We start from the raw sequence: 57671 nt of genomic DNA on the forward strand, positions 1-57671 counted from the left end.
TGTGACCGTCAAGTATGTGACCGTCAAGTAGAATGATACAATTTTTGCTGATTAATTTGAGACACTTTGTTCACCAAAAATTGTTTTTCGATGTTTCATTCTCCAACTATCATCATTTAAATGAACTATTTCCACTCGATGTAAGATCCGGTCCAATATAGCTGTCGTGATGGCTTGGTCGCCCAATAGCTCCCCCCATTCTTTAGGTCCTTTATTAGATGTAAGTATAATCGAGGATTGATTATAAAGGTTGTTAATGAGGTGGAAGAACATGTTAGCTTCCTGTTTATCCATTGCCATAAACATCAAATCATCAATGATAACCAAATCTGCCTCTCTAATTCGCTTCATTCTTGTTTTGGATTTCCTGGTTATTTCTTCTGTCTTTAATGCCTGAATTAGATCTCCCATAGTGGTAAAGATCACTTTATATCCCTGGTTTAAAGCTTCAATTCCAAGACCTATCGATAGATGGGTCTTACCGACACCTGGCGGTCCTAGAAAAATGATATTATATAGCTGTTCAATCCAAGTTAAGTCTTTTAACTGGTTCAACTTCTTACTGCTCAAAGACTTTTGCTCTTTCACGTTATACTCATCCACTGTTCTATGGAAGGGAAACGTTGCCCACTTTAATCGCCTTTCCAGCTGCTTTTCATCTCTTCGTTTTTGTTCATAGGTTGCTACATCTAGTAGAAACTGAGTAAAGGACAAATCCCTTATCTCAGCTTCTCTTATTAACTCTGGCAATCGATCTGCTGTTTCAGATAACCTAAGGGATCTAAATATATCTTGGACTTCCTGAAGCTGATTCAACTTAGATCACCTTCTTCCAATAAGGCAGTATAGGCATCGACATTTCTCTTTTGTGCTTCTGTTTCTATAATCCAACCGGATATGCTATTTAATGGTGAAACAGTCTCAGCTTTGTCGTTTGTTGTATCATGAACCTGGCGTTGTCGCTTGAGGTATAAAATGATATCGCTGAAATCCGTTGCACTATATAAGTTTCTCTTGATACATTCCGAGAGGGCTGCTKTTAGAAGTTGCTCGTTATTTTGTTTTGTTTCTTTTAGTATCATTTGTAACTGATCACGAATATACCGTGGGTACTTCTCACGAAGTTTATCCAAGTAATCGTAGGCCGTTTCTGTTTCTTGGAATCGGTTCGCCACAGTATCAATGAATGCATCAATTCCTTTTGTGCGATCTCTTGTATGCTTTCTGTCTTTAATTAATTGTCCTTTACCATCTGGAATCTGATGCTTGGCCAGAAGTTCTCCTGTCTCAGAGTGATAGATTAATAGTTCTCTGTCTTTTGTTTCTTTTATTGAGACAGTTTCATTCATATGAAAAGTTCCAAGTGGAAGGGAGTACCTATTGGATAAATACCGTATGGTATTGTCCTTATGGACGCTTCTTGTTATACTATTTTCATGATTGTTTAGGAAATTAATGTTTCCTGAGACTGGTCTTAAGTGTTGCTTTTCCAAGGAGAACACTTCGACCGGTCTTTTTTTTGTTGTGTTATGGATTTTTCTATTACCTGTACGGTTTAACCATTCCCATCCTTGCTCATTCCAGGAATCAATATTATTGAACACTCTATACTTGGCGAAATTGTACTTAATAAATCCTACAACGTTTTCTATTTTCCCTTTGCTTTCTGGATCGGCTTTCCTACAAACCCGAAGGTTTAATTTGCGAGTTTGTTTATAGTGCTGGAACTCTTTCGTTAAAATGAGATCACCGCCATTCTCGCTCACCACAATTAAGCTATCCTGATCATACACGAGTTCTCCTGGAATTCCACTAAACCATTGAAAGGCATTTTCATGAGCTTGAATGACATCTTGAGTTGTAAAGGGGCGATCTAACCACTCTTTATATTTGTATCTCGAGTTAGATAGCACAAAGGCAATAAAGTTCAGCTTTACTACTTTATTACCAGACGTTTTTTGCTTGGTGTGCCCAAAGTCAACTTGGACCTGTTCCCCCATTGGTGAATCCAGAATTGCTTCATAATCCCTTGGTGAAGATTCCTTAGCTATTTTATATTCAACTCTTAGCTCTCTTACGTAAGCACGGACTGTGCTTTCACCCACTTCAAGCTCTTTATACCTTTCCATCAACCAATCTTCTACTTGTGCTGCTGAAAGATCAGGATGTTCCCTTAACCAATTCAAGATTAACTCTTTATAAGGATCCAACTTTTTCTTTCTTGTTTGTAAGGATTCAACCCATTCTGCCGTCTCCGAAGGAGATCTCTTAAGGTGACGATATACAGTCGCCCTGGACACCCCCAGCTTATCTGCTACTTTGGTTTTACTGAACCCTTTCTTGAGTAACTGCTGTATTTCCATATACATTTCCCACTTATCCACCTTTTCTCAGCCCTCCAATGATTTACAAATCAAACCATCATCATACAATGGAAGGGCCATATATTTTACTGGTATATTAGGGTAAATAAGTGTTTCATCTTATCTAGCAAAAACTGTCTACTTTAGTTTAGCAGTCACAAAAGTTACTTCCTTATGAAAAGAGTGATGTTGGAACAATTCTTCTAGTTGTAAAAACATCACTCTTTTCATAAGGAAAGGCTGCTGAAAGATCAGGATGTGAAAGATCAGGATGTTCCCTTAACCAATTCAAGATTAACTCTTTATAAGGATCCAACTTTTTCTTTCTTGTTTGTAAGGATTCAACCCATTCTGCCGTCTCCGAAGGAGATCTCTTAAGGTGACGATATACAGTCGCCCTGGACACCCCCAGCTTATCTGCTACTTTGGTTTTACTGAACCCTTTCTTGAGTAACTGCTGTATTTCCATATACATTTCCCACTTATCCACCTTTTCTCAGCCCTCCAATGATTTACAAATCAAACCATCATCATACAATGGAAGGGCCATATATTTTACTGGTATATTAGGGTAAATAAGTGTTTCATCTTATCTAGCAAAAACTGTCTACTTTAGTTTAGCAGTCACAAAAGTTACTTCCTTATGAAAAGAGTGATGTTGGAACAATTCTTCTAGTTGTAAAAACGCAAGTTTCCTCAAAGAAGTTGTACCATATCCTCGGTTACTACCCCAATCCAGCAGTTCCATTTTAGCCTCAACAAATTCTTCACGAGCTTGCTTTCGTGTCTTTGTCTTATCTGTTTGACAGAGAAAATGATGAGCGTCTGAATGAATCATCTCTTTTGCGAAAACACGATTTATCGATGTGGTAATAGAAGAGTCCTCATCAGTTACAAATCGCCATTCAGAAGCTCTTACAAGCTGTTTGATGAGCCATAGGTGAGCAATAGTAGTATAAGTTGCTCCAACGTGGAACCCGTCCATATATTGAGCTCTACGATTAAACTTGGACATATCACTACGATACTTCACTTCGTCCTGCGTATCATTGTTTGTTGGTGGCTGCGGATAATGAGAATACTTCGGAAACCGAGCATTCTTTTTTGCGAATTCATTGAGGTGGTCCTCTTTTTGAAGTACCGTATCCAATGCTATGTCTCCAAGTGTAGAGGTCCAGTCGTAAGCTACATCTGAACGGAATACATACCTAGAGTGAACATCAGATGATACCACTACATTCGTTGGGAATTGACTGTCCTCAACATCACTGTAACGACTTCCACCCATTCCTTTTTGACGCACATTGTTGAGGAAGTAGGTCATCTTATCCGTGTTTACCCATATTTCTTTGAATGTCACCTTTTGAAGTGGTTTGGTCTCGTGACGTTCCAGGAATTCCAAGCATCTCCGATAAAGAAATTCCAACTTGTCATAGTAAGTTCCTCTACCTATTCCTAAAATTTCACAAGTTCTTGTTATGGGTGCTCGGCTTAACAGTAACTTCATAAACAGAGGCAATATATCGCTTCTTTGCTGGTGATAGGTGATGGCTTGTCTCCCTTTCGGTAAGACGTTAGTAAACTTCTTGCACGTTTTACATTGATACCGTTGCGATTTCGCCTTGCTTTTACCTCGTTTATGAAATTCTTTGGCGGCAGTAAAAGGTGTTGTCTCTCCAACGGAACAGCCGTCCTTATGAAACTCATAATCAGGCTGTTGTTCTTGAACAGTGTTGACACGAACCAAACGCTCGATTTCCTCAGCAATTGACCAATTTGATAGTGTATTTGTATAACACCCTAACACAGCTCCACCTTTAGGGTCAGGGTTGCATTTAATCGATTTTTCTGTACCAGAACCTGTTAAGCGATATCGACTCGGCTTTCTTTTAGTCTCGAATTTCAGTTGAGGTAATCCGTGCCAAAGGCAATATGGATTCGCACAATGGTTGTATTGAATTCGGTGCTCCGTTCCATTTAGCGTAAATCCAACTGGCTGAAACAATAACTGACTATATCTTGTCCCAAATTGCTTGGGAGTCAGGTGCTGATAATCCTTGTTCCGATTAGTAATCTCATCCATCGTAAGCGGAGAAAGGACGTTCACAACATTATCTTCTTTGGTAGCTAGTCGTTTAAGATTTGCCATCTACTTTGCCACAACCTTATCTTCGATTCCAAGTTGTTGAATGAGCCTGCGATTATTCCGTTTGTTATCTATCCAGTCTATGAAATCTTCATCGTCTAAGAGGTTTAGAAGAAATTGATTCACGATTTCACTTTCCGTGTGCTCCGAATATTCTGCATAGCTTTTTACGATTGTTCTAGCTCTTTCCGATACCAACCAATCAACGTTTTCTGCATTTAGGTTTTTTGGTTTAATAAATTTCATTTATCACCGCTCCTATTGAATTTACACTAGGATTAGTATAACCAATTCGCATACGTTTTAACACACCAATTCGCAGGAGTATGTTGGCTATCAGACTCTTGTGAAATAGGGTGCGATTTTTGTTGTGAATTAGTATGTTAAATTATTATAAATCCTTTAACAACAACAAAAATAAGAGTTCCAATTCATATGCGAATTGGAACTCTATTTTAATTGCTTTTTTAATGTTTGTACTCCAAAACCGAACCCGTTACGATAAACGCCTGTTTTTAAAATATGGATCAAGAAGAGATCTTGATACGGTAGGATAAGGAACGACGGTGAATTTCAGTTTCAATGAGGCGAATAAATTCTGGATTGAGTTTGAGATCTCTCGCTTTGTAATACGATTCAATCAATAGATCATCAGAAAGTTTGCGCACAGTGTTCACCTCCAAAAAGTTATCATTTTTTCAATGTTTATCTCATATAAATAGTAAGTTTTAACTTTGTATCATTACTCTACCAAATTTAAACAAACAGAACAAGCGTTCTTGTTATCCACAGCTACAGGTGGATAACTTGTGGTTAAGTTGTTCATAAAGGGTTTATATTCCATAAGTTCTAGGGGGATAATGTGTATAAAGTTATCCACAGACTGAATATCGCTTCATTTTGTCGAAAATTATTTAAGAAATTTATGGAATAACCTTTTGTGTTCACTTAATGTCACCATATATTAAAGAGTTTTCTAAATTAATCTTCTCTAAAGTAATGCCTTCAATCTTAAATGATGGTAGAATAATTCGTTGGCAATTATAAAAATGGTTAATTTTGAATCTAAAGGGAAAATTGGTTATGATTAAATCGGTAGAAACAGAAAGTTAGAGGTGTTAAAACGTGTTAAAATCTTTTTTGCCCAATGAGCAAGTTAAAGACGTTTTTCAAATAAAACCGGAAACGCTTAAGGAGCAGGGAATCAAAGCAATTATCACTGATCTTGATAACACTTTGGTTGAATGGGACAGAGCCCAGGCGACTCCGAAGCTGATTAAATGGTTCAAGTTAATGCAGGACAACGGGATTAAGGTAACGGTTGTTTCCAATAATAATGAAGACCGCGTGAAGCGATTTGCTGAGCCTTTGAACATACCTTTTATATTTCAGGCGAGAAAGCCTATGGGACGTGCCTTTAAAAGGGCAGTCAGGGAAATGGGAGTCAAGAAAGAAGAAGCTGTGGTTGTAGGCGACCAGCTGCTGACAGATGTGCTGGGCGGAAACCGCGGCGGCTTTTATACCATTCTTGTAGTGCCGGTTGCCCAGACTGACGGGTTCATTACAAAATTCAACCGGAAAGTGGAAAGAAGAATCATGAACTTTTTTAAACGTAAGGGCATGATTCAATGGGAGGAAGAAAAGTGACCAAAATTGTATGTACCGGATGCGGAGTCAGCATTCAAACTGAGGATAAGGAGAAGCTTGGCTATGCTCCTCCGTCCTCATTGGAGAAGGATGAAATTGTCTGTCAGAGATGTTTTCGGCTGAAACACTATAACGAAGTACAGGATGTTTCCTTGACAGATGATGACTTTTTAAAGATCTTGAATGAAATCGGCAGAGGCGAGGGGCTTATTGTAAAAGTAGTCGATATTTTCGACTTCAATGGCAGCTGGCTTCCAGGCCTTCACCGATTTGTAGGAAATAACCCGGTTCTCCTTATTGGAAACAAGGTAGATTTGCTTCCTAAATCTGTAAAGCCGGCTAAGTTGATTCATTGGATGAAGTTCCAGGCCAAACAGCTCGGATTGAAACCGGTGGATGTTAAGCTTATGAGCGCTGCAAAAGGGCAGTATATCGAAGAAGCGGTTGAAGCCATTGAACAGTATCGTGAAGGCAGAAGTGTCTACGTTGTGGGTTGTACAAACGTTGGTAAGTCCACGTTCATTAATCGTGTCATTCACCATGTATCAGGTGAAGAGGATATTATCACAACTTCCCATTTCCCTGGTACGACTCTTGATATGATTGAAATTCCCCTGGATGATGGTGAAGCCCTAATCGATACACCGGGCATCATCAACCATCACCAAATGGCCCATTATGTAGATAAGCGGGATTTAAAGTACATCACACCGAAAAAAGAGATCAAGCCTAAAGTGTTTCAGTTGAATGAAGGACAAACACTTTTCTTTGGCGGGCTGGCTCGGTTTGATTACCTTGCAGGAGGCAGGCGTTCATTTGTCTGCTATCTTTCCAACGAGCTGAACATCCACCGCACCAAGGTAGATAATGCTGATGAGCTTTATGCAAACCATGTGGGAGAGATGCTGCAGCCGCCAAGGAAAGATGATATGGACGGATTCCCTGAACTTGTGAGGCATGAATTCAAGATAAAAGAAGGAAAGACCGATGTTGTCTTTTCGGGACTAGGCTGGGTGACGATCAATGATGAGGGTGCCACCATTGCTGCTCATGTTCCGAAAGGCGTAAGTGTTTTCTTGAGGAAATCATTGATTTAGGTGGAGGGTGCCCGATGAAAACGTTATATGGTGTAATTGGAAATCCTATTGCCCATTCGATGTCCCCCATCATGCACAATGACGCTTTCCAGGAAAGGGACATTGATGCACATTATCAGCCGTTTCTGGTAGATAGCGAAGAACTTGGAGAAACTGTAAGGGCCTTGAAGGTTTTAGGGGTCAAAGGCTTTAATGTGACCATTCCCCATAAGCAGGCAATCATTCCGCTCCTGGATGAAGTGGATCCTCTCGCTAAGGCGATTGGAGCTGTCAATACAGTGGTGAGAAGAGATGGCCGCTTTGTCGGATATAATACGGATGGCATGGGGTTTTTAAGGTCACTGAAGGAGAACTGTCCTTTTCCTCTGGAAAATAAGAGAGTCCTGCTTATAGGTGCCGGGGGAGCGGCGAGGGCGATCTTTTATTCACTTGCTGCTTCAGGCTTTGAATATATTGATATTTGCAACCGCACACCGGAAAGAGGAGAAGTGATCATAGAAGAATGTCCATTTGTATGTACAGCCTCTTCTTTATCCTTGACACAGGCTGAACAAACCTTGGAGAACTATGATATTATCATCCAAACCACCTCTGTCGGCATGTTTCCTGAAGTAAATGACGTGCCGCTGAGGGTGGACAAGATCAAAAAGGGTGCATTTGTATCAGATATAATTTACAACCCTCCATTGACCAAGATTATCCGGAGATTCCGGGAACTTGGAGGTCATGGAGAAAATGGAATCGGCATGTTCGTTCATCAGGGAGCGCTTGCCTTCGAACTTTGGACAGGAGTCAAACCAGATTCCGAGCGAATGAAAAATATTGTCCAACAACATCTGGGAGGTTAATATGTTAACTGGCAAACAAAAGAGATATTTACGTTCAGAGGCTCACCATCTTAATCCGATATTTCAAGTCGGCAAAGGCGGAGTCAACGAAAATATGATTAAGCAAATCAGTGAAGCGCTGGAAGCGAGAGAGCTGATTAAAGTAAGCATTCTGCAAAACTGTGATGAAGATAAGGACACCGTGGCAGATGAACTGGCTTCTGGAACGAATGCGAATATCGTTCAAATCATCGGCTTGACAATTGTGCTGTACAAGGAATCAAAGGAAAACAAAAAAATCGAACTTCCTAGATAAAGGAGGTCCAAAATGGGTAAGCGTGTTGGTTTATTAGGGGGTACATTCAACCCCCCGCATATGGGGCATTTAATCATAGCGAACGAAGTTCTGGATCAGTTTGGTCTGGATGAAGTCAGATTCATGCCGGCGGGGATCCCCCCTCATAAACAAATAACAGGAGACACTTCTTCAGAACAGCGCAAAGAAATGGTCATCTGCGCTATAGAGAATCATCCGCGGTTTGTACTTGAACCAATCGAGCTGGAGAAGGAAGGTCCATCTTATACCTACGAGACGATAAAACTTCTTATTGAGAGGGAACCCGATTCAGAGTTTCATTTCATAATAGGCGGAGACATGATTGACTATCTGCCTAAATGGCATATGATCCAAGAATTGTCCCGGCTTATCCAATTCGTTGGCGTTCAGCGACCTGGATATGAGACGGATTCTCCTTATAATGTAATTATGGCTGATGTCCCCCAAATAGAAATCTCTTCGACAATGATCAGAGACAGAATCGCTGCAGGAAAGACTGTGAAGTACCTTATTCCTGAAGGGGTGTCAGATTATATACGAGAGGGGAAACTATATGGATAGAGATAAGGCATTAAATCTTGTCAGGGCTCAGCTGACAGAACACCGTTATCAGCATACACTTGGCGTTATGGAAACAGCGATAGAACTGGCGGAGCGATACAATGCAGATCGAGATAAAGCTGAAATGGCAGCAATCTTTCACGATTATGCAAAATTCCGCCCGAAAGAAGAAATGAAGGAAATTATTGAAACAGAAGAAATGGATAAACGCCTTTTGGAGTATAACGCTGAATTATGGCATGCCCCTGTGGGAGCTTATCTCGTGAGAAAAGAAGCGGGTGTAGAGGATGAGGAAATCCTGGACGCCATTCGTTTCCATACCTCTGGAAGGCCTGGAATGACAAACCTTGAAAAAGTTATATACCTTGCTGATTATATCGAGCCGGGCAGGCACTTTCCTGGGGTGGATGAAGTCAGGGAATTGGCAAAAGATAATCTTGAAGAGGCATTGATTGTTTCCATCAGAAACTCAATCACATTTTTGATGAAGAAGAATCAGGCGGTTTTTCCAGAGACCTTCTACACATTCAATGAATTAGTTCTAAAAAATAGGAGTTGATATGATGAACAGTAAAGACTTGCTTACAGTTGCATATAAAGCGGCGGATGATAAAAGGGCAGAAGATATTGTTGCTCTTGATATGAAAGGCATTTCGCTGATCGCGGACTACTTTGTGATCTGCCATGGTAATTCTGATAAACAGGTTCAGGCAATTGCAAGGGAACTGAAGGAAAAAGCTGAAGAGAATGGACATGATGTGAAGCGTATGGAAGGCTTCGATGAGGCTCGCTGGGTGCTTGTCGATATGGGCGATGTTGTAGCACATGTTTTCCATAAAGAAGAAAGAGGATATTATAAACTGGAAAGGCTCTGGGGAGATGCACCGCTTATTGACGTAAGCAGCGAGATCGAGCAATGAGTTATCAGCAGTTCGCCTACATTTATGATTACTTGATGAAGGATGTCCCTTATGATTCCTGGGTCGAATTCGTCCAAGCCCAGGCTGTTAAACACGCAGTCAGCGGCAGGGAACTTTTGGACTTGGGATGCGGGACGGGTGAGCTGTCTTTGAGGCTTTTGAAAGAAGGGTATTCAGTAACCGGCATCGACCTGTCTGAAGACATGCTCTTCATGGCCAGGGAAAAAGCAGAGAATGAAGGATTGCAGCTTCCGTTATATCAGCAGGATATGAGTGAACTCCAAGGGTTGGGCAGTTTTGATATCATTTCTATATTTTGTGATTCATTAAACTACTTGGAAACGGAAGAAAAAGTCATCAGTACATTTAAACAAGTAAGAGAACATCTGCGGGATGACGGCTTATTTTTATTTGATGTACACTCCATTTTCAAAATCACTCAGATATTTTTGAATGAGACCTTTACTTATAATGATGAAGAGGTATCTTATATATGGGACTGCTTTCCGGGTGAAGAGCCAAACAGTGTGGAACATGAGCTGACCTTCTTTGTCAGAGATGATGAAACAGGTCAGTACGAACGCATGGAGGAACTCCATCACCAACGGACGTTTCCCATTCTGACATTGGAAAACTGGCTGAAGGAAGCAGGATTCGAAGTGACGGACATTACAGCAGATTTCACGGATGCCCCGCCTGGCGATCTCAGTGAAAGAATTTTCTTCACTTGTAAACGAAAATAAGAATGCAGGACGAAATCGTATAGGATTTCGTTCTTTTTTGATAATTAAACAAGAACTAACTGCCTGTGGTCAAGAGCCGTTTAGTTCTTTCTTTATTTTTAATAAATAATTCCGCATCGTCTCTAAATCCAGCTCCAGAGCCCAAAGTCCCTACCAAGAGGAGCGGACTTAGCCTCTCGGGGGTCAAAAGAGCGATTGCGCTTTTTATAGAGGAATAAAGTTCCCTTAATTAGTAAATAGCACCTAAAACAGCTTAATTAGAGGAAAAATATTCCCTTATTCAACTCAAAACACTTAAAATAAGGTGCTTTTTTGCAAATAAGGGAAAAAACTTCCCCTATTCATCAACAAATTGAGGCCAAGCCTGCATTTAGCGGAAGAATATTCCCTTATTTTTAACGCTAGTTACTCAATGAAAGACATTCAAATTAGGTTTGTTGGATCTTACCTCGTGCTGGGGCAAGTGGACAATCATTCTCCAGGCTGTAGCCACAGGAACGGACGTGGCGTACCTCAGGGTCAAAAAAACCTTGAGAAAAAAAGAAAGCCCAATTTCTCTCCAGCTGCTATTTTCCTGCCGGAGCCAAAAGGGGCACTTGTGCATTATTTAAGTATATATCAAGCTTTGAAAGCCCTCTTTTTTCTCCAGGTATAATGTAATCTATTTTCTTTTCGAAAAATAAAGGATTTCCTATCCGGTTATAGAATTAAATAATAGTCAGATTCCAAATTGCTTCTTCGTCTCGGAAATATCTTCATCAAACTTTCTGTGAGTGGCTTTGAACAGTTCAGGAAACAGACTTCCTATTTGTCCTTCCATGGCAGATATGCCTTCTCCTGTAACTCCGCCTTTAACACATACCTTCTCCTGCAGGGCATCCAGTGTATATACCTCTTTCTTCAGCAATTCTCCTAATCCAATCAGCATTTCAGAAGCCAGTACAGTTGCGGTCGTTTCATCTATTTCCGTTTCGCTGACTGCACCTTGTATGAACTTTCTTGTTAAATAAGTGAAGAAAGCTGGTCCGCAGCTGACAATATCCGAAGAAACCCGGGTAATGTTTTCATCAATTTTCACGGGGGTGGAAACAGTACTGAACAGCTCCCATATAGATGTTTTCCATTCTTCCGTACAATTGGAGCCAAACGAAAATAGTGACACTCCGCTCAATGCGCGGTTAGTGATGCTCGGGATGACCCTCATGCATGAGCAGTCAACAAGAGACTCAATCTGCTCGACACTCACAGGACTTGTAATGGATACAATGCATTTTTCCTTAGTGAAATGGTGTTGATTATTTTTCAGAACCTCAAAAATATCCAGTGGTTTGACACAAATAAAGATCACATCAGAGTCTTGAATGAGCTTGGCCGGCTCATTATATATGGAAATATCACGATAGTTTTGCTGAAACTTTTCTGCTTTGCTTCTTGTGCGATTCACTACATTGAGGTCAGAAGGAGAAATTGCTCCTGACTCAATAAAAGCTTGGATTAATATGCCGCCCATATTGCCTGTTCCCACTATTCCTACCTTCATGTGCTGCCCTCCTTCTAAAATCCATTCTCATGCATGTTTAGCAGCTATCTTATATGCCTATTTTCTTCAGAACTGTGTTCTTACCATAGGCAGTAAAGGGTTACTAAAACGCAAAATTCCCCCAGTCAAAAGAGCTTTCCCTTATCATTCCTATGAGCAGCAAATCTCGAATATGCAATTTAAAGGAGAAGAATACATGTTACAGTCGCTTCTGGATAAGTATAAAATTCTGATCATTATCTTAATTGCAGTTCTAATGGTCCTATTCATTTTGTTGAATGGATCTGGTGGACAAAGTGCACCTGCAGATATTCAAAATGAGCCATTGCCGGTGGTGGATGATCAGGTTCCTTCTGCCCCTGAAGAAGAGGCTGCCCAGCCTTTGAATAAAGAGATTTTCGTTGATGTAAAAGGAGCCGTTCATAAGCCCGGGATCTATAAGGCTGTTCAAAGTGAAAGGGTGAACGATCTTATTATTCGGGCAGGGGGTTTTACTGCAGCTGCACAAGACACGAGCGTGAACCTGGCGCAGCGGGTTACTGATGAAATGGTGATCTATGTGCCGGAGGAAGGGGAACCTGGAGCAGTGCCAGCCTCTGTTGTTATTCCTGAAGGTGAAGAGATGCTGGATATCAACCAGGCGGAAGCGTTGGAGTTTGAGAGTCTGCCTGGGATAGGGCCTGCTAAAGCCAAAGCGATATTTGATTACCGTTCAGAAAATGGCCCTTTTCAAACAATTGAAGAGTTAATGGAGGTATCAGGGATTGGAGAGGGTACTTTTGATAAGCTCAAAGAAAATATCACTGTAAATTAACCTCTGAATTGAGAGGATTCCCTTTGCCCATTTTTTCATTTTCATTTACACTTATCCCTAAGAGAAATCGAATAAAGGAGTTTTATTTATGCCACGTATCTCATGGAACAACTATTTTATGGCTCAATCCCATTTACTTGCACTCCGAAGCACCTGTACCCGTCTGACAGTCGGTGCAACAATCGTCCGCGACAAACGAATCATTGCAGGAGGCTATAATGGCTCGATTGCAGGAGGAGTCCACTGTGTGGATGAAGGCTGCTATGTGATCGATAACCATTGTGTGAGAACGATTCATGCAGAAATGAATGCGATCATCCAATGTGCCAAATTCGGTGTGCCGACAGATAATGCAGAAATTTATGTTACCCATTTTCCATGTCTTCAATGCTGCAAAGGCATCATCCAAGCAGGAATAAAAAAGGTGTTCTTTGCGGAAAGTTATAAAAATCATCCCTATGCCTTAGAGCTTTTTGAACAGGCAGGAGTGCATGTAGAACAGGTCCCTTTTGAAGGAACCGTGAACAATGAACAGGAGAGGGACTTGAGCCGGAATATGTTGAGGAAGCTTGAGGAGCTGGGGTTAGACAGGGAAGAACTGAACAAATATAAAATTGACCATGAGAAAGTTTTCAAGGAGTAATTTTTCTTGAAAAAAGGACAACTTATATACCCGGCACTATCCTGCCTTGCCGGTACTTCACTTGCACTTCACTTTCAATGGGGTGCATTTTTTCTGGCTGTTTTCCTCTCGATCCTCATCATACGTTTACTCCCCGCGCTATCACTTGTGTTTACCTTGTTACTTCTTCCTGCTTCATATTTTCTCGCATCTATTCAAATAGATAAGAATGCCACAGAGCTTTCTCCCTATCAAACCAAGTACTCGATTACCTTCAAGGAGAAACCGGAAATTGACGGAGACAGGCTTATGGGACGGGCTGTGGTGAAAAATGGTGAATCGGTTATCCTTCGTTATAAGATTCCTGATGAAGTACAAAAGGATAAGTTGGAGGACATGACCTACACAGGATTGAAATGTGAGGTCTCCGGGGAACTCACAGAGCCAGCACGACCCAGAAACCTTAACAGTTTTGATTACCGCGATTACCTGAACGGAAAACAGATTCACTGGATTTTACAGGTTAACAGCCTTCATGATGATCAATGCTCATATCAAAAAACATCACTTCTTGAAGAAATGGGAAGATGGAGGGAGGAAGGGATTACATCCATTCATCACAAGTTTCCCGAAGCTGCTGCAGGTATATCTGCTGCATTGGTTTTTGGTGAAAGAGATTTGATTAAACAAGAAACGCTGGAAGCCTACCAGCGCCTTGGAGTCATCCACCTTCTTGCCATTTCAGGTCTGCATGTAGGGATGCTGTTTGCGGCCCTTTACTATATTTTATTAAGGATCGGCATTCCGAGGGAATATGGTCAACTGATTCTGCTTGTGATTCTTCCTTTATATGTTCTGTTGACGGGAGGCGCCCCGCCGGTAATAAGAGCTTCAGGTATCATGTGTGCTGTGATTCTTTCAGGTTTTTTTCGCTGGAAGCTGTCACCTTTGGATGCTGTCTCACTAGTCTTTGTGCTGTATTTATTCATCGATCCATTCGCTTTGAAAAATATCGGGTTTCAATTGTCCTTCCTAGTTAGTTTCTCCCTCGTCCTTTCGTCAAACCGCATCTTGGCAGCCTCAACCCAAAAATGGAAGCTTATCTTCTTAGTAACAGCCGTATGTCAGGTGTGTTCCATACCGGTCCTTCTATGGCACTTCTATGAGTTTTCGCTTATTGGATTTGCAGTGAACTCTTTTTATGTTCCTTATTTCACGATTATCCTGCTTCCTCTCTCTTTATTGTCCTTTCTTTTCATGATACTATTTTCGCCTGCTGCCAGTATTCTATTTCCTTTCTTGAATGGAGCCGTCATCATAGCAGATTCGGTGTCTCATCATTTAAACAGCCTGCCGCATATCACATTTTCTTCCGGAAAGCCCCCAATCCTTCTTGCCTTTCTGTATATCCTTGCATCTGGATTCTGTTTCGTTAAGGCTGAAAAAGCTGCCTGGGGACCAGCATTGATTCCATTGGTCCTTCTTTTGGTTTTGCATAAACTATCTATTTTAATGAATCCCTATGGAGAAGTCATCATGGTGGATGTAGGCCAAGGGGACTGCCTGATCATTGACCTGCCTTACAATGAAGGGGTTTATATGATTGATACAGGGGGAGCAATGATTTTTCGGGAAGAAGCCTGGCAGAAGCGGAGCCAAGAATATTCGATCAGTGCGGACGTGCTTCTGCCGTTATTGAAGAGCAAAGGCATCCAGAAAATCGATAAGTTGATACTGACACATAGTGACTTTGATCATGCAGGAGCAGCCGGAGAATTGATAGAATCGATAAATGTCGGGGAAATTCTCATTACTCCAGGATCTCAGCAAAGTACCGTGATTCAGGACCTTTCTGAAAAGGCAAAACAGTTGAATATTAATGTGAGGACTGCAGGTGCAGGGGAGGAATGGAGAACCAATAGCGCTGATTTTCTATTTCTTTACCCATTTGATGATCACTACGAGGGGAATGATGATTCACTCGTGCTGTTTGGAAAAATGGGAGGGAAAAAATGGCTGTTCACAGGGGATTTGGAAGAAAATGGAGAAGGGGAGTTGATCGAAAAATGGAAGGTGGAAGCCGATATCCTCAAAGTGGGCCACCATGGAAGCAAGACATCGACAAGCGATTCATTCCTGGAGACACTAAAGCCTGATATTGCACTCATATCAGCAGGAAAGGATAACAGGTATGGACATCCTGACCCTGAAGTCCTCAACAGACTTAAAAGCCAAGGGATAATGATTTATAACACTGCCGACTCCGGAGCGGTACATTATAAATATTTGGGCACCAAAGGAACGTTCAAGACAGTTATCCCATAAGATGTATTAAGTAAAAGAAAAGAACAAAAACGGACCGCCCCGCTTAATAAAAGGCGTTTTTCCTTTTCTTCACTTTCTGAGCCGAAGCACGATATGGAAAGAAAATTTAATCTCTAAAAGCAGGCTTTATGATTTGCTTAAAAACGAAAAAGGAGTTCGCAATCAGCGAACTCCGTGCATGTTCATTAAGAACCTATGTACTTAATGACAACTGCCATGACGAACAATGTGGCAAAGAAACCGAAAGATACGATGAAACCAACGCCAGAATCCACAGCATCATTTCTTTTTGATTGGACATTTTTTTCGAATTCGTTCATAAGTACCCCTCCTATTTCTATCTAAGTATAGATGATTCCCAAAAAAAAATCTATACTTGCACTTTACATTTTCCTTTACTGACAAGAGTTGTCACATATATGTTCACATTGTTGGGTGACACTAATAATTACAAGGGAGATACCGCCGGTCAAAAAAGGTTCCTAGGTCTTTTTTATCGGCGTTAAATATAGATTTAGGGGGTGTCCACATCCTGGGGCGTCCCCTTTCCACTTGTCAAAACTGCAAACCTTTTTTACGATAGTATTATCACATAAAAATGGAGAGTGCAATCTTGGTCATTGATATTTGGAAAAAAATTGAAAACAAACAATTTGCCAGCATATATTTATTATACGGCAAAGAAACATTTTTAATAAATGAAACAAAGCAAAAAATTGTCGGACATGCTGTATCCGAGGAAGAAATGGATTTCAATTTCTCCTCCTACGACCTGGAAGAAACTCCTGTGGAAACAGCAATAGAGGATGCTGAGACCTTTCCTTTCATGGGGGAACGGCGTGTTGTTGTATTACATAATCCCGTTTTTTTGACGGCAGAGAAAACAAAAGAAAAGGTAGAGCACAACATCAAAAAGTTCGAACAGTACCTTTCCTCTCCAGCTCCTTACACAATTCTTATCATTTCTGCTCCATATGAAAAGCTCGATGAACGTAAGAAAATCACCAAATCCTTAAAGAAAGATGCAGAAGTTCTCGAAGCTAAAAAATTGAACGAAAAAGAACTGAAGACCTGGGTGAGGGAACGCTGTGCAGCTAACATGGTCCAGATTGATGAAGGGGCCATCGATCTCCTGGTGGCTCTGGCTGGGACCAATTTAATGATGCTGACAAAAGAAATCGATAAACTCTCCCTGTATGCAAGTGATACAAACCGAATTGATGAAGCGGTCGTAGAAGCCTTGACTGCACGCTCCTTGGAACAGAACATTTTTGCGCTTGTCGAAAAAGTGGTTCAGCGTAAAACGGAAGAGGCTCTAAGGATCTATTATGATTTGTTAAAGCAAAATGAAGAACCCATCAAAATCCTGGCAGTCCTTTCCGGCCAGTTCAGGCTGATCTATCAAGTCAAAGAATTGGCTAGAAGAGGATACGGGCAGCAAAAGATAGCCGGTTTCCTGCGTGTCCATCCATTCAGGGTAAAATTGGCAGCCGGCCAGGCGAAACATTTTTCTGATGAGCAGTTGTCTGTCATCATAGAACTGCTTTCCCAAGGAGATTTCGAAATGAAAACCGGCCGCCAGAAGAAGGAAATGATCATAGAATTGTTCCTCTTTAAACTACATGAACAATCGTTGAGTAATGCGAGATAGGGATTGCAGGAGATGTTATTATTGGCAGTCTGAGTTCAAGCCTCACCTCACTGAATATTGAGCTGACATTTTAAAAAAGCGATATTTTTCTACCAAAAAGAAAAGCCTTTTACAGTAAAAATGCTCTTGAAGGGTAATGGAATTTCTATTCTGCCTTTATGGTTGTGTTGGTCATGGCGGAAAATCCGCAAAACCATCGGTTAAGGGGGACTTAAAGGGAAAAAGTCCCCTTAACTAATAAATATTCAGGAAAAGTAGCAATAATAGAGGGAAAACTTGCCCTTATTTAATACAAAAGTCTAAATATTAGGATCTTTTCTTTATATAAGGGGAAAAACTCCCCTTATTCAACAACAATATGTGCTCAGCTCAGCAATTAAGGGGAAAATCTTCCCTTATTTTTCTCGTCTAGTGATTTAAATAAAGACATTCCTTTTTATTTCGCTTTTTTCTAAAGGCTCTTTTCTAAGTGATTGTTTTTTTTGAATGTTTTTGTTCCTCCCCCCTTTTACTAAGCAGGATTGGAGCGGAAAGCGTGCAACCTCCTGCGGGACAGGTCAGACCCCGCAGGTAAATCTAGCTTCAGCGGCCAGGGACTAGCAGATTTCGGTCTCTCTCCTTGCTAATCTAGCTGCAAGGCCTAAGGCGGCGTACGGACTTCCCTGCCTCCTCCTTGCGATAAGTCAACATCAACTCACTACGTTCGTTGTGTTTCCTTTATCTCATGCGGAGTCAGTCCAGTCCGTACGCCGCTGAGCGGGGCCTTTCCACTTTATTAAGATAAGTCATCATCGAATGGCTTTCGCTCTTCGTGATTTTTTAATCTCATGCGAGAAGCCTAAAATCTGTACGTCGCTGAACGGCCGCTTCCGCTTTTTATGAAGCCGAGGAGGCCTGAACGCCCGCCTGCATCGGAAATTCATACGATTAGAGAAGCCACAATCTTTGCAAAAGAAGCCTTGCGAAAGAGCGTTATAAAAAGACAAAATAAAAAACGATCTCCCATAATGGGAGATCGTTTTTTAAAAGAAAGAAATTAGTTAACTTTTTTCATTAAGCGTGATTTTGAACGATCAGCAGCGTTTCTGTGGATAAGACCTTTTTGAGCTGCTTTATCTAAATGCTTAACTGCTTCGGAAACTAATGCTTTAGCGTTATCATCGTTGTTTTGTGCAGCAGCTTCCGCTTTTTTAACTGCAGTACGCATAGCTGACTTTACAGTTACGTTTTGTGCATTCTTTGCTTCGTTCGTTTTTACGCGTTTGATAGCAGATTTAATATTTGGCATTCCTGTCACCTCCTACAAAGCGATCGAGAATTATATTGTACTCGATTTTTACAATTCCTAAATTTAATCAGAACAAATGATATTTTATCAAATCGCCGTGTATATTGCAATACTCTTCGATTGAAAAAGATAATAGAATGAATGAAAGTTCCTCTATGGCGCAAGATAGTGATATGAAGAAAATTCAAGGGGGCTGTCAAGAATGGAAGAAAAACAAACAGTCGATCTAAGCAAATACGCTATTAGAACCGACCTTGCTGTAGAGGCGAGGGAGATGGTGCTTGCTGAGAAAAGCAAAGATGCAGAGAAAGCAGAACAGGTCTCTGAGTTAAAGGGGGTTATCGTCAATGAGAGAGAAATAGATGGAATCAATATATCACATGTAAAAATCACGGATGAAGGCGAAGAGCTGCTAGGAAAAAAAGCCGGAAACTATTTAACGATTGAAGCACATGGAATCAGGCAGAGCCAGGCAGACCTTCAACAGAGGGTGGAAGAAGTATTTGCCAAAGAATTCAGCGCGTTTCTGAAAGAAAAGGGAATTAGCCCTAATGCAAGCTGCCTGATCGTCGGACTGGGCAACTGGAATGTCACCCCCGACGCTCTCGGACCTTTAGTGTGTGAAAACCTTATAGTGACCCGCCATTTGTTTGAGCTTCAGCCAGAAGCAGTTGAAGAAGGATATCGTCCTGTATCAGCACTGGCACCAGGTGTCATGGGCCTTACCGGAATCGAGACGAGCGACATTATATTTGGTGTGGTGGAAAAGTCGAAACCGGATTTCGTCATAGCGGTTGACGCACTGGCTTCCCGTTCTATCGAAAGAGTTAACTCTACCATTCAGATTTCCGATACAGGAATCCATCCTGGCTCGGGTGTCGGAAATAAACGGAAAGGGCTGGATGAGAATACGCTGGGAGTTCCAGTCATAGCGATTGGGATACCAACCGTCGTCGATGCGGTTACTATTGCGAGTGACACCGTCGATTTCCTTCTTAAGCATTTCGGCAAAGAGTTAAAAGAAGGAGATAAACCCTCCCGTGCCCTTTCACCAGCCGGCATGACATTCGGCGAAAGAAGAAAACTGACAGAGGAAGACCTGCCTGAAGAACATCACAGAAAAACATTCCTTGGGATAGTCGGCACTCTTGAAGATGAAGAGAAAAGAAAGCTCATCCATGAAGTGCTTGCGCCGATCGGACATAACTTGATGGTGACCCCTAAAGAAGTGGATGTTTTCATAGAAGACATGGCCAACCTCGTCGCAAGCGGATTGAATGCGGCTTTACATCAAGCCGTGAACCAAGAGGATACAGGATTTAAAACTCATTGACCGTAGAAGCATAAGCCCTTTGGCTTGTGCTTTTTTAGTTGCTATTTAATCGATGAACCAACGGAGGAACCATTGGCCGGATCCGGTTGAACCAAATGAAAGTGATCCTTGCGGCAGCATTGTATATCAACAGGAGAGATGTCCCTTAATTAGTGGTGAAAATCAAAATTTTAGTCAATTTTCTCTTGGATCTATAGTCTTCAAGATCCTCCCCGAATCAAAATCTGCTTTTCTCCAGGCACCTATTTTCCGGTTCTACTTTTTCTATCTCTATCATATTTTGTACTAGAGTCGAGAAGGAAGGGTGGAATAATGAAGTCGTATAAGTCGTCCAATTATGTTGTAGCAGTGAATCTATCGACAATAGTTAAGGGAATCCTGGCGTTTGTTTTTGGCCTTCTTACGATTTTTTCTTTATCAGGCATACTCACATCGCTCAAGCCGGAATACAGGATCAGCTCAAATTCTGTGAATCATGCAGCTGAAAATGTTTCTGGAGCGATGTTATATACTCTTTTCACTATTGAAAACAGGGCATTCAAGACGGCCGACCCGGTGGAAGAAGAGCTCCCTTCCATGTCTAATCTGATTTTCAGGCTTGCAACCAATGTCAGTTTCGAGGACCCCCGCAGTTTTCTCGGAAGGGAACTTCCTGGCTTTTCAATATTTGACTCAGAAATTCTGGTTGCAGGGGAAGGTACTGATTTTACAAATATGCCTTATGAATCTGTCCCGCCGGCTGAAGCGCTTAATCCAGAAAATGATGCGCAGCTGCAGAACACGGAAAAAATAGAAAACCCTTCATCCGCTGATAATCCGGATAACAAGGGCCTGTCAACTGGCGATAAGAAAACAGTGTATCTCTACTTCACACACACAAGGGAATCCTATCTTCCTTACCTAAAAGATGTAACAAATCCCAATTTAGCTCACCATTCGCAAATAAATGTGACGAAAGTTGGAGATAAATTAAAAGAAGAACTGGAAAACAGGGGCATCGGCACAATGATTGACAAAACGGATGTTATAGCGAACCTGGATAAGAAAGGGCTCGATTATTGGTATGCCTATCAGGAATCCCGGCCGGTCGCACAAGCGGCAATGGCAGGAAATAAGGATTTGATTTATCTGATTGATATCCACAGAGATTCACAAAGAAAGGATATCACCACTGCCAGCATCAATGGCCAGCCATACGCAAAATTGGCTTTTGTAGTCGGAGCGGAACATCCGAATTATGAACAAAACCTGAAGATTGCAACTGAACTTCATAATCAGTTGAATACAAAGTATAAGGGGATTTCCCGAGGGGTTTTCGTTAAAAAAGGCAGCGGGACCAATGGAAAGTTCAATCAGGATCTTACCGGCAATTCCCTCCTGGTGGAGTTCGGCGGAGTCGATAATACCTTTGAGGAGCTGAACCGGTCGTCCGCGGCATTGGCTGATGTGTTCTCGGAATATTACTGGCAGGCAGATAAAGTCGGACATGTTATCTCAGCTCCTGCGGCCAGTCAATGATCAATTTTAGAAGAGGATGAACAAAATGAGACGATTCGTACTGAAAAGCATACTGCTGGTTTCCATATTATTCGTCGGAGTTCTAATCGGGATGCAGAAAGCAAATGACGGGATCAGGGATATGAAAGGGTATGACGAGGATGGGTTTGGTACACCACTGACAATTTCGGAAGACGAGACAGGGAATATCGAGGCCTCCCTCTTAGGGCAGGAAATGGGAAGTGCCTCCATTTCCGAGAAGAAAAAGAAGCTTGAGGAAATGAAAAGCTTTAATTTTTTTTCGGAAATAGGGAAATCTGTAGCTGGGGCTGTGAAAAGCATTGCTGAAAAGACAGTCGAATTGGTTTCATCGTTAATATGAAAAAATAGACGCTTCCGGCGGGCAGCGTCTATTATCTTGTTTAGATATAATTCTTTGACTTCAACGAATAGCAAGGAAACCTACACCAAGTGAGAGAAAATATAATGCGATCATTGAGGAAACCTGCCATCCAGTGAGGAATGATAAAGGCAATGTACGGTCAATGGGTTCATTGAGACCATTACGGCTGGAAATAACATCCGACAGGGTTTCAAGGAAGCACTCTAGAAACCAGTTCAAGCGAAAATAAGATCTGACAGGGTCTCAAGGAAGCTCCTAGAGACCGCTACAGCTGGAAATAAGCTCAGTCAGGGTCTCAAGGAAGCTTCTAGAGACCAGTTCAAGCGGAAATAAGATCTGACAGGGTCTCAAGGAAGCTTCTAGAGACCAGTTCAAGCGGAAATAAGCTCTGACAGGGTCTCAAGGAAGCTTCTAGAGACCAGTTCAAGCGGAAATAAGCTCTGACAGGGTCTCAAGGAAGCTCCTAGAGACCAGTTCAAGCGGAAATAAGCTCTGACAGGGTCTCAAGGAAGCTCCTAGAGACCAGTTCAAGCGGAAATAAGATCTAACAGGGTCTCAAGGAAGCACTCTAGAGACCACTTCAAGCGGAAATAAGCTCTGACATGGTCTCGAGGAAGCTTCTAGAAACCACTTCAAGCGGAAATAAGATCTGACAGGGTCTCGAGGAAGCTTCTAGAAACCACTTCAAGTGGAAATAAGCTCTGTAAGGGTCTCAAGGAAGCATTCTAGAAGCCGCTGAAGCTGAAAGCACCCGGCCGTCACACTGGGATTTGAGAAATTTCCATGCCGGTTACTAAAGCATATGACAGTCGCATTTCCAAGCACTGTCATGGTTATGATTGAATATTGCTATGTGTACTGATATAATTCAAAATAGTGTACATGCGTCGATTAACAGGAGTTGAAAGTAATGAACCGTGAGGAAAAATTAAAACGACAACAGAAAATACGTAACTTTTCTATCATTGCTCACATAGATCATGGAAAATCTACTTTGGCAGATAGAATTCTTGAGAAAACAAAGGCATTGACTGCCAGAGAAATGAAAGAGCAGCTGCTTGATTCAATGGACCTCGAAAGGGAACGTGGAATTACAATTAAGCTGAATTCTGTTCAACTAAAATATCAGGCAAAAGATGGGGAAGAATATATCTTCCATTTGATTGATACACCGGGTCACGTCGATTTCACCTATGAAGTTTCCCGAAGCTTGGCAGCATGCGAAGGTGCAGTTCTTGTCGTCGATGCGGCTCAAGGAATTGAAGCCCAGACGCTTGCCAATGTTTACCTGGCACTGGATAACAATCTTGAAATTCTTCCGGTCATCAATAAAATTGACCTTCCGGCAGCAGATCCGGAACGCGTAAGGCAGGAAGTGGAAGATGTCATCGGGTTGGATGCATCTGAAGCCGTCCTTGCTTCAGCAAAAGCGGGAATCGGCATTGAAGATATCCTTGAGCAGGTGGTTGAAAAGGTTCCTGCGCCAACAGGGGACCCAGATAAGCCTCTGCAGGCTCTGATTTTTGATTCCCTGTACGATTCTTATCGGGGAGTTATTGCTTATATCCGTGTCATGGAAGGTTCTGTGAAGGTCGGCGACAAAATCAAAATGATGGCGACCGGCAAGGAATTTGAAGTCAATGATGTGGGAGTGTTCACTCCAAAAGCGACTTCTGCTAAAGAATTGACAGTCGGAGATGTAGGCTACTTAACGGCTGCCATTAAGAATGTTGGGGACACTCGTGTCGGTGATACCATTACAGGAGCGAAGAATCCTGCGGACAAGGCTCTTCCTGGATACAGAAGGCTTAACCCAATGGTTTATTGCGGATTGTATCCGATTGATTCGGCAAAGTACAATGACCTCCGCGAAGCCTTGGAAAGACTGGAACTGAATGACTCAGCTCTTCAGTATGAGCCGGAAACATCTCAAGCACTTGGATTTGGTTTCAGATGTGGATTCCTTGGACTGCTTCATATGGAGATCATACAGGAACGTATTGAACGTGAATTCAAAATCGATCTGATTACAACAGCCCCAAGTGTTATTTACAATGTACTGCTGACAGATGGCGAAGAGCTTAAGGTCGATAATCCTTCCATGATGCCTGATCCGCAAAAGGTCGAGAGTGTTGAGGAACCTTATGTAAAAGCCACAATGATGGTGCCGAATGACTATGTTGGAGCCGTCATGGAATTATGCCAGGGCAAACGGGGGAATTTCATCGATATGCAGTATATGGATGAAACCCGCGTTAACATTGTGTATGAAATTCCTTTGGCTGAAATCGTCTATGATTTCTTTGATCAGTTGAAATCAGGTACTAAAGGATATGCTTCATTTGATTATGAACTCATAGGCTATAAAGAATCCAAACTTGTGAAAATGGATATTCTTTTGAATGCAGAGCAGGTTGATGCTTTAAGCTTCATCGTTCATAGAGACTTTGCGTATGATAGAGGAAAGATCATTGTCGATAAATTAAAGGAACTCATCCCAAGACAGCAGTTTGAGGTTCCTATTCAAGCAGCAATCGGCCAGAAAATCGTGGCTCGTTCCACAATCAAAGCCATCCGTAAGAACGTACTCGCTAAGTGTTATGGTGGAGACATTTCACGTAAACGTAAGCTTCTTGAAAAGCAAAAAGAAGGTAAGAAACGAATGAAGCAGGTTGGTTCTGTGGAAGTTCCGCAAGAGGCGTTCATGGCTGTCCTGAAAATGGATGACGACGGTGGCTCTAAGTAAGATTTTTAACTAAAAATTCAAGATCTCGATTATTAATAAGACAAATGGGGGGGATTGCTTGTGTTCAGAGCAGGCCCCCCTTTCTCTATCGGGATTTAATATAAAGGTAGTGAAAACATGATACGTTCAGCATATATTCATATCCCCTTCTGCCATCATATCTGCCATTATTGTGATTTTAACAAGGTGTTCATGAAGGGGCAGCCGGTGGACGACTATCTGGCTTCGTTGGATAAAGAAATGAAAATGGGAATAGAAAAATACCCATCCGAAAAATTGTCGACGATTTTTGTTGGAGGAGGGACACCGACAGCCTTAAATGCCTCCCAGCTCGAGGTTTTTTGTAAAAGCATCAATGCGTCCCTTCCATACTCAAAGGATGAGGTGGAGTTTACTTTCGAAGCTAACCCAGGTGATTTGACGAGCGATAAATTGGAAGTGCTGCATGATCATGGTGTGAATCGTTTAAGCTTTGGTGTTCAGTCCTTCAATGATGATCTGCTTGAAAGGATCGGCAGGAATCATAGAAGCAAGGATGTATACACCTCAATCGACGCAGCCAGAAAAGCAGGATTTGACAATATCAGCATTGATTTGATCTACGCCTTGCCTGGGCAGACTGTTGAGGACTTTAAGCACACCCTAAGGACGGCTTTAGAATTCGATCTTCCTCATTACTCAGGATATTCTCTCATTATTGAACCAAAAACGGTATTTTATAATTTGATGAGAAAAGGAAAACTGTCTTTGCCTCCACAGGAAGCGGAAGCAGAGATGTACAGTGTATTGATGGAAGAAATGCAGGCTGCAGGAATCAATCAATATGAAATCAGCAACTTTGCCAAAAAGGGATATGAAAGCAAGCATAATCTAGTTTACTGGGATAATGAAGAATACTATGGTTTTGGAGCGGGTGCTCATGGATATGCCGAGGGAAACCGGTATAGCAATTTTGGTCCCTTGAAAAAATATATGGAGCCCCTGGCTGACGGAAAGCTGCCGATCATTGAGAGCCATGAACAAACGACAGCTGAAAAGATGGAAGAAGAAATGTTTCTTGGGCTGCGCAAAACAGAAGGAGTATCTGTTGCCCGATTTACAGAAAAGTTCGGAGAGAGCCCGATGACAGTCTTCAAGGAAGCGGTCGAAGAAATGGTTGAGAAGGAATTATTGTCTGTAGAGGACGCACATATCCGATTGACCCAAAGAGGGAAGTTTCTTGGCAACGAAGTCTTTCAGGCTTTTCTGGGAGTGATATAAGGAAAATAATTTACATTATTATCCTATTTTCTACTTAAGCTAAAAAGAAAAGATCTAGACTTCCGGATTAGAGAGAAAACTATATAAGGAAAACCAGCCTTTTTTTCTTTGGAACATTTGCCTGTCGGGGCTGACCAAGGCGCTTCCGCTTTTGATGGTAAATATTACAGAAAAAATTGACGACGAAACGATTTGTTCTAATTGACATCTCTTAGCTGATTTGATAATTTATTATTAGATTTAGCACTCATTCAACGAGAGTGCTAACAGAGGTGATGAATGTTGTTAACAGATCGACAGTTGCTTATACTTCAAGTAATCATTGATGATTTCATCCGGTCTGCACAACCTGTAGGTTCGAGAAGCCTGTCTAAAAAGGAAGAGATATCCTTCAGTTCCGCTACAATCAGGAATGAGATGGCAGACTTGGAGGATTTCGGTTTTATCGAGAAGCCGCACACATCTTCCGGACGGATTCCATCAGAAAAAGGCTACAGATATTATGTGGACCATCTGCTTTCCCCTGTTCAGCTTGCGAAGAAGGATGTAAAAACAATTCGTTCCATTTTCGCTGAAAGGATCTACGAAATGGAAAAGGTTGTGGAGAGGTCAGCGAAGATACTTTCCGAACTTACCAATTATACGGCTATCGTTCTTGGACCCGGGGTAAAGGAAAACAAGCTTAAGAAAATACAGATCATCCCTATAAACGACGAGACAGCCGTGGCGATCATTGTAACCGATACGGGCCATGTCCAGAATCGCATGTTCACGATACCAAAGGCAGTCGACTCCAATGATTTGGAGAAGCTGGTCAACATTTTGAATGAACGTTTATCAGGAGTGCCGATGACAGAGCTTAATGATAAAATCTTCAAAGAGGTGGCACAGCTCCTTAAGCAGCACATTCATAATTATGATCTGATGCTTCATTCATTGGTGAATACTATGGATTTGCCGGCGAATGAGAAAATCTTCTTCGGCGGTAAAACAAATATGCTTAACCAACCAGAATTCAATGATATCCACAAGGTCCGCCTGCTGTTGAACATGATCGAGCAGGAGGAGGGCATCTATGATATGATCAAGCATCTTCCGAACGGCCTTCATGTAAAAATCGGCAAGGAAAACAATGTGTCTGCGATGGAAGACTGCAGTCTCATTACCGCTTCCTATTCTGTGGCAAATGAGAAGGTAGGCTCTATTGCCATACTTGGACCGACAAGGATGGAGTATTCGCGGGTGATCAGCTTATTGAACTATTTAAGCGAAGATATGTCCAAGGCGATGACGAAGCTGTATCAAAGCTGAGTCGTGTGGATATATTGATAAAGGATATCGGGGCCTAAACAAAGCGGTTTGCTGGGATGGTCCCCGATATAGAATTGGAAACACTTGGTGAAAGAGGGGTAATCCCTCAGCTTTTTAAGGAGGTGAAAGGAATGGCAGAAGAAACGAACAACAAAGTTGATCAGGAACTGAATGATCAGCAAGAAGAAAGAACCTCTGAAGGTATTGAAGAAGAAATCTTCGCTGAAAGCCTGGAAGGACAGGAAGGTGAGGAGAAAGGTCAATCTCCGGAGGAAACACAAATTATTGAACTGCAGTCAAAGTTGGATGAATCCGAAAGCCGTTACTTGAGATTGCGTGCCGATTTTGATAATTTCCGCCGCCGCGCCAACTTGGACCGTGAGGCGAATGAAAAATATAAAGCTCAAAGCATCGTAACGGAATTGCTTCCGGCAATCGACAATTTTGAGCGTGCATTGAATGTTGAGCCCGATAATGAACAGACAAAATCCTTGCTTCAAGGGATGGAAATGGTTTATCGTAGCTTAGTGGAAGCGCTGAAAAAAGAAGGTGTCGAGCCGATTGAAACTGTCGGGCAGGAGTTCGATCCTCATCTGCATCAAGCTGTTATGCAGGGAGAAGACGAAAACTTCGGTTCAAACATTGTGACTGAAGAGTTCCAAAAAGGTTACAAACTGAAGGACCGCATTATTCGACCTTCAATGGTAAAAGTGAATCAATAATCTTACATACAGTTTACAAGGAGGTTTTTCTCAATGAGCAAAATTATCGGTATTGACTTAGGGACAACAAACTCATGTGTGTCAGTCCTTGAAGGCGGAGAACCAAAAGTAATTCCTAATCCGGAAGGCAACCGTACAACTCCTTCCGTTGTAGCGTTTAAAAATGGAGAAATGCAGGTTGGTGAAGTGGCAAAACGCCAGGCGATCACTAACCCGAATACAGTTATCTCTATCAAGCGCCACATGGGAACAGATTACAAGGAAAAGATTGAAGACAAAGAGTATACGCCGCAGGAAATCTCTGCAATGATTCTTCAGCACTTAAAAGGGTATGCAGAAGATTATCTTGGCGAAAAAGTAGAAAAAGCGGTCATCACTGTACCGGCTTACTTCAACGATGCAGAGCGTCAAGCTACTAAAGATGCAGGTAAAATTGCAGGCCTTGAAGTAGAGCGTATCATCAATGAGCCAACAGCGGCTGCGCTTTCTTACGGTCTTGATAAAATGGAAGAAGATCAGACGATCCTTGTTTACGATCTTGGCGGCGGTACATTCGACGTATCCATTCTTGAACTTGGCGACGGAGTGTTCGAAGTACGTTCAACTGCCGGTGACAACAGACTTGGCGGAGATGACTTTGACCAAGTGATCATCGACTATCTTGTAGAGCAATTCAAGAAAGAAAACGGTATTGATTTGTCTAAAGATAAAATGGCGCTTCAACGCCTTAAAGATGCTGCTGAAAAAGCGAAAAAAGATCTTTCTGGTGTAACTTCCACTCAAATTTCACTTCCGTTCATCACGGCTGGTGAAAACGGACCTCTTCACTTGGAAGTGAACATGACTCGCGCTAAATTCGACGAGCTTTCAGCTGACCTTGTAGAACGCACTATGGGACCTACTCGTCAAGCAGTGAAAGACGCAGGCCTTTCTGCAAGTGAAATTGACAAAGTTATCCTTGTCGGCGGATCTACACGTATCCCTGCTGTTCAAGATGCAATCAAAAAAGAATTAGGAAAAGACCCGCATAAAGGCGTTAATCCTGATGAAGTAGTAGCTATGGGTGCAGCGATCCAAGGCGGAGTATTAACAGGGGATGTTAAAGATGTTGTCCTTCTGGATGTAACTCCATTATCACTTGGTATCGAAACAATGGGCGGAGTATCCACTAAGCTGATTGAGCGTAATACGACGATCCCTACATCTAAATCACAAGTGTTCTCTACTGCCGCAGATAACCAGAATGCTGTTGACATTCATATCCTTCAAGGTGAGAGACCAATGGCTGCCGATAACAAGACTCTTGGGCGCTTCCAATTGTCTGATATCCCGCCGGCGCCTCGCGGTGTACCTCAAATCGAAGTTAAATTCGATATTGACAAGAACGGTATTGTGAATGTTTCTGCAAAAGACCTTGGAACAGGCAAAGAGCAAAACATAACAATCAAGTCTTCAACTGGACTTTCTGATGACGAAATTGACCGTATGGTTAAAGAAGCTGAAGAAAATGCTGATGCAGATAAACAGCGTAAAGAAGAAGTTGAGCTTCGCAATGAAGCAGACCAATTAATCTTTACAACAGATAAAACGATTAAAGACCTTGGCGATAAAGTAGAAGAAGCTGAAGTCAAGAAAGCTGAAGAAGCAAGAGATGAGCTGAAAGAAGCTATCGAAAAGAATGAACTGGAAGAAATTCGTACGAAGAAAGATGCTCTTCAGGAAATCCTTCAAGGCCTTTCCATGAAGCTTTATGAAGAAGCTGCAAAAGCTCAGGAGCAGGCTCAGGGAGCTGAAGGCCAGGCAGGCGGAGACGACGATGTTGTCGATGCTGAATATGAAGAAGTAAAAGACGACAAGTAATTTTCAACTTCATATAAATGGCCAGGGAAAGTCAAAGTCAGGTCTATCTTGACTTTGGCTTTTTCTTTGGTCAATCGCAAAGAGTGAGTTCAATAGGATAAACCTGCTTTGTGAAGTCAGTGGTTAACACATGCTTTAATAGGATTGTGAAATACAATGGGGAATATAAACGTCAAAAAGAGACGCTGCCCTTGAGAGGCTCACTTCCTATAAAATTAGGTCAGCTCCAAAAGCAGCAATATGTTTATGGGCAGTTTATAATTTGAAATAGTTACAAATATTTAAGAGTTATAAATAAACATTTGTTGATTGGAGTCACGCGCCTGGAACGGAAATCACAGTTGTTTTTGTGAAACCTTTGAATTATACAATATATCAAGTATTTACGGGGTCATCCCCTCAATTTCTTAATTAATATTGTGAGGGGCCCCCTTTTAATGTTAAAATAACCTTTATGCATAAGGAATCGGGAGTGTTGTATTGATGAGTAAACGGGACTATTATGAAGTTCTCGGCGTGGAAAACGGCGCCTCAAAAGATGAAATCAAAAAAGCATACCGCAAACTCTCAAAAAAATATCATCCTGATATTAATAAAGAAGCGGATGCAAATGAAAAGTTTAAAGAGATTAGTGAAGCCTATGAGGTATTGAGCGACGAACAAAAACGCGCACAATATGATCGTTTTGGCCATACAGACCCGAACCAGGGCTTTGGCGGCGGCGGTGACTTCGGCGGCGGCTTCGGCGGTTTTGAAGATATCTTCAACACCTTCTTTGGCGGCGGCGGAGGAGGGCGCAGGCGTGACCCTAACGCACCAAGAGCAGGAGCTGACCTGCAATATACAATGAGCGTCACTTTTGAAGAAGCAGCATTTGGAAAAGAGACGGATATTGAAATACCGAAAGAAGAAGAGTGTGATACCTGCGATGGGTCCGGAGCAAAACCGGGAACTAAGCCGGAAACTTGTAAACACTGTCAAGGAACCGGCCAGCTGAATGTGGAGCAGAACACTCCGTTTGGCCGTATTGTGAACCGCCGGGTATGTCATCACTGTCATGGAACAGGTAAGTTCATTAAAGAGAAATGTAATACTTGCGGAGGAAATGGAAAAGTTCAGAAACGCCGCAAGATTCATGTGAAAATTCCTGCAGGCATCGATGAAGGCCAGCAGCTTAGAGTTTCCGGCCAAGGCGAGCCGGGAGTAAATGGAGGCCCTCCTGGAGACTTGTATGTGGTTTTCCATGTAAGGTCTCATGAATTCTTTGAACGTGACGGAGATGACATCTATTGTGAAATGCCGATTACTTTTGTACAATCTGCAATGGGCGATGAGATAGAAGTACCGACTCTGCATGGCAAGGTGAAATTGAAAGTTCCTGCCGGTACACAGACAGGTACAAAATTCAGGCTTCGCGGCAAAGGTGTTCCAAATGTAAGAGGTTATGGTACTGGAGACCAGCACATCCGTGTGAAAGTGGTCACACCGACCAAACTGACAGATAAGCAGAAAGAACTGCTTCGTGAATTTGCGGATATCACTGGTCAGGTCCCGGATGAACAGCACGAAAGCTTTTTTGATAAAGTAAAACGGGCCTTTAAGGGCGAATAAACAGGAACGGAGTTGGTAGATTCAATGAAATGGTCAGAAATCAGCATACACACAACAAATGAAGCGATCGAACCGATTTCAAATATTCTTCATGAAGCAGGAGCCAGCGGAGTGGTGATTGAAGATCCATTTGAATTAGAGAAAGAACGTGAAGACATTTTCGGAGAAATCTACCAACTCAACCCTGATGACTTTCCTGAAGAGGGAGTCATTGTGAAGGCCTATCTTCCTGTAAACAGCTTTTTGGGAGAAACAGTGGATGAAATTAAGCAAGCCGTCGATAATCTAGTGAAATATAATATCGATGTTGGAAGAAACCAAGTTGAAATATCTGAAGTGAACGAGGAAGAGTGGGCCACGGCTTGGAAGAAATACTATAATCCGGTCAAAATCTCTGCTCAATTCACGATTGTCCCTACTTGGGAGGAATATGAACCTGTCCATAGCGATGAGCTTATCATCGAGCTTGACCCTGGCATGGCTTTCGGTACAGGAACCCATCCGACAACCGTCATGTGCATACAGGCTCTCGAGAGGACAGTGAAACCTGGTAATCATGTTATCGATGTCGGCACTGGCTCCGGAGTGTTGAGTATAGCTTCAGCTATGCTTCAGGCTGAAAAAGTCGAAGCCTTTGATCTTGATGAAGTGGCTGTCAATTCTGCCCGGATTAATACAAAGCTGAATAAAGTTCACGACAGAGTCACAGTAAGCCAGAATAACCTGCTTGATGGTGTTTCTCCAGGAGCAGATGTCATCGTGGCAAACATCCTGGCAGAGGTGATACTCAAGTTTACGGATGAGGCTGCAAGACTGCTGAAGCCTGGCGGATATTTCATCACTTCCGGAATCATCGGACAGAAAAAGGAACTCGTCAAATCCGCAGTCCTTGAAGCTGGATTCCAAGTAGAAGAAGTCATGCTGATGGAAGACTGGGTTGCCATCATCGCCAAGAAACCCCAATAAACGTCTTATAAAGGATGAACACCTATGCAAAGGTATTTTATAGATCAGCAGTTTAAAGAAGGAAGTCCCATTATCATAGATGGAGAGAACTTTCATCATATTGTACGTGTGATGAGGATGACGGAAGACAGTATGTTTTACGTCGGCTTTCTCGACGGTGAATCGGCAAAAGTAAAAATAGAAACGATTTCCAATGACTGTCTTCAAGCAGGGATAGTACAATGGGAATCAGACGAAAAAGAAATGCCGGTGAAGATCACTATCGCGAGCGGACTGCCAAAAGGGGATAAGTTGGAGTTGATCATTCAAAAAGGGACTGAGCTTGGAGCAGTGGAATTTGTCCCTTTTACCGCAGATCGCTCAATTGTAAAATGGGATGAGAAGAAAGCGAAGAAGAAGGTGGAACGCTGGGGAAAAATCGCCAAGGAAGCAGCTGAACAGTCACATCGTCAGCAAGTCCCTATCGTACATTCCCCTGTTTCACTGAAAAAGCTGGTTTCCTTTGCAGGTGACTATGAATATAAAATCGTGGCATTTGAAGAAGATGCCAAACTAGGTGAGCAAAGTAATTTGGCCGGCGTCCTGAAAGCAGCCAAGCCCGGTGACCGTATATTGGCTGTTTTCGGTCCCGAAGGCGGTTTGACTGAAAAGGAAGTCGATACACTTAAAGAGAATGGATTCCTTTCCTGCGGGCTGGGTCCAAGAATCATGCGTGCAGAAACGGCTCCCTTTTACTTGCTGTCTGCCGCGTCCTATCAATTTGAACTAATGAGGTGAAAAATATGCCAACAGTAGCTTTTCATACCCTCGGTTGTAAAGTGAATCACTATGAAACAGAGGCTATTTGGCAATTATTTAAAGAACAGGGCTACGAGCGCCTGGAATATGAAAACACATCGGACGTGTATGTGATTAACACATGTACCGTTACCAATACGGGCGATAAGAAAAGCCGTCAGGTCATCCGCCGTGCCATCAGGAAGAACCCTGATGCCGTCATTTGTGTTACAGGGTGTTATGCACAGACGTCCCCTGCAGAAATCATGGCGATTCCCGGAGTAGACATTGTGGTTGGAACTCAGGACCGCAGAAAAATGCTGGAGTACATTGAGCAGTTCAAAGATGAAAGACAGCCGATCAACGGCGTAGGGAACATTATGAAAAATCGCGTGTATGAAGAACTTCAAGTTCCCGCTTTCACTGATCGAACTCGTGCTTCCCTGAAGATTCAGGAAGGGTGCAATAACTTTTGTACATTCTGCATAATCCCATGGGCAAGAGGGTTAATGCGCTCCCGTGATCCAGAGGAAGTTATACGTCAGGCTCAGCAGCTGGTTGATGCAGGCTACAAAGAGATCGTCCTGACTGGTATCCACACAGGCGGATACGGTGAGGATATGAAAGACTACAACCTGGCAATGCTTCTTCGCGATCTTGAAGAGAAGGTAGCAGGATTGAAGCGTATCAGAATTTCGTCCATTGAAGCCAGCCAATTGACAGATGAAGTCATCGAAGTCATCGACAACTCTAACATGGTTGTAAGACATCTTCATATTCCTCTACAGTCCGGTTCAAACACCGTGCTGAAAAGAATGAGAAGGAAATACACGATGGAATTCTTTGCTGAAAGAATCGGGAAACTGAAAAAAGCTCTGCCAGGTCTTGCTGTGACTTCTGATGTAATCGTAGGATTCCCAGGTGAAACGGAAGAAGAATTTATGGAAACATACAATTTTATCAAGGAGCATAAGTTCTCTGAATTGCATGTATTCCCCTATTCCAAGCGTACAGGAACACCTGCTGCAAGGATGACAGATCAAATAGATGAAGACATCAAGAATGAACGGGTCCATCGTTTAATACAACTGTCAAACCAGCTGGCTAAAGAATACGCATCCCGCTTTGAAGAAGAAGTTCTTGAGGTTATACCTGAAGAAGTTTATAAAGAAGATCCAGCAGGCGGGCTTTATGGTGGTTACACAGATAATTACCTCAAAGTAGTCTTTCCTGCATCCGAGGAAATGGTTGGCAAACTTGTGAAAGTAAAAATCACAAAGGCCGGCTATCCGTATAATGAAGGACAGTTCGTCAGAGTCCTGGAAGAAGAAAAGACAACAGCAGTAAGCTGATAAAACAAACCGGTTCATATAGTCGAACCGGTTTTTGTTTTGATGTGCAGCCATTCCAAACACACTTGAGATCACAGTGTGTTTTTTTACTTCTGCAAATTCTCGATTGGAACATCACAAATCTTTGAATCGGTTTAATTTTTGTTAAAAACCTTATTGATTAGTTTCCCATTTAGCTGTACACTAAGTAGGTATAAGAAAGCGCAAACATTCTTCATATTTTTTTGCATATTAGTGCAAACGGTTGCGCGTGAAATAATAAATTTAAAAATATTTTTGTATGAGGTGTTTTACATGAAGAAAATTTGGTGGAAAGAAGCCGTTGGCTATCAAATATATCCCCGCAGCTTTCAGGATTCGAATGGAGATGGAATCGGTGACTTGCAGGGAATGATTCAAAGACTTGATTATGTTAAGGATCTGGGTGTTGATGTCATTTGGATCTGCCCTATGTATAAGTCACCAAACGATGATAATGGCTACGATATCTCTGATTACCAGGATATCATGGAAGACTTCGGCTCAATGGAAGACTTTGACCTTCTTTTAAAGGAAGTACATGCAAGAGGAATGAAGTTGATCATCGATTTGGTCCTTAATCATACAAGTGATGAGCATCAATGGTTCATTGAATCCCGCTCCTCTAAGGAAAACGAAAAACGTGACTGGTATATTTGGCGTGATGGAAAAAAGGACAAAGAGCCGAACAACTGGGAAAGCATCTTCGGCGGTTCTGCATGGGAGTATGACGAGAAAACAAGTCAGTATTACCTGCACGTATTCTCTACTAAGCAGCCTGACCTGAACTGGGAGAATGAAGACGTTCGCGAAGCTCTCTATGATACAGTTAACTGGTGGCTTGATAAAGGGATTGATGGGTTCAGGATAGATGCCATCAGCCATATTAAAAAACGCCCTGGCATGCCGGATATGCCGAATCCTGATAATAAGAAATATGTATCTTCATTCGATATGCATATGAATCAAAAGGGTATTCATAAGTTCCTTCAGGAATTCAAGGATAAAACCTACGCCAATTACGATGTTATGTCTGTCGGGGAGGCAAATGGAGTTACAGCCGATGAAGCTGAACTTTGGGTAGGTGAGGAAAACGGAAAAATGGATATGATATTCCAATTCGAGCACCTTGGCTTATGGGATGCAGAAACAAATCCAGATCTTGATATCGTTGAATTGAAGAAAGTGCTGACCCGCTGGCAAAAAGGTTTGGAAGGTGATGGCTGGAACGCTTTATTCATTGAAAACCATGATAAACCGCGAGTTGTCTCCACTTGGGGCAATGATGAAGAGTTCTGGAAAGAAAGTGCAACAGCCATGGCAGCCATGTATTTCTTAATGCAGGGAACACCTTTTATCTATCAAGGACAAGAAATCGGCATGACGAATGTTCAGTTTCCTTCTATAGATGACTATGATGATGTAGCTGTTAAGAACCTTTACAAGCTGAAACTTGAAGAAGGTGTTTCTCATGAAGAAATCATGGAAATAATCTGGGCTTCTTCAAGAGATAACAGCCGTACACCGATGCAATGGTCAGGGGAAGTAAACGGAGGTTTCTCGGAAGGAAACCCTTGGATGAAAGTGAATCCTAACTATAAGAGCATCAATGTGGAGGCTCAGTTAAAAGACGAAGACTCTATCCTTTCTTTCTATAAAAAGATGATTGCTGTAAAGAAAGACAACGATATTTTCACTTATGGCATCTATGACTTGCTTCTTCCAAACCACGAGCAGATTTATGCCTATACACGGACATTAAAAAATGAAAAAGTTCTTGTGCTGACGAATCTCTCTACTGAGAAGGCTGAAGCTTCTCTGGGAGATTTAACTGTTGGATCAGAAGGATTAATGTTAAATAACTATTCTGTAGAACAGCACAGCGGTATATCAAAAGTGGCATTAAAACCTTATGAAGCAAGAGTTTATCGTCTGGCTTAATGAGTTTGTTTCCTCAACAGCTCTGCGCTCCGCTTCGAAGAGTGTGAACCTGCGGAGGAAATCAAATCATTTTATAATCTTCAACATAAAAGAAGAGAACGTGTAAAAAAGATCAGGCTACCACCTGATCTTTTTTTCTGCTTAGAAAAAATAAAAAATTTGGCTCTGAGTAAAGCTTTTAACTATGTTATCCACGCCTAGCTCCTCTGGGTCAAGTATCCCTCAGAGAATAAAAGGGAAGACCGGCTTTTTTTCTCTGAGGAACAGTTGTCTGTCGGAGCTGACCGAGGCGCTTGCGCTTTTGTTTTTTTGGGCACAATATAAGCAGACTTGGTTGAATTATTTACTTAAAAAGTTCGTATATTCCCCGAACCTTTGTTAGAATAAAGAGGTACGGACAACCTGTTGGAGGAGTGTTATTCATGGAAAAAAATATTGCAAAAATGATCGATCATACATTATTGAAAGCGGACTCAACTAAAGATCAAGTAACAAAAATCTGTGAAGAAGCTAAGGAATACCATTTTGCTTCTGTTTGTGTAAATCCAGGCTGGGTAAAGTATGCAGCTCAAATGTTACAAGGAACAGATGTGAAGGTATGTACAGTGATCGGTTTCCCGCTGGGAGCGACTACATCAGAAACAAAGGCATTCGAAACGAAGGATGCAATTGAAAAAGGCGCAACGGAAGTGGATATGGTTATCAATATCAGCGCCCTTAAAGACGGAAACGACGAATTGGTTAAAAAAGATATCCAAGCAGTGACAGCAGCAGCCAAAGGAAAGGCTCTGACTAAAGTCATCATCGAAACAAGCCTTCTGACGGATGAAGAGAAAGAAAGAGCATGCAGGCTTGCAGTTGAAGCAGGGACTGACTTCGTTAAGACATCCACAGGATTCTCTACTGGCGGAGCGACAATAGAAGATATCAAGTTAATGAGAAAAACGGTCGGACCGGATATCGGTGTGAAAGCATCCGGCGGTGTAAGAAGTGTTGAAGATGCGAAAAACATGATTGAAGCGGGAGCTACAAGAATCGGCGCCAGCTCCGGAGTTCAAATTGTTCAAGGATTAACTAGTGATTCTGACTACTAAGATGAAAAGGCAGCCCTCTTAACGGAAGGGCGCTGAAAATCTACTGAATTTTGTAATCTGCTTGGTTATTACCAAAGATAAAGTCAACTATCCTTCCTTAAATAGGAAGAAAAGTTGACTTTTTTCTTTGAAAGCCATGTATGTGCTGCTCTCTATACTAGATAAGCTTTAGAATTTTTTAATGATTTTAGGAACATTTGCCTGTCGAAGCTGGGAGGGTCTTTTTTCATCTAGCTGATAGAAAAGGTACTGATTCAATCCACTGACCGATAGCATTACAAAAGTTGTTTAGTATTTTAGATGGTAAATAGAGGAAAAAGTTTCCTTATTTACTAAAATACACTGACAAAAGCAAAAATAAGGGAATATAGTTCTCTTATTTATCTTAAAACAATAAAAAAATGTGCACTTTTATCATATAAGGGTAAAAAGTTCCGCTATTCACCCCAAAGTGAGCTTGAATTAGCGATTAAGGGAAAAAGTTCCCTTATTTAAACCGCTGCGTACCCAATTAATGAAAGGACACGCTTCTTTCGCTATAAAGCCCCTTCCATCAGGCACACAACCAAGTGGAGCTGGCTACTTGAACGGAATCAGCGGCCGCCTTTACCGGGCAGTATTTTTTTGCTGCTCAGGCTTAAGAGTTTAGTCTGATATCCGTGCAGCTCGTGATAAGAAAGAAAGCCACTGCTCTCCTGTATACGATTAGCCGAAACTTTAACAATAACAAGCATTCATCTACAATACTCACCTTAATTCGATAGCATGAAACTTTTCAATAAGACTTGCAAAATGACCTGAGAAAGGAAGGACAAGAACGGAACATATGACATTGAAGGCAAGGCTTGCATGAGCAAGCTGTAATTCAGGATTAGCTGAGGCCCATTTCACCATTTCACCCAGCTCCTCAATAAACGGAAAGAATATCATCACTCCGGCAACGTTAAGCCATATGTGTGCATAAACAGTCAGCTTCGTCGCTTTTCCGCTCCCGATTCCAGCTATATAGGAAGTTACACAAGTACCAATATTTGCACCGAGCATGATGGAAATGCCGGCAAAAATCGTTATTATGTCCACATCAACAAAACTCATGGCGATGCCTGTAATGACTGTGCTCGATTGCACCAATCCTGTTAAAATCGTCCCCAGCAAAACAGAAAAAAGTGCTGACGCATTAGAGCGCTCCATAAGTGAGTGAATAAAAGCCTGGCTCGATAATGGCCTTGCCAGTTCTTCAAATCCATTCATGCTCACAAAAATTAGCGAAAGTCCAAGGAATGTAAGAGCAAGTGCCCGGGCATTAGGATACGGGAGGATTAGAAGGAGCAGGGAACTAACAAGCAGAGGGAGACTCAAAAAGCCGATATCCAATGATATAATCTCCAGTGTTAAAGTAGTTCCTATGTTAGTGCCCAGGATAATCCCAATTGACTGCTTGAAGCTCAAAATACCCGCTGAGACAAAGCCTATCGTTAAAACCATTACGGCAGAACTGCTCTGCAGTACTCCAGTAACGGCAATGCCTATGAGGAATCCCTTCCAAGGTGCATCAGTCCACTTGGAAATCAATTTAGTCATTCTCTCTCCTGCCAGATTATATAATCCGCTTTTCAGCCAAAACATACCCAGCAAAAAGCTTCCAATTAATAGAAAAAAGATAAGTAAACTAAGCATGTCCTGTCCCCCCTTTCTTAACTGTATTAGGAATAAGGAGCATACATGTCTATTTATACAAGCAATTCGTCAGAAATTGTTGACCTTCTGAAGGGCTTATATTATAATTGCAAAGTGAATGGATTTAAATATCCATACAGAAAGATTACTTTCTGTAAAAGTCTGCACTTAACAGCAGAAAAGTGAAGGGCAGCCAGGTTTGTCGGATGTCCGCAGCGGCTTTGCGATTGCCAAGGTCTTTACTTTACATGTAAGTGCAGTGTTTCGGAGGGAGGGAAAGAGAGATGTCAAAAACAGTTGTTCGTAAAAACGAATCGCTTGAAGATGCTCTTCGTCGCTTCAAACGTACAGTTTCTAAAACAGGAACTTTGCAAGAGTACAGAAAGCGCGAATTCTATGAAAAGCCAAGCGTAAAGCGTAAGAAGAAATCTGAAGCAGCCAGAAAACGTAAGTTCTAAGAGAGGGTGTAGATATGAGTCTTCTCGATCGTTTAAATAATGATATGAAACAAGCTATGAGGAATAAAGAGAAAGAAAAACTCTCAGTGATCCGTATGTTGAAAGCAGCATTGCAAAATGAGGCGATTAAGCATGGAAAACAGGAGCTTTCTCAAGATGAAGAGTTGACTGTCCTTTCTCGAGAAGTCAAGCAACGCAAAGACTCCCTCCAGGAATTTCAAAACGCAGGCCGTGAGGATCTCGTTGAGAAAATTCAATCGGAACTGACTTACGTCGAAATATATATGCCTGAACAGCTGTCTGAAGATGAAGTATCGTCCATCATTAAGCAAGCCATCGATGAAACGAATGCAACGTCCAAGGCAGATATGGGTAAGGTGATGGGGGCTATCATGCCTAAAGTTAAAGGGAAAGCTGATGGAGCTCTCGTCAATAAACTTGTTCAAAATCATTTATCGTAAACATGAAAATGAGAAGCGGTCTTCCGCTTCTCATTTTTTTTGGAGTTAGACTTTGGGGACAGGGGTAATGAAGATTTGAAATTACTCTCTTATGCGTTGACGGCTAAGTAGTAAAAATCTTTTAGAATTTGCGAACCTGCCTCATGTCTTTCAAGTGCATCCCCTTTTTAAAAGGGTTGTATATCCTGCTTGAAATACATAAGTATATAAATAAAGAATGAAGAAGAGTTACTTAATAACGGCTGGCTGATTTTTTTTGCAAAAAATGAAACCTTTTTTTATCTCAATCGTACATAATATAGGATAAGTAATTATAATTTTTTCTTGATAGGCCGAAAGGGGTGAAATCTTGAAATTATTAAGAAAAATCTATATAGGCGGTTTGATGCTGCTTCTCGCTGTTTCCTTGATAGGTTCGATGCCTTTCAATACTGAAGCTCAAGGGGAAGGTGAAATTGTTTTTGTCATCCCGATTGAAAAAGAAGTGGAGAAAGGTTTGCATGCATTCTTGAGCAGGGGAATAGCTGATGCCCGGGAGGCGGGTGCCGATACGATTGTTTTCCAGATTGATACACCTGGAGGATTGGTCGATGCGGCAGGAAATATCGCAAAGCTTCTTGATAGTACTGAAATAAAGACGGTCGCTTTCGTCGATAATCGAGCCTTGTCAGCAGGAGCATTCATTGCTCTTCATGCTGATGAAATATACATGGTGCCCAATGGAACAATGGGGGCAGCTGCCGTCATTGACCAAGCCGGTAATTCTGCTGATGAAAAAGCTCAAAGCTATTGGCTTGCAGCCATGAGAAGTGCCGCTGAAACCAGCGGACGGGATCCGAAATATGCTCTCGCGATGGCTGATAAAAATGTCGACCTTCCTGAAGTTGGTGCAGCAAAAGGTGAACTGCTTACTCTTGATGCAAGAACAGCAGAGTCTGTAGAGTATTCCGAGGGAACCGTAAGTAACATGGATGAACTGCTGAAGGAAATAGGGCTTGAAGACGCAGAAGTTATTAGTGTCGAAGAAACGTTTGCAGAGAAATTGGCAAGGTTCATAACCAATCCGGTTGTGGTGCCGATCCTTCTTTCACTGGCCAGCCTCGGGCTGGTAATCGAACTCTATTCGCCCGGTTTTGGTGTGGCGGGTTCCATAGGTTTGGCGTCATTGCTGCTCTTCTTTTATGGACATTTGGTCGCCGGCCTGGCAGGATATGAAACGCTGATCCTATTCCTCATTGGAGCCGGATTGATAGTCGCTGAATTTTTCCTTCCCGGAGGCATTGCCGGGATACTGGGTATAGGTGCCATTATAGGAAGTATCCTGATGGCGGGAGGCGATGTTGTTGCTATGGGTACATCCCTTTTGATAGCAATGGCTGTCGCAATCATAGCAATGGTGGTGTTTGTAAAGGTGTTTGGTAAAAAGATGAAGCTTTTCAATAAGATAATCTTGAAGGATTCCACCAGCACAGAGGGTGGATATGTCTCTAATGTCAACCGCCTGGAACTGATCGGGGCAACAGGGGTAACGAAGACAGCTCTGCGCCCTTCAGGAACAATCGTAATCGAAGATGAAAGAATCGACGCTGTTTCAGAAGGCGGATTTATCGGTCTGAACAAGCCGGTAAGAGTCGTTAAAGTAGAAGGCTCGAGAACGGTAGTAAGAGAAATCGAATAATTCAAACATAACTGGTACAATTTGAAGGAGGAAAAGTAATGGTTCTAGATGCAAGTACAATATTAATTTTAGTAGCCGTCGTAGCCGGACTCATAATATTGGGTGTCCTGTTTACGTTCGTGCCGGTGATGCTGTGGATTTCAGCAATCGCTGCCGGAGTCAGAATTAGCATTTTCACATTAGTAGGGATGAGATTAAGAAGGGTTATTCCAAGCCGTATCATTAACCCTTTGATCAAAGCGCATAAAGCCGGGCTTACGGTAACCATAAACCAGCTGGAGAGCCATTATCTTGCAGGCGGTAATGTAGACCGGGTTGTGAATGCCTTGATTGCTGCTCATCGTGCGAACATTGAGTTAACATTCGAAAGAGCAGCTGCAATCGACCTTGCCGGCCGTGACGTACTTGAAGCGGTTCAGATGAGTGTTAATCCAAAAGTAATCGAGACACCATTCATTGCCGGTGTGGCGATGGACGGAATTGAAGTAAAAGCAAAAGCGCGTATTACAGTAAGAGCCAATATCGACCGCCTTGTCGGTGGTGCGGGTGAAGATACGATTGTTGCTCGTGTAGGGGAAGGGATTGTTTCAACAATTGGTTCTTCAACTAATCATAAAAAAGTCCTTGAGAACCCTGACATGATCTCTCAAACGGTCCTTACCAAGGGCCTTGATGCTGGAACTGCCTTTGAAATTCTATCGATCGATATTGCGGACGTGGATATCGGGAAAAATATCGGTGCCGAGCTGCAGACAGAGCAGGCGGAAGCTGATAAGAATATTGCCCAGGCCAAAGCAGAAGAGCGCAGAGCCATGGCGGTAGCGAATGAGCAGGAAATGATTGCGAAAGTCCAGGAAATGAGAGCAAAGGTAGTAGAAGCAGAAGCGGAAGTACCTCTTGCAATGGCAGAAGCTCTGAGATCTGGAAATATTGGTGTCATGGATTATATGAATTATAAGAATATCGATGCTGATACAGAAATGAGAGGTTCCATCGGCAAATTGACTGGTGATAAGAATGAAGAGGGCCAAGATGAATAGATCTTCTCTTCTGAGAAAGGGGATCTTTTTATGGAAAATCTGATATTTCTTGTTATAGCCGGGCTGGTCAGTATGCTTTTCAACAGGGTGAAACGGGACCCTTCCGACCAGGACCCGCGGTCTCCCCGGCCTCAGCGTCCTGAATCTGATGCCGGCCCCGTATGGGAAGAAGCCGCGAATGATCTCGAGACTGTCCTTGATAAAGGAGTCGAAACGATTCAAACACAAGGAAAGAACAAGTTCCTCGAGAAGCAGGAAGAGGCCAGGAAACGCATTTCAGACTTGAAGTCTCAAGAGCAAGTCTATAATCAGCGTGCCGAAAGTGTGCAAGTAAAAATACGTAAATCTTCCCCGAGAAAGAAGGCTGCCAGAGTAAATCTCAGAAACCTGGGAAGCGATGATCTTGTTAAAGGGATCGTTTTATCAGAAGTGCTGGGGCCTCCAAGGGCCAAAAAACGAAACTGGCGGGGCTGAAAATAAAATAACAGTGATGAAACCCCCTTTTATCTCATAAATATGAGATGAAAGGGGGTTCTTTTTGTATGGCGAAAAAATGGTTTCAAAAGGCGCGCCATTGGATGACCAAAACAATGGACCTTCCGGAAGATGTCATGATGGACCTTCCCCGCATCACCATGATTGGACAGATTCATATTTATATCGAAAACCACAGAGGGCTTTTGACCTTCACAGATGATGAAGTACGCCTGCTCCTTAAACAGGGACAGCTCCTGATAAAAGGCCAGTCTTTTGTTATAAAGATGATTCTCCCAGAGGAAATTCTGTTGGAAGGAAAAATCATGGAAGTCGTTTATCTCGAACAGTAACGGAACAGGAGGGTTTGACTTGAAGAACCAGTGGATTACGTTTTTTACAGGCAAAGTGCTTGTTAAGGTTGAAGGACAAGGCATTGAAAGATTTATTAACGAAATGACACGATCAAAAATAGCGGTTTGGCAAGTGAAGAGAATGGGCGAACAAACCTTCACCTTTTACCTATCCCTCAATGATCTACATAACTTTAGGCGTGCAGTCAGGAAGTTTGGCTGCCGTGTCACTTTTCTAAGAGGACAAGGGTCTCCTTTTCTGTGGAAAAGAGCATTGAAAAACAGTGGTTTCCTACTGGGCGGGATTTCATTTTTTGTCATGATCCTCCTTTTATCGAACATGGTCTGGGGCATAAGCATAAAAGGGGCAAGCCCTCAAACACAATATGAAATTGAAAAGCAGCTTCAAGAGATGGGGATCAAAAAGGGAAAGTTCCAATTTTCCATCCCTGATGTGGAGAGTATACAGCGTGAGCTTTCCAACCGCATGAACAACATTACATGGGTTGGTGTGGAGTTAAAAGGGACAACTTACCACTTTCAGGTGGTGGAAAAAAATGAGCCGGAAACTGCAGAAGAGATCGGCGCCAGAAATTTAGTGGCAGAACAGAAAGCGGTCATCAAGGAAGTTTTTGTAGAAGAAGGCATGCCTATGGTCGAAGTAAATGACCATGTACAGAAAGGCCAGCTGCTGGTTTCTGGTCTAATCGGAAAAGAGGACCAGGAAAAGAAAGAAGCCGTCTCCGCGAAAGGTGTCATTCGCGGAGAAGTGTGGTATATAACCAAAGTGGAATTGCCCCTGGAAACGGATTTCGAAGTTTTCAGCGGAGATGAAAAAGTAAAGCATTATATTTCCTTCGGTAAATTCCGGTTACCTATTTGGGGTTGGGGAAAGATAGACTATAAAAAGAGTATTGATGAACAAGATGAACACAAATTGAAGTTCCTTAAATGGGAGCTGCCACTTACCTATACTGAGAAAACCGTAAGAGAAAAGGAAGACGTTACGAGAAAATATTCGAGAAAAGAGGCCGTTATAACGGCAAAGGAATTGGCGCGGAATAATTTGAAAGCAGAACTTCCCGAAGACGCGGAAGTCACCGGTGAAAAAATTTTACATGAACAGATTGAAAATGGTAAAGTAAGGTTAAACGTACACTTTAAAGTAATAGAAGACATAGCTGTCGGACAACCAATTATTCAAGGAGACTGAGTAATGCCAGATGAATTGAAAACCACAAACATTCAACTTGATAATCCAAATGAAGCGATTGCTCTATTCGGCGTTTCGGATTCACATTTAAAATCAATGGAAAGTGAATTATCAATTTCCATAGTGACCAGGGGAGAGTCTGTTTATATCTCAGGGGAAGAGCAAGCTGTCTCGATGGCACAGGAAATCCTGAACAAGCTTCTTGTTGTCATCCGCAAAGGAATCAATATCAGCCAGCGAGATGTCACATATGCACTGCAGATGGCAAAGCAGGGGACACTGGAGTATTTCGAAGACTTATACAATGAAGAGATAACGAAAAATGCAAAAGGCAAACCGATACGTGTAAAAACACTGGGGCAGCGCCAATACATCCATGCCATTCGTAATAATGATCTTGTTTTTGGAATCGGTCCTGCAGGGACCGGAAAAACCTATTTAGCAGTCGTAATGGCCGTACATGCTTTAAAGAATGGCATGGTCAAAAGAATTATCCTTACAAGGCCGGCAGTCGAAGCAGGGGAAAGTCTCGGCTTTCTACCCGGCGACCTGAAAGAAAAGGTAGATCCTTATTTACGGCCGCTGTATGATGCCCTGAACGATGTCCTCGGTGCAGACCATACCCAGCGGCTGATTGAACGGGGAACGATTGAGATTGCTCCCCTGGCGTACATGAGGGGAAGAACACTGGATGATGCCTTTGTCATTCTGGACGAAGCGCAGAATACGACCCAGGCGCAGATGAAGATGTTTCTGACCAGGCTTGGGTTTGAGTCAAAAATGATCATCAATGGTGACCGGTCTCAAGTCGACTTGCCCAAGGGAGCGCAATCCGGCCTGGTGGCAGCGGAAAAAATTCTTAAAGAAATCAAAGGGCTCTCATTTGTTTATCTCGAGCAGACAGATGTTGTCCGCCATCCGCTGGTAGGAAAAATCATTAATGCCTATGAAAAAAATTCTATGTAAACACTGCTGTCTGCGGGGATTTCCTGCAGACAGTTTTTTTATAATGAGCAGCTGGGAAAGAAATACAGAAGCGAAAATAGAGGGTGCAATCCTCTACAAAAACTGTTATCATTTTACATAATTAATAGAAAAATTCACCTCTATACATAACTTGAAACCAGCCGGGAGGATTCTGATGAAGTTTCAGCCTTATATCAATAAGATTCGTTCGATATTGAGCTATAAAGTTTTTACACTTCTTATATTTGTCTTACTGGGTTTATTGCTTTACGGAGTTCTATATGGAAATGTCAAACCCGAGAAGTACGATGTTAACGTTTTTGAAATTGCCGATGTGACAATCAGATCTCCTAAATTGATCAAGGATGAAGAGCTGACACAGAAGAAAAGGGAAGAGGCGGCTGACGAAGTGCCCAATCAGTATACCCGCCAGCAGGATGTGGTGGAGAACCGGGTAGCCCTCATAGATTCGATTTTCGGGATCATTAAAGATGTGGGTAAGGAAACGGCCGCTTCACAGGCTGAGGAGCCGGCTGACGCCGCTGAAGAGACAGAGGCTGAACCTGCGGTCGAGGAAAAACTCGCTGATCTCAAAGTCCAGCTGACCAAGAACGCTAATGTAAGGGAAAATATTACCCAAAGCATTCCGGACAGCATTTTTCTCACTCTGCTGCAGCTTAGTGATGATGAACTGCAGCGTGTCAAAACGACGGTTGTTTCCCAAATTAAGACAACCATGAGTGACAAGATCTTTGAAGAAGATTTATATGCAGTCAATGAAAGAATGGATACAAGGATAAGGGCGCTTAATCTTCCTCCTGCCATGATTGAGGCGGCTGTATTCTTGAGCAGGTTTGCGGTTATCCCAACCGAGGTATTCAACCAGGAACTGACTCAGCAGAAGCAGCAGCAGGCGATGGAAGAAGTAGCACCTGAAGAAATCATCGAAGGGGAAGTCATTGTACAGCAAGGGAAGATGGTCACCCATGAGGATTACAGGCAGCTGGAGCTCCTGGGACTGCTTTCATCGGAAACTCCAATTAAGCCGTTTATCGGACTTGGGATTTTTGTTGTCCTGGCCATTGGAGCTATTTATTATCACTTCCATAATTGGGATCTCCCTGAAGAAAGAAAACAGAACAGGCTTATCCTTCTCAGCCTTGTTTTCGTCATCAGCCTCATCTTGATGAAAATCATTGCTTTGATGAAGGAGCTCGATTTGGACAGGGTTGGATTCCTGTTCCCGGCTGCACTGGCGGGGATGCTGATCAGAATCATGCTTAATGAAAGAATTGCCATGCTGATGGTCATGATCCTTGCAGCATGTGGAAGCATTGTATTTCATTACGAGATTTCAGGAGCAATCGATATAGAAATGGCCATCTACATCATGTTCAGCGGACTTGCGGGGGTTTTGTTTCTGTCAAGCCGGAAAAACCGCACGAATATTTTGCAGGCGGGGTTATTTGTATCACTTGTAAACGTCATGATTATCTTATTCCTTCTCTTTTTGCGCGGTGTCACTTACACCAGCCTGGAATACACTTATTTTGTGGTGTACGGGTTCGTTTCGGGAATCGGTTCTGCCGTGCTGGCAATAGGGTTCCTGCCATTTTTTGAAGCAGGCTTCGGGATCCTATCCGCAATGAGGCTGGTGGAGTTATCGAATCCGAATCACCCACTCCTGAAAAAGCTGCTTACTGAGGCGCCGGGAACTTATCATCATAGTGTAATGGTAGCCAACCTGGCTGAAACAGCCTGTGAAGCCATAGGGGCAAATGGCTTGCTTGCGAGGGTGGGATGCTATTATCATGATGTAGGCAAGACGGTCAGGCCCCACTATTTCATTGAGAATCAAATGAACACCGGCAATCCGCATGATCAGCTTCCTCCTGAAAGGAGCAGGGATATCATCATCCATCATGCGGCCGACGGAGCAGAGATGCTGCGGAAGTATAAGCTTCCTAAAGAATTCATAGATATAGCCGAGCAGCATCATGGAACGACTCTTCTAAAATTCTTTTACTACAAAGCTTTAAAAGAAAATGAAGATTTGGATGAGGACTCTTATAGATATCCGGGACCAAAGCCGCAGACAAAGGAAACAGCTGTCATCAGCATAGCGGACAGTGTGGAAGCTGCTGTGAGGTCGATGAAGGGCCCAACCAACGATGAAATTAAAAAACTTGTAGACAGCATTGTGAAGGACAGGCTTCAAGACGGCCAATTCAATGAATGTGATATAACTCTTAAGGAATTGGATATAGTAAAGAAAACATTGTGTGAAACGCTGAATGGAATTTTCCACTCAAGGATTGAATATCCGGAAGCAAACAGAAAGGAGCTTGCGCATGAATCTTGAAATAGATTTTCTTGATGAAACCGATCAATTAGTTGAATCAGACAGAGAACTTGTACAGAGTCTGCTGAATTATGCAGCCGGTCAGGAAAGTGTCGAGCCGGCAAGTGAATTGACGTTATCCTTCGTGACGAACGAGCGGATAAAAGAGATTAATAAAGAATATCGTGATAAGGACCAGGCAACTGACGTAATATCATTCGCCATGGAAGAGCTTGGGGAAGATGAGACGAAGATTATCGGAGATGGGATACCGCGTATCTTGGGAGATATCATCATCTCTGTGGAAAAAGCAAAAGAACAGGCAGAAGAATACGGCCATTCTTTTTCAAGGGAATTGGGCTTCCTTGCACTTCATGGCTTTCTCCATCTGCTTGGGTATGACCATATGAATGAGGAAGATGAAAAAAGGATGTTTGGAAGGCAAAAGGAAATCCTTGATGGATACGGACTTCAAAGATAAACCTTCAAGGAGAAGGAAATTCCTGCGCTCCTTTAAATTCGCTTTCAAGGGCATCAAGCTTGTTTTTGCAGAAGAGCTGAATTTTCGCGTGCATTTTACGGTCTCCATTGCAGTAGTGGCTGCAGGATTCGTGCTTTCAATTTCCTTGCCGGAATGGATTGCCATTATCCTCTTGATTACGGGGATGTTTGCCTTGGAAATGCTCAATACGGCTATTGAGCGGACCGTAGACCTGGTGACGAAGGAATACCATCCGCTGGCTGGGCAGGCCAAGGACATAGCCGCAGGAGCTGTTCTGTGCTACGCCCTGGGAGCCGTTGTGGTCGGTATCATGATATTCCTGCCAAAGCTGTGGGAAATCGTAAAATGAGATGAAAGATTGCAGAGGGTGACTCTGCAATCTTTTTTTGTGAAGCCGGAAAACGATATCAAGGTGTTACATTTAGAATCCGATTACTGCTTTTCAGTGTTAATGTGTGACCAGCTTAAAGTAAATTGTTTTCTCAGCGATGTCATAATACTATTTAGCAATAATATTCACTGAGGCACTCTTCAAGCGGCCGTCCAGGTCCAATAGCGGCTGCTCATGACCGGTCTCTCTTCACGCTTTAAATATGTCTTAGCAAATGGCCATCCTTCCATTTTGAAGTTACCCAGCTTTCATACTGCCTGTCCATTTGACCAGTTCGCTTCTTCTAGTATTTTCAGACACGGGATTAGGACTGAAGATTTTAAACACAATGAATACATTTTTTTAGGTAATTTTAGCGTTGAAGAGGGCAATCCAGTGAGATTGGATATCCAATTTTAAGGTATAATTAAGCAGCACGGAATATTCTCTCTCGTTGGTATGTTTGACAACACCTGGACGAAAGATCAACTATTCCTAGTAACACTGAGATATTTTGCGATATAAAGGTTCTATAACCGATTTCTTTGAAGGAAATTTGAATTCTAAGTGATAGTTGGATAAAATGGGTTAACACACATGGTAAGGGTGTCCATTTGTGAGAATTATCTAACTATTTTATAACAATACAGTAACAGCCCATTTTTTTTTACGTAAGATGTAGTAAAATAGAAAGTGGGTACCAAAGGAGATCAAATATGAAAAATGAACAATTAATCGCAGAAGCTAAAATAGCAAGAGATAGAGCTTATGTTCCGTACTCCAAGTTTGGAGTGGGTGCCGCACTTCTGACAGAAGATGGTAAAGTGTACCATGGCTGCAATATTGAAAATGCCGCATACAGCATGTGTAACTGTGCGGAGAGGACAGCGCTGTTCAAAGCTTATTCTGAAGGTGACAAGAAGTATACGAAAATGGCAGTGATTGCCGATACCAACCGCCCGGTACCGCCCTGCGGAGCATGCAGACAAGTGATATCAGAACTTTGTCCCCCTGACATGGTAGTGGTTTTAAGTAATTTAAAAGGGGATATACAGGAGTTAACAGTAGCAGAAATATTGCCAGGAGCATTTTCACCGGAGGATTTAAATGAGTAATAATGATCAACAAGTATACAAGTCAGGTTTTATATCCATCATCGGCAGACCAAATGTAGGGAAATCAACTTTTCTTAACCGGGTAATCGGACAGAAGATTGCCATCATGAGTGATAAGCCTCAAACAACACGCAATAAAGTCCAGGGAGTTTATACGACAAATGATTCGCAGATGATATTCATCGATACACCCGGCATTCATAAGCCAAAGCATAAGCTTGGGGATTTCATGATGAAGATCGCCCAGAATACTCTGCGTGAAGTGGATATTGTATTGTTCATGATTAATGCGGAAGAAGGGTATGGCCGCGGCGATGAATTCATTATCGAGAAACTGAAAGGTGTGAAAACACCCGTATTTCTTGTTCTGAACAAAATCGACCAGCTTCATCCGGACGACATCCTGCCGCTTATAGAACAATACAATGCTCTGCATGATTTCGCAGCCGTTGTCCCGATTTCCGCTCTTGAGGGGAATAACGTCGAGACCTTGGTTTCGGTAATCCGCAAAGAACTGCCGGAAGGTCCTCAATACTATCCTGCAGACCAGGTAACAGACCATCCTGAAAGGTTCATCGTCTCAGAATTAATCCGTGAAAAGGCTCTTCATCTAACACGGGAAGAGATTCCTCATTCACTTGCTGTCGTCATTGAAAAGATATCCACCAGAGACAATGGGAATGTCATTGATGTTATGGCCACAATTGTTGTGGAAAGAGATTCACAAAAAGGAATCATTATTGGAAAACAGGGTGGAATGTTAAAAGAAATCGGAAAACGGGCAAGAGTTGATATCGAAAACCTTCTTGGTTCAAAGGTCTATCTGGAACTTTGGGTGAAAGTTCAGAAAGACTGGCGCAATAAGTTGTCCAACCTTCGTGATTTTGGTTTCAATGATGATTATTAAAAAGTAAAATACTGTTAAATTAACAATATTTACGTCTCATGTTTTTCCTTCTGAAGGTCAATCTAATAACACAAGGCAAGTGGCTAGTTTAAAACATGAAAGGCGGGGTTTTTATGTTGGACTTTACCTGGAAAGTATTTTCGCAAACAGGTAGCATAGACACATATTTACTTTTCAAAGAACTTGAGTCAACGGATGACGAAGGAGTTCTGGAATTTGATGAAGAACTAGCGGAGTTGGATCATCCCATCTCTTAAGCCGTAATCTTCTGGCTGTCAACAAAGAGCAGCCAGTATGTTGTGTGTCCTATATTTAGAAGATATATGGATTGATCACCTGGGCTATCCCCCGATCCATCTAAATCACTCGGGAGGTGCCTGAATGCTGCAAAAATGTGAAGGCATTGTCATTAGAACGAATAACTATGGTGAATCCAATAAAATAGTAACGATCTATTCTAGAGAGAATGGGAAATTGGGGGTAATGGCCAGAGGTGCCAAAAAAACTAACAGCCGGTTATCTTCCGTTTCCCAACTTTTTACATATGGGTACTTTTTGTTCCAAAAGAGCAGCGGGCTGGGAACTCTTCAGCAGGCTGAGACCATTACCTCCATGCGCCATATCAGGGAGGATTTGTTCAAAACCGCCTATGCCACTTATGTAGTCGAACTTATTGATAAAGGTACAGAAGAGCGGAAGCCGAATCCTTATTTGTTTGAAATGCTATTTCAGACCCTTACTTATATAAATGAAGAATATGATCCGGACATCGTCACTCATATCTTTGAAATGAAAATGCTCCCTGTTTTAGGGTTGTATCCTTCTTTGGATAAGTGTGCAGTATGCGGAGAAACAGAAGGTGAGTTTTCTTTTTCGTTTAAAGAAAACGGAATCATATGCCATAGGTGTCTGGGAACTGATCCCCATCATTATAAGGTTTCGCCCCAAACCATCAAGCTGCTTAGACTGTTTTATCACTTTGACATGAATCGGTTGGGGAAGATTTCGTTGAAGGATTCTACTAAAGAGGAATTGAAAAAGATTATTCGCACCTATTATGACGAGAACTCTGGGCTCTTTCTAAAGTCAAGAAAATTTCTTGATCAGATGGACAGAATGAAGGATCTCATGTGACTAAGCTGACGGCAAACGCTGTCAGCTTTTTTATTTTTAGGGTTTTATTTTATAAGTATGCGAGGCTGCAACTGAGAGCTAAGGAACAAGATTTTTGCAGATCCTTGAGCGTATAGCATCATAATCAGGAACTCAGGATATGGTGTTCCTCTCAACGAGAGCGAGGTACATTAAAAGCGGAAAACTCAACTGTGATGTACCTCGGGCCAAGAACGAGGTACATTAAAAGCAGGAAACTCAACTGTGATGTACCTCGCCCTGAGAGCAAGGTACATTAAAAGCAGAAAACACAAAGATGATGTACCCCGCCCCGAGAGCGAGGTACATTAAAAGCAGGAAAATCAAAGATTATGTACCTCGGCCGGAGAGCGAGGTACATTAAAAGCAGGAAAATCTAAGATTATGTATCCCGCCCTGAGAGCGAGGTACATTAAAAGCAGAAAACACATAGATGATGTACCTCGCCCCCTAGAGCGAGGTACATTAAAAGCAAAAAACTTAAAGATGATGTATCTCGCCCCGAGAGCGAGGTACATTAAAAGTGGAAAACTTAAAGATGATGTACCTCGGCCGGAGAGCGAGGTACATTAAAAGTGGAAAAATCAAAGATAATGTACCTCGGCCGGAGAGCGAGGTACATTAAAAGCAGAAAACACAAAGATGATGTACCTCGCCCCGAGAGCGAGGTACATTAAAAGCAGAAAACTCAAAGATGATGTACCTCGGCCGGAGAGCGAGGTACATTAAAAGCAGGAAACTCAAAGATGATGTACCTCGGCCGGAGAACGAGGTACATTAAAAGCAGGAAACTCAAAGATGATGTACCCCGCCCGGAGAGCGAGGTACATTAAAAGCAGGAAAATCAAAGATGATGAACCCCCCCGCCGAGAGCGCGGCACACCAAAACAAGAAAACCCTGATTATAGCGTGACCAGCATTGCTCAAGCAGCAAGATGCATAGAAGTTTTTGACAAACAAAAAAAGCGAGCCGGCACGGTCTATCCAGACCATCCCGGCTCGCTTTTTTTCTATTTAAAATTTAACCTTTTCCTGCAGAAAGCCTTTAACTTCACTGATCGGCATACGTACTTGATCCATAGAGTCGCGGTCGCGAACTGTTACTTGTCCGTCCTCAACAGAGTCAAAGTCAAAAGTGATGCAGAACGGAGTACCGATTTCATCTTGTCTTCTGTAGCGTTTACCGATAGATGCGGTTTCATCGAAATCGATCATTAAGTCTTTAGATAACTCTTCATATACCTTAAAAGCATCATCAGAAAGCTTCTTAGAAAGAGGAAGAACTGCTGCTTTGAATGGAGCAAGAGCAGGGTGGAAACGAAGAACCGTTCTTGTTTCCTTTTCTAGTTCTTCTTCCTCAAATGCATCACATAGATAAGCAAGCGTAACACGATCAGCCCCCAGTGATGGCTCAATGCAATATGGTACAAATTTTTCATTGGTTTGAGGATCCATGTAGTGGAAATCCTCATTTGAATGTTCCATATGGCGCTTAAGGTCAAAATCCGTACGGTCCGAAATTCCCCATAGTTCTCCCCAGCCAAATGGGAATTTATATTCAATATCCGTTGTCGCGTTACTGTAATGAGATAACTCATCATCATCATGGTCACGCAGTCTCATATTGTCTTCTTTCATGCCTAATGCGAGGAGCCAGTTTTTGCAGAATTCTCTCCAATAAGAGTGCCATTCAAGATCCTCGCCTGGTTTGCAGAAGAACTCTAATTCCATTTGTTCAAATTCACGCGTACGGAAGGTGAAGTTACCCGGTGTGATTTCATTTCGGAAGCTTTTTCCGATCTGCCCGATGCCGAATGGAACTTTTTTACGCATGGAACGCTGAACATTCTTGAAGTTGACGAAAATTCCCTGAGCTGTCTCAGGACGCAGGAAAATTTCATTTGTGGATGATTCCGTTACTCCCTGATGAGTTTTGAACATAAGGTTAAATTGGCGGATATCTGTAAAATCACGGCTGCCGCAGTCAGGGCAGGCAATTTCATATTCATCGATGATTTCTGCCATTCTTTCAAATGGAAGGCCGTCAACAATCATTTCAACCCCTTTTTCTTCAAGAGCATTTTCAATGATTTTGTCTGCACGATGGCGTGTTTTACAATTTTTACAGTCGATCATAGGATCATTGAAGTTTCCAACATGCCCTGAAGCTACCCAAGTTTGCGGGTTCATGAGAATGGAAGCATCCAGTCCGACATTATACGGAGATTCCTGAATGAATTTTTTCCACCATGCTTTTTTGATATTATTTTTCAGTTCGACACCAAGGGGACCGTAATCCCATGTGTTTGCAAGCCCTCCGTATATTTCAGAGCCTGGGAATACAAATCCTCTGTGTTTTGCTAAATTTACGATTTCTTCCATTGCCATTTGAAAAACAACTCCTTTAATTTTCAGCTCTAATTCAGGGATGTTGCTTTCTATAAGGGAAACAACAATCCGCCAAATAAGGCCGGGTTAAAAAATGAAATAAAAAAAGCACGTCTCCAGGCACTAATGCCTAGGGACGAGCTTTGGCCCGCGGTTCCACCCTAGTTGATATACGTAAGGTATATCCACTTTCGTTTGAAAATGCTCAAGACTGCCGTTTCCTTGTATACCGGGCTTACACCGTCCCCGGATCGCTTTTGCACAAGTACTTATAGTTCCGTCATTGCAAAATTAAGTATTAATTTAGGTTCCAAGTAAATAACCTTGGAAAGATGGAATAATTTTATCACTTTCTATAAGAATATACAACAGTTCATTAATAATACAAAATAATTGCAGTGTGGGGGTGAAAAAGCTACCCTATGGGAAGGAGTGCACATAAAAAAGTACTGCCAATATAGGATATGCTATAATGGATACTTTCATAAAGGCAGGGATGAAAATAATTATCCTGATCAATTTCTTTGACTGGTTCTTAGAAGAAGTCAATATTAATTTTCATGCAAACTAGGTTTATAAAAAGTCTTTCTTTTCTTTTTTTCTTAATAGTATATAATATTTAGTATAAAGTATAACACTTATTTTATACATTTGTCCGATAGGTGGTGAGCAAGATGGAACTAAATAAGCGGCAGGAGCATATTCTGCAGATTGTAAAGGATAATGGCCCGATAACCGGAGAACAGATTGCTGAGAGGCTGAATCTAACACGTGCAACTCTTCGGCCGGACTTGGCGATATTAACTATGGCAGGCTATCTGGATGCGAGACCTCGTGTGGGGTATTTTTACTCAGGCAAGACAGGCACACAGCTCTTAACAGAAAACCTTAAAAAAATATTAGTTAGAAATTATCAATCCATTCCAGTAGTTGTGAATGAGAATGTTTCAGTATATGATGCAATCGTGACTATGTTTCTAGAAGATGTCGGAACTTTGTTTGTTATAGATGAAAACACGCATTTGGTTGGAGTCTTATCCCGGAAGGATCTGTTGCGGGCGAGTATCGGCAAGCAGGAACTGACCTCGATTCCGGTGAATATCATCATGACGAGAATGCCGAATATCACCACATGTGGAAAGGAAGATCTGCTGATCGATGTAGCCAAAAGTCTTATCGATAAACAGATTGATGCAGTACCGGTAGTAAGTTTAACGGAGAATGGGGATTTGGAAGTGACTGGAAGGATTACGAAAACGAATATTACCAAGGCGTTTGTTGCTTTGGCTGAAGATATCTAAGTAAAAATACCAGGGTGGTGAGTATTTTGAAAGAACCTTATATTTATGTAGTTTCGGATTCAGTAGGAGAAACGGCGGAACTTGTTACCAAAGCTGCCATCAGTCAGTTTGACGGCTCCAACACAGTAATCAAGCGTTTTCCATATGTAGAAGATACTTCTCATCTTGATGAAGTTCTTTCCTTAGCCAAGTTGAATAATGGTTTGATTGTTTACACTTTGGTAAAGCCGGATATGAGAAGATATCTTAAGGAAGAAGCTGAAAGGGAGCAGTTATATGCTTTCGATATCATGGGTCCTTTAATGGATACTTATCAGCAAAAATATGATAAAGTTCCATCAAATGAACCGGGTGTTGTCCGAAAACTCGATGCTGATTATTTTAAAAAGGTCGAAGCAATTGAGTTTGCAGTGAAATATGACGATGGAAGAGATCCCAGAGGACTTTTGAGGGCTGATATTGTTTTGATTGGTGTATCAAGAACCTCCAAGACTCCTTTATCTCAATACCTGGCTCTTAAAAGGCTGAAGGTTGCGAACGTACCATTGGTGCCAGAAGTTGACCCGCCTGAAGAACTGTTTAAAGTGCATCCTTCTAAGTGCTTCGGGTTGAAAGCTGCACCAGAAAAACTGAACAGCATAAGAAGGGAAAGGTTAAAATCACTTGGACTGAACGACCAGGCCAGTTATGCAAACCTCGATAGAATCCAGCAGGAGATTGAGTACTTCGAAAAAATCGTAGACAAAATTGGCTGCCATGTTGTGGATGTCTCCAATAAAGCGGTTGAAGAAACAGCTAATATCATCATCAATGAAATTCAGAAATCGAACTAAGGATGCCATCAGGATGTCATCCTTTTTCTTTTTGTTCAGGATTTACTTTCTACAGGAAAAAATAAAGTGAACGATTGAGTAATATGGAGCCCGAAGAAAAAATATATTGTATACGGGGTTTTTAGTAGTCAAAAGCATGAAGATATACTATAATAAAAAATTGTGATAAAAATATATTCAAAAATAGGTTTAGACTCATGTATAAACGAATAAACTAATTATTGGGTTATGTCAAGTTACTGAAGAAGAAAAAAATCGACAAAATGTTTTCTTTATGAGGAGCGGCATGAAAGTTGTCAGATGAAGAAGGATATTTTGAGGTGATGTAGAATAGGTAATAGTAGCAAAAAGGAAGCTGCTGTTTATGTAGATGCAGACGCATGTCCTGTAAAAGAAGAAATTACAGGCATATGTGAAGACCGGGAAGTAAAAGTCATCTTCATCGCATCCAATGCGCACAGGAAGACCACTCCCGACAAAGGGGTGTGGGTCTATGTGGATTCCTCAAAAGAGGCAGCAGATCTTTATATCATGAATCAAATAAAAAGCGGGGATGTACTCGTCACCCAGGATATCGGTCTGGCGAGCATTGTATTGCCGAAAGGCGTTTATGCGATTTCTCCGAGGGGAAAAGAGTTTAGAGAAGAAACCATCTCAACGGCTTTGGATT

At 42.1% G+C, this 57671-nt stretch carries 54 protein-coding genes and 1 pseudogene (1 of these 55 running past the window's edge); 44 read left to right on the forward strand and 11 right to left on the reverse strand.

Going from position 1 to position 57671, the window contains the following annotated elements; all coding sequences use genetic code 11:
- Positions 1-51: 51 nt before the first annotated feature.
- From istB to FZC79_RS09780, 6 genes are all read right to left on the reverse strand, one after another.
- Entirely contained in the window at positions 52-816 is a 765-nt protein-coding gene (gene istB, locus FZC79_RS09755; RefSeq protein ID WP_148946620.1) for an IS21-like element helper ATPase IstB, read from the reverse strand.
- Positions 813-2384 (reverse strand): IS21 family transposase, encoded by a 1572-nt coding sequence (gene istA / locus FZC79_RS09760; protein ID WP_148946621.1) that lies wholly within the window; start codon positions 2382-2384, stop codon positions 813-815. Before istA ends, istB begins: the two co-directional genes overlap by 4 nt.
- 151 nt (positions 2385-2535) lie before the next feature.
- On the reverse strand, positions 2536-2853 hold the full coding sequence (locus FZC79_RS09765) for a helix-turn-helix domain-containing protein (RefSeq protein WP_252183300.1): 318 nt from the start codon (positions 2851-2853) through the stop codon (positions 2536-2538).
- Between the two features lie 117 nt (positions 2854-2970).
- Positions 2971-4512, reverse strand: a complete 1542-nt coding sequence (locus FZC79_RS09770) for an IS1 family transposase (protein WP_187442722.1) — start codon at positions 4510-4512, stop codon at positions 2971-2973.
- Positions 4513-4755 carry a hypothetical protein gene (locus FZC79_RS09775; protein ID WP_148946622.1) on the reverse strand — a complete coding sequence of 81 codons (243 nt, stop codon included), beginning with the start codon at positions 4753-4755 and terminating at the stop codon, positions 4513-4515.
- A gap of 281 nt (positions 4756-5036) precedes the next feature.
- Positions 5037-5177 carry a sporulation histidine kinase inhibitor Sda gene (locus FZC79_RS09780; RefSeq protein ID WP_113927472.1) on the reverse strand — a complete coding sequence of 47 codons (141 nt, stop codon included), beginning with the start codon at positions 5175-5177 and terminating at the stop codon, positions 5037-5039.
- 457 nt (positions 5178-5634) lie between these two features.
- Here FZC79_RS09780 and FZC79_RS09785 point away from each other — a divergent pair, with 457 nt between their 5' ends.
- The 8 genes and pseudogenes from FZC79_RS09785 to FZC79_RS09820 all read left to right on the forward strand — a co-directional run bounded on the left by FZC79_RS09785 (position 5635) and on the right by FZC79_RS09820 (position 10641).
- Entirely contained in the window at positions 5635-6156 is a 522-nt protein-coding gene (locus tag FZC79_RS09785) for a YqeG family HAD IIIA-type phosphatase (RefSeq protein WP_148946623.1), read from the forward strand.
- The gene (gene yqeH, locus FZC79_RS09790; RefSeq protein WP_148946624.1) at positions 6138-7253 is read left to right on the forward strand and encodes a ribosome biogenesis GTPase YqeH; all 1116 of its coding nucleotides are present in this window, start codon (positions 6138-6140) and stop codon (positions 7251-7253) included. The genes FZC79_RS09785 and yqeH overlap by 19 nt, the downstream gene beginning before the upstream one ends.
- A gap of 14 nt (positions 7254-7267) precedes the next feature.
- Positions 7268-8101 carry a shikimate dehydrogenase gene (aroE, locus tag FZC79_RS09795; protein WP_148946625.1) on the forward strand — a complete coding sequence of 278 codons (834 nt, stop codon included), beginning with the start codon at positions 7268-7270 and terminating at the stop codon, positions 8099-8101.
- Position 8102: 1 nt separating this feature from the next.
- Positions 8103-8396, forward strand: coding sequence for a ribosome assembly RNA-binding protein YhbY (gene yhbY, locus FZC79_RS09800; protein ID WP_148946626.1), 294 nt, complete (start codon positions 8103-8105; stop codon positions 8394-8396).
- 12 nt (positions 8397-8408) lie between these two features.
- Positions 8409-9095: pseudogene (locus FZC79_RS09805) on the forward strand (nicotinate-nucleotide adenylyltransferase).
- Entirely contained in the window at positions 9010-9537 is a 528-nt protein-coding gene (yqeK, locus tag FZC79_RS09810) for a bis(5'-nucleosyl)-tetraphosphatase (symmetrical) YqeK (RefSeq protein ID WP_353733606.1), read from the forward strand. The pseudogene FZC79_RS09805 and the gene yqeK overlap by 86 nt, the downstream one beginning before the upstream one ends.
- 4 nt (positions 9538-9541) lie before the next feature.
- Positions 9542-9898: a ribosome silencing factor gene (gene rsfS / locus FZC79_RS09815; RefSeq protein ID WP_148946629.1), complete on the forward strand. Its 357-nt coding sequence runs from the start codon at positions 9542-9544 to the stop codon at positions 9896-9898.
- Complete coding sequence (locus tag FZC79_RS09820; protein WP_148946630.1) at positions 9895-10641, forward strand: class I SAM-dependent DNA methyltransferase; 747 nt, start codon at positions 9895-9897, stop codon at positions 10639-10641. Before rsfS ends, FZC79_RS09820 begins: the two co-directional genes overlap by 4 nt.
- Positions 10642-11359: 718 nt before the next feature.
- On the opposite strand, the gene comER is transcribed toward FZC79_RS09820, so the two are convergent.
- Complete coding sequence (gene comER / locus FZC79_RS09825) at positions 11360-12181, reverse strand: late competence protein ComER (protein ID WP_148946631.1); 822 nt, start codon at positions 12179-12181, stop codon at positions 11360-11362.
- Positions 12182-12377: 196 nt separating this feature from the next.
- Between comER and FZC79_RS09830 the strand changes: the two genes are divergently transcribed.
- The 3 genes from FZC79_RS09830 to FZC79_RS09840 all read left to right on the forward strand — a co-directional run bounded on the left by FZC79_RS09830 (position 12378) and on the right by FZC79_RS09840 (position 15942).
- A complete protein-coding gene (locus tag FZC79_RS09830) occupies positions 12378-12995 on the forward strand; it encodes a helix-hairpin-helix domain-containing protein (RefSeq protein WP_187442723.1) in 618 nt (205 codons plus the stop codon).
- 88 nt (positions 12996-13083) lie between these two features.
- Positions 13084-13638: a ComE operon protein 2 gene (locus FZC79_RS09835; protein WP_148946633.1), complete on the forward strand. Its 555-nt coding sequence runs from the start codon at positions 13084-13086 to the stop codon at positions 13636-13638.
- Between the two features lie 6 nt (positions 13639-13644).
- Entirely contained in the window at positions 13645-15942 is a 2298-nt protein-coding gene (locus tag FZC79_RS09840; protein WP_148946634.1) for a DNA internalization-related competence protein ComEC/Rec2, read from the forward strand.
- Between the two features lie 185 nt (positions 15943-16127).
- On the opposite strand, the gene FZC79_RS09845 is transcribed toward FZC79_RS09840, so the two are convergent.
- Positions 16128-16262: a YqzM family protein gene (locus FZC79_RS09845; RefSeq protein WP_148946635.1), complete on the reverse strand. Its 135-nt coding sequence runs from the start codon at positions 16260-16262 to the stop codon at positions 16128-16130.
- Between the two features lie 293 nt (positions 16263-16555).
- Between FZC79_RS09845 and holA the strand changes: the two genes are divergently transcribed.
- Entirely contained in the window at positions 16556-17593 is a 1038-nt protein-coding gene (gene holA, locus FZC79_RS09850; RefSeq protein ID WP_148946636.1) for a DNA polymerase III subunit delta, read from the forward strand.
- Between the two features lie 1036 nt (positions 17594-18629).
- Here holA and rpsT read toward each other — a convergent pair.
- Positions 18630-18881, reverse strand: a complete 252-nt coding sequence (gene rpsT / locus FZC79_RS09855; RefSeq protein ID WP_113927487.1) for a 30S ribosomal protein S20 — start codon at positions 18879-18881, stop codon at positions 18630-18632.
- A 202-nt stretch (positions 18882-19083) separates the two neighbouring features.
- Between rpsT and gpr the strand changes: the two genes are divergently transcribed.
- The 14 genes from gpr (at position 19084) to deoC (ending at position 37772) form a co-directional block, all read left to right on the forward strand.
- Entirely contained in the window at positions 19084-20214 is a 1131-nt protein-coding gene (gene gpr, locus FZC79_RS09860) for a GPR endopeptidase (protein ID WP_148946637.1), read from the forward strand.
- 312 nt (positions 20215-20526) lie between these two features.
- Positions 20527-21732 carry a stage II sporulation protein P gene (gene spoIIP, locus FZC79_RS09865; RefSeq protein ID WP_148946638.1) on the forward strand — a complete coding sequence of 402 codons (1206 nt, stop codon included), beginning with the start codon at positions 20527-20529 and terminating at the stop codon, positions 21730-21732.
- A gap of 25 nt (positions 21733-21757) precedes the next feature.
- The gene (locus FZC79_RS09870; protein WP_252183301.1) at positions 21758-22093 is read left to right on the forward strand and encodes a YqxA family protein; all 336 of its coding nucleotides are present in this window, start codon (positions 21758-21760) and stop codon (positions 22091-22093) included.
- A 931-nt stretch (positions 22094-23024) separates the two neighbouring features.
- Positions 23025-24860 carry a translation elongation factor 4 gene (gene lepA / locus FZC79_RS09880; protein ID WP_148946641.1) on the forward strand — a complete coding sequence of 612 codons (1836 nt, stop codon included), beginning with the start codon at positions 23025-23027 and terminating at the stop codon, positions 24858-24860.
- 117 nt (positions 24861-24977) lie between these two features.
- Entirely contained in the window at positions 24978-26120 is a 1143-nt protein-coding gene (gene hemW, locus FZC79_RS09885; RefSeq protein WP_148946642.1) for a radical SAM family heme chaperone HemW, read from the forward strand.
- A gap of 282 nt (positions 26121-26402) precedes the next feature.
- Positions 26403-27431 carry a heat-inducible transcriptional repressor HrcA gene (gene hrcA, locus FZC79_RS09890; RefSeq protein WP_148946799.1) on the forward strand — a complete coding sequence of 343 codons (1029 nt, stop codon included), beginning with the start codon at positions 26403-26405 and terminating at the stop codon, positions 27429-27431.
- A gap of 131 nt (positions 27432-27562) precedes the next feature.
- On the forward strand, positions 27563-28153 hold the full coding sequence (grpE, locus tag FZC79_RS09895; protein ID WP_148946800.1) for a nucleotide exchange factor GrpE: 591 nt from the start codon (positions 27563-27565) through the stop codon (positions 28151-28153).
- 33 nt (positions 28154-28186) lie between these two features.
- Positions 28187-30013, forward strand: coding sequence for a molecular chaperone DnaK (gene dnaK, locus FZC79_RS09900; protein WP_148946643.1), 1827 nt, complete (start codon positions 28187-28189; stop codon positions 30011-30013).
- Between the two features lie 483 nt (positions 30014-30496).
- Positions 30497-31624 carry a molecular chaperone DnaJ gene (dnaJ, locus tag FZC79_RS09905; RefSeq protein ID WP_148946644.1) on the forward strand — a complete coding sequence of 376 codons (1128 nt, stop codon included), beginning with the start codon at positions 30497-30499 and terminating at the stop codon, positions 31622-31624.
- A gap of 24 nt (positions 31625-31648) precedes the next feature.
- Complete coding sequence (gene prmA, locus FZC79_RS09910) at positions 31649-32590, forward strand: 50S ribosomal protein L11 methyltransferase (RefSeq protein WP_148946645.1); 942 nt, start codon at positions 31649-31651, stop codon at positions 32588-32590.
- 24 nt (positions 32591-32614) lie between these two features.
- The gene (locus tag FZC79_RS09915; RefSeq protein ID WP_148946646.1) at positions 32615-33367 is read left to right on the forward strand and encodes a 16S rRNA (uracil(1498)-N(3))-methyltransferase; all 753 of its coding nucleotides are present in this window, start codon (positions 32615-32617) and stop codon (positions 33365-33367) included.
- Positions 33368-33372: 5 nt separating this feature from the next.
- Positions 33373-34719 (forward strand): tRNA (N(6)-L-threonylcarbamoyladenosine(37)-C(2))-methylthiotransferase MtaB, encoded by a 1347-nt coding sequence (gene mtaB / locus FZC79_RS09920; RefSeq protein ID WP_148946647.1) that lies wholly within the window; start codon positions 33373-33375, stop codon positions 34717-34719.
- 294 nt (positions 34720-35013) lie between these two features.
- The gene (locus tag FZC79_RS09925) at positions 35014-36678 is read left to right on the forward strand and encodes a glycoside hydrolase family 13 protein (protein ID WP_148946648.1); all 1665 of its coding nucleotides are present in this window, start codon (positions 35014-35016) and stop codon (positions 36676-36678) included.
- A gap of 422 nt (positions 36679-37100) precedes the next feature.
- Positions 37101-37772: a deoxyribose-phosphate aldolase gene (deoC, locus tag FZC79_RS09935; RefSeq protein WP_148946649.1), complete on the forward strand. Its 672-nt coding sequence runs from the start codon at positions 37101-37103 to the stop codon at positions 37770-37772.
- Positions 37773-38519: 747 nt separating this feature from the next.
- Here deoC and FZC79_RS09940 read toward each other — a convergent pair.
- On the reverse strand, positions 38520-39449 hold the full coding sequence (locus FZC79_RS09940; RefSeq protein ID WP_148946650.1) for a Na/Pi symporter: 930 nt from the start codon (positions 39447-39449) through the stop codon (positions 38520-38522).
- A gap of 284 nt (positions 39450-39733) precedes the next feature.
- On the opposite strand from FZC79_RS09940, the gene rpsU reads away from it, so the two are divergent.
- The 15 genes from rpsU to recO all read left to right on the forward strand — a co-directional run bounded on the left by rpsU (position 39734) and on the right by recO (position 52461).
- A complete protein-coding gene (gene rpsU, locus FZC79_RS09945; protein WP_039238310.1) occupies positions 39734-39907 on the forward strand; it encodes a 30S ribosomal protein S21 in 174 nt (57 codons plus the stop codon).
- Between the two features lie 14 nt (positions 39908-39921).
- Entirely contained in the window at positions 39922-40368 is a 447-nt protein-coding gene (locus tag FZC79_RS09950; protein WP_148937717.1) for a GatB/YqeY domain-containing protein, read from the forward strand.
- 385 nt (positions 40369-40753) lie between these two features.
- Positions 40754-42046 (forward strand): NfeD family protein, encoded by a 1293-nt coding sequence (locus FZC79_RS09955; protein ID WP_148946801.1) that lies wholly within the window; start codon positions 40754-40756, stop codon positions 42044-42046.
- 38 nt (positions 42047-42084) lie between these two features.
- A complete protein-coding gene (gene floA / locus FZC79_RS09960) occupies positions 42085-43086 on the forward strand; it encodes a flotillin-like protein FloA (protein WP_148946651.1) in 1002 nt (333 codons plus the stop codon).
- Positions 43087-43116: 30 nt separating this feature from the next.
- The gene (locus tag FZC79_RS09965) at positions 43117-43560 is read left to right on the forward strand and encodes a hypothetical protein (RefSeq protein WP_148946652.1); all 444 of its coding nucleotides are present in this window, start codon (positions 43117-43119) and stop codon (positions 43558-43560) included.
- 68 nt (positions 43561-43628) lie between these two features.
- Positions 43629-43913: a sporulation protein YqfC gene (gene yqfC / locus FZC79_RS09970; protein WP_148946653.1), complete on the forward strand. Its 285-nt coding sequence runs from the start codon at positions 43629-43631 to the stop codon at positions 43911-43913.
- Positions 43914-43932: 19 nt separating this feature from the next.
- Complete coding sequence (gene yqfD / locus FZC79_RS09975; protein ID WP_148946654.1) at positions 43933-45126, forward strand: sporulation protein YqfD; 1194 nt, start codon at positions 43933-43935, stop codon at positions 45124-45126.
- A 3-nt stretch (positions 45127-45129) separates the two neighbouring features.
- Positions 45130-46092, forward strand: a complete 963-nt coding sequence (locus tag FZC79_RS09980) for a PhoH family protein (protein ID WP_148946655.1) — start codon at positions 45130-45132, stop codon at positions 46090-46092.
- 175 nt (positions 46093-46267) lie between these two features.
- The gene (locus FZC79_RS09985) at positions 46268-48454 is read left to right on the forward strand and encodes an HD family phosphohydrolase (RefSeq protein WP_148946656.1); all 2187 of its coding nucleotides are present in this window, start codon (positions 46268-46270) and stop codon (positions 48452-48454) included.
- Positions 48444-48914 (forward strand): rRNA maturation RNase YbeY, encoded by a 471-nt coding sequence (ybeY, locus tag FZC79_RS09990; protein ID WP_148946657.1) that lies wholly within the window; start codon positions 48444-48446, stop codon positions 48912-48914. Before FZC79_RS09985 ends, ybeY begins: the two co-directional genes overlap by 11 nt.
- Positions 48892-49284, forward strand: a complete 393-nt coding sequence (locus tag FZC79_RS09995; protein ID WP_148946658.1) for a diacylglycerol kinase family protein — start codon at positions 48892-48894, stop codon at positions 49282-49284. The genes ybeY and FZC79_RS09995 overlap by 23 nt, the downstream gene beginning before the upstream one ends.
- A 737-nt stretch (positions 49285-50021) precedes the next feature.
- Entirely contained in the window at positions 50022-50420 is a 399-nt protein-coding gene (locus tag FZC79_RS10000; protein WP_148946659.1) for a cytidine deaminase, read from the forward strand.
- Positions 50413-51327, forward strand: a complete 915-nt coding sequence (gene era / locus FZC79_RS10005; protein ID WP_148946660.1) for a GTPase Era — start codon at positions 50413-50415, stop codon at positions 51325-51327. Before FZC79_RS10000 ends, era begins: the two co-directional genes overlap by 8 nt.
- A gap of 113 nt (positions 51328-51440) precedes the next feature.
- Complete coding sequence (locus FZC79_RS10010) at positions 51441-51584, forward strand: YqzL family protein (protein ID WP_148937707.1); 144 nt, start codon at positions 51441-51443, stop codon at positions 51582-51584.
- 124 nt (positions 51585-51708) lie between these two features.
- A complete protein-coding gene (gene recO / locus FZC79_RS10015; protein ID WP_148946661.1) occupies positions 51709-52461 on the forward strand; it encodes a DNA repair protein RecO in 753 nt (250 codons plus the stop codon).
- Positions 52462-53493: 1032 nt separating this feature from the next.
- Here recO and FZC79_RS10020 read toward each other — a convergent pair.
- The gene (locus tag FZC79_RS10020) at positions 53494-54867 is read right to left on the reverse strand and encodes a glycine--tRNA ligase (protein ID WP_148946662.1); all 1374 of its coding nucleotides are present in this window, start codon (positions 54865-54867) and stop codon (positions 53494-53496) included.
- Positions 54868-55541: 674 nt separating this feature from the next.
- Here FZC79_RS10020 and FZC79_RS10025 point away from each other — a divergent pair.
- The 3 genes from FZC79_RS10025 to FZC79_RS10035 form a co-directional block, all read left to right on the forward strand.
- Positions 55542-56168, forward strand: coding sequence for a helix-turn-helix transcriptional regulator (locus tag FZC79_RS10025; RefSeq protein ID WP_286365365.1), 627 nt, complete (start codon positions 55542-55544; stop codon positions 56166-56168).
- 23 nt (positions 56169-56191) lie between these two features.
- On the forward strand, positions 56192-57001 hold the full coding sequence (locus FZC79_RS10030; protein ID WP_148946802.1) for a pyruvate, water dikinase regulatory protein: 810 nt from the start codon (positions 56192-56194) through the stop codon (positions 56999-57001).
- A 330-nt stretch (positions 57002-57331) separates the two neighbouring features.
- Positions 57332-57671, forward strand: partial view of a YaiI/YqxD family protein gene (locus FZC79_RS10035; RefSeq protein WP_148946664.1) — the 5' portion only. The gene runs 134 nt beyond the window's last position; the window shows 340 of its 474 coding nt (coding positions 1-340); its start codon is at positions 57332-57334; its stop codon lies beyond the right edge, outside the window.

Origin of the sequence: Rossellomorea vietnamensis, assembly GCF_008180615.1 — a bacterium.
Taxonomy (GTDB): Bacteria; Bacillota; Bacilli; order Bacillales; family Bacillaceae_B; genus Rossellomorea; species Rossellomorea vietnamensis_D.

Excerpts from the sequence above, each read along its gene's own strand:
- FZC79_RS09770 (WP_187442722.1), bottom strand. The coding sequence starts at position 4,512 with ATGGCAAATCTTAAACGACTAGCTACCAAAGAAGATAATGTTGTGAAC.
- FZC79_RS09775 (WP_148946622.1), bottom strand. The coding sequence starts at position 4,755 with ATGAAATTTATTAAACCAAAAAACCTAAATGCAGAAAACGTTGATTGG.
- yqeH (WP_148946624.1), top strand. The coding sequence starts at position 6,138 with ATGGGAGGAAGAAAAGTGACCAAAATTGTATGTACCGGATGCGGAGTC.
- aroE (WP_148946625.1), top strand. The coding sequence starts at position 7,268 with ATGAAAACGTTATATGGTGTAATTGGAAATCCTATTGCCCATTCGATG.
- yhbY (WP_148946626.1), top strand. The coding sequence starts at position 8,103 with ATGTTAACTGGCAAACAAAAGAGATATTTACGTTCAGAGGCTCACCAT.
- rsfS (WP_148946629.1), top strand. The coding sequence starts at position 9,542 with ATGAACAGTAAAGACTTGCTTACAGTTGCATATAAAGCGGCGGATGAT.
- FZC79_RS09820 (WP_148946630.1), top strand. The coding sequence starts at position 9,895 with ATGAGTTATCAGCAGTTCGCCTACATTTATGATTACTTGATGAAGGAT.
- comER (WP_148946631.1), bottom strand. The coding sequence starts at position 12,181 with ATGAAGGTAGGAATAGTGGGAACAGGCAATATGGGCGGCATATTAATC.
- FZC79_RS09830 (WP_187442723.1), top strand. The coding sequence starts at position 12,378 with ATGTTACAGTCGCTTCTGGATAAGTATAAAATTCTGATCATTATCTTA.
- FZC79_RS09835 (WP_148946633.1), top strand. The coding sequence starts at position 13,084 with ATGCCACGTATCTCATGGAACAACTATTTTATGGCTCAATCCCATTTA.
- FZC79_RS09845 (WP_148946635.1), bottom strand. The coding sequence starts at position 16,262 with ATGAACGAATTCGAAAAAAATGTCCAATCAAAAAGAAATGATGCTGTG.
- rpsT (WP_113927487.1), bottom strand. The coding sequence starts at position 18,881 with ATGCCAAATATTAAATCTGCTATCAAACGCGTAAAAACGAACGAAGCA.
- gpr (WP_148946637.1), top strand. The coding sequence starts at position 19,084 with ATGGAAGAAAAACAAACAGTCGATCTAAGCAAATACGCTATTAGAACC.
- spoIIP (WP_148946638.1), top strand. The coding sequence starts at position 20,527 with ATGAAGTCGTATAAGTCGTCCAATTATGTTGTAGCAGTGAATCTATCG.
- FZC79_RS09870 (WP_252183301.1), top strand. The coding sequence starts at position 21,758 with ATGAGACGATTCGTACTGAAAAGCATACTGCTGGTTTCCATATTATTC.
- lepA (WP_148946641.1), top strand. The coding sequence starts at position 23,025 with ATGAACCGTGAGGAAAAATTAAAACGACAACAGAAAATACGTAACTTT.
- hemW (WP_148946642.1), top strand. The coding sequence starts at position 24,978 with ATGATACGTTCAGCATATATTCATATCCCCTTCTGCCATCATATCTGC.
- grpE (WP_148946800.1), top strand. The coding sequence starts at position 27,563 with ATGGCAGAAGAAACGAACAACAAAGTTGATCAGGAACTGAATGATCAG.
- dnaK (WP_148946643.1), top strand. The coding sequence starts at position 28,187 with ATGAGCAAAATTATCGGTATTGACTTAGGGACAACAAACTCATGTGTG.
- dnaJ (WP_148946644.1), top strand. The coding sequence starts at position 30,497 with ATGAGTAAACGGGACTATTATGAAGTTCTCGGCGTGGAAAACGGCGCC.
- prmA (WP_148946645.1), top strand. The coding sequence starts at position 31,649 with ATGAAATGGTCAGAAATCAGCATACACACAACAAATGAAGCGATCGAA.
- FZC79_RS09915 (WP_148946646.1), top strand. The coding sequence starts at position 32,615 with ATGCAAAGGTATTTTATAGATCAGCAGTTTAAAGAAGGAAGTCCCATT.
- mtaB (WP_148946647.1), top strand. The coding sequence starts at position 33,373 with ATGCCAACAGTAGCTTTTCATACCCTCGGTTGTAAAGTGAATCACTAT.
- FZC79_RS09925 (WP_148946648.1), top strand. The coding sequence starts at position 35,014 with ATGAAGAAAATTTGGTGGAAAGAAGCCGTTGGCTATCAAATATATCCC.
- deoC (WP_148946649.1), top strand. The coding sequence starts at position 37,101 with ATGGAAAAAAATATTGCAAAAATGATCGATCATACATTATTGAAAGCG.
- FZC79_RS09940 (WP_148946650.1), bottom strand. The coding sequence starts at position 39,449 with ATGCTTAGTTTACTTATCTTTTTTCTATTAATTGGAAGCTTTTTGCTG.
- rpsU (WP_039238310.1), top strand. The coding sequence starts at position 39,734 with ATGTCAAAAACAGTTGTTCGTAAAAACGAATCGCTTGAAGATGCTCTT.
- FZC79_RS09950 (WP_148937717.1), top strand. The coding sequence starts at position 39,922 with ATGAGTCTTCTCGATCGTTTAAATAATGATATGAAACAAGCTATGAGG.
- FZC79_RS09955 (WP_148946801.1), top strand. The coding sequence starts at position 40,754 with ATGCTGCTTCTCGCTGTTTCCTTGATAGGTTCGATGCCTTTCAATACT.
- floA (WP_148946651.1), top strand. The coding sequence starts at position 42,085 with ATGGTTCTAGATGCAAGTACAATATTAATTTTAGTAGCCGTCGTAGCC.
- FZC79_RS09965 (WP_148946652.1), top strand. The coding sequence starts at position 43,117 with ATGGAAAATCTGATATTTCTTGTTATAGCCGGGCTGGTCAGTATGCTT.
- yqfC (WP_148946653.1), top strand. The coding sequence starts at position 43,629 with ATGGCGAAAAAATGGTTTCAAAAGGCGCGCCATTGGATGACCAAAACA.
- FZC79_RS09980 (WP_148946655.1), top strand. The coding sequence starts at position 45,130 with ATGCCAGATGAATTGAAAACCACAAACATTCAACTTGATAATCCAAAT.
- FZC79_RS09985 (WP_148946656.1), top strand. The coding sequence starts at position 46,268 with ATGAAGTTTCAGCCTTATATCAATAAGATTCGTTCGATATTGAGCTAT.
- ybeY (WP_148946657.1), top strand. The coding sequence starts at position 48,444 with ATGAATCTTGAAATAGATTTTCTTGATGAAACCGATCAATTAGTTGAA.
- FZC79_RS09995 (WP_148946658.1), top strand. The coding sequence starts at position 48,892 with ATGGATACGGACTTCAAAGATAAACCTTCAAGGAGAAGGAAATTCCTG.
- FZC79_RS10000 (WP_148946659.1), top strand. The coding sequence starts at position 50,022 with ATGAAAAATGAACAATTAATCGCAGAAGCTAAAATAGCAAGAGATAGA.
- era (WP_148946660.1), top strand. The coding sequence starts at position 50,413 with ATGAGTAATAATGATCAACAAGTATACAAGTCAGGTTTTATATCCATC.
- FZC79_RS10010 (WP_148937707.1), top strand. The coding sequence starts at position 51,441 with ATGTTGGACTTTACCTGGAAAGTATTTTCGCAAACAGGTAGCATAGAC.
- recO (WP_148946661.1), top strand. The coding sequence starts at position 51,709 with ATGCTGCAAAAATGTGAAGGCATTGTCATTAGAACGAATAACTATGGT.
- FZC79_RS10020 (WP_148946662.1), bottom strand. The coding sequence starts at position 54,867 with ATGGCAATGGAAGAAATCGTAAATTTAGCAAAACACAGAGGATTTGTA.
- FZC79_RS10025 (WP_286365365.1), top strand. The coding sequence starts at position 55,542 with ATGGAACTAAATAAGCGGCAGGAGCATATTCTGCAGATTGTAAAGGAT.